Source organism: Sphingomonas kyeonggiensis, assembly GCF_030812785.1.
GTDB lineage: Bacteria > Pseudomonadota > Alphaproteobacteria > Sphingomonadales > Sphingomonadaceae > Sphingomonas > Sphingomonas kyeonggiensis_B.
Genome location: NZ_JAUSTJ010000001.1, coordinates 1719226 through 1775295 on the forward strand (window position 1 = coordinate 1719226; position 56070 = coordinate 1775295).

Annotated in this window: 50 protein-coding genes and 1 pseudogene (1 of these 51 only partly in view); 26 read left to right on the forward strand and 25 right to left on the reverse strand. The window is 67.8% G+C overall.

Annotated elements, in window-relative coordinates:
• Together J2W22_RS08440 and J2W22_RS08445 are read right to left on the reverse strand one after the other, a co-directional pair.
• Positions 1-746: the 5' portion of a phytoene desaturase family protein gene (locus J2W22_RS08440; protein ID WP_307117778.1), read on the reverse strand. Its footprint begins 862 nt before the window's first position; 746 of the gene's 1608 nt are visible here — the first part of the coding sequence; its start codon is at positions 744-746; its stop codon lies off the left edge, out of view.
• A gap of 15 nt (positions 747-761) precedes the next feature.
• On the reverse strand, positions 762-1943 hold the full coding sequence (locus J2W22_RS08445) for an aromatic ring-hydroxylating oxygenase subunit alpha (RefSeq protein ID WP_307117779.1): 1182 nt from the start codon (positions 1941-1943) through the stop codon (positions 762-764).
• 50 nt (positions 1944-1993) lie between these two features.
• On the opposite strand from J2W22_RS08445, the gene J2W22_RS08450 reads away from it, so the two are divergent.
• The 4 genes from J2W22_RS08450 (at position 1994) to J2W22_RS08465 (ending at position 3391) form a co-directional block, all read left to right on the forward strand.
• Positions 1994-2590, forward strand: coding sequence for a TetR family transcriptional regulator C-terminal domain-containing protein (locus J2W22_RS08450; protein ID WP_307117780.1), 597 nt, complete (start codon positions 1994-1996; stop codon positions 2588-2590).
• 120 nt (positions 2591-2710) lie between these two features.
• On the forward strand, positions 2711-2899 hold the full coding sequence (locus tag J2W22_RS08455) for a hypothetical protein (protein ID WP_307117781.1): 189 nt from the start codon (positions 2711-2713) through the stop codon (positions 2897-2899).
• 17 nt (positions 2900-2916) lie between these two features.
• The gene (locus tag J2W22_RS08460) at positions 2917-3216 is read left to right on the forward strand and encodes a hypothetical protein (RefSeq protein WP_307117782.1); all 300 of its coding nucleotides are present in this window, start codon (positions 2917-2919) and stop codon (positions 3214-3216) included.
• Positions 3200-3391 carry a hypothetical protein gene (locus J2W22_RS08465; protein ID WP_307117783.1) on the forward strand — a complete coding sequence of 64 codons (192 nt, stop codon included), beginning with the start codon at positions 3200-3202 and terminating at the stop codon, positions 3389-3391. The genes J2W22_RS08460 and J2W22_RS08465 overlap by 17 nt, the downstream gene beginning before the upstream one ends.
• 35 nt (positions 3392-3426) lie before the next feature.
• Here the strand turns inward: J2W22_RS08465 and J2W22_RS08470 are convergent, their stop codons facing one another.
• Entirely contained in the window at positions 3427-4014 is a 588-nt protein-coding gene (locus J2W22_RS08470) for a DUF4142 domain-containing protein (RefSeq protein ID WP_307117784.1), read from the reverse strand.
• A gap of 137 nt (positions 4015-4151) precedes the next feature.
• Between J2W22_RS08470 and J2W22_RS08475 the strand changes: the two genes are divergently transcribed.
• Positions 4152-4556, forward strand: coding sequence for a DUF3597 domain-containing protein (locus J2W22_RS08475; protein WP_307117785.1), 405 nt, complete (start codon positions 4152-4154; stop codon positions 4554-4556).
• A 30-nt stretch (positions 4557-4586) separates the two neighbouring features.
• On the opposite strand, the gene J2W22_RS08480 is transcribed toward J2W22_RS08475, so the two are convergent.
• From J2W22_RS08480 to J2W22_RS08510, 7 genes are all read right to left on the reverse strand, one after another.
• Positions 4587-6068 (reverse strand): tryptophan halogenase family protein, encoded by a 1482-nt coding sequence (locus J2W22_RS08480; RefSeq protein ID WP_307117786.1) that lies wholly within the window; start codon positions 6066-6068, stop codon positions 4587-4589.
• A gap of 11 nt (positions 6069-6079) precedes the next feature.
• The gene (locus J2W22_RS08485) at positions 6080-7117 is read right to left on the reverse strand and encodes a cupin-like domain-containing protein (RefSeq protein WP_373422950.1); all 1038 of its coding nucleotides are present in this window, start codon (positions 7115-7117) and stop codon (positions 6080-6082) included.
• Positions 7114-7818, reverse strand: a complete 705-nt coding sequence (locus tag J2W22_RS08490) for a SapC family protein (protein WP_307117787.1) — start codon at positions 7816-7818, stop codon at positions 7114-7116. Before J2W22_RS08490 ends, J2W22_RS08485 begins: the two co-directional genes overlap by 4 nt.
• 223 nt (positions 7819-8041) lie before the next feature.
• A complete protein-coding gene (locus tag J2W22_RS08495) occupies positions 8042-11203 on the reverse strand; it encodes a TonB-dependent receptor (RefSeq protein WP_307117788.1) in 3162 nt (1053 codons plus the stop codon).
• Positions 11204-11476: 273 nt separating this feature from the next.
• The gene (locus J2W22_RS08500; RefSeq protein WP_307117789.1) at positions 11477-12145 is read right to left on the reverse strand and encodes a nitroreductase; all 669 of its coding nucleotides are present in this window, start codon (positions 12143-12145) and stop codon (positions 11477-11479) included.
• Complete coding sequence (locus J2W22_RS08505; RefSeq protein ID WP_307117790.1) at positions 12142-13284, reverse strand: acyl-CoA dehydrogenase family protein; 1143 nt, start codon at positions 13282-13284, stop codon at positions 12142-12144. Before J2W22_RS08505 ends, J2W22_RS08500 begins: the two co-directional genes overlap by 4 nt.
• Positions 13285-13305: 21 nt before the next feature.
• Positions 13306-15393, reverse strand: coding sequence for a 3-hydroxyacyl-CoA dehydrogenase NAD-binding domain-containing protein (locus J2W22_RS08510; protein ID WP_307117791.1), 2088 nt, complete (start codon positions 15391-15393; stop codon positions 13306-13308).
• A gap of 76 nt (positions 15394-15469) precedes the next feature.
• Here J2W22_RS08510 and J2W22_RS08515 point away from each other — a divergent pair, with 76 nt between their 5' ends.
• From J2W22_RS08515 to J2W22_RS08525, 3 genes are read left to right on the forward strand one after another with little or no spacing between them, the layout of a single operon-like run.
• Positions 15470-16237, forward strand: coding sequence for an SDR family NAD(P)-dependent oxidoreductase (locus J2W22_RS08515; protein ID WP_373422951.1), 768 nt, complete (start codon positions 15470-15472; stop codon positions 16235-16237).
• 13 nt (positions 16238-16250) lie between these two features.
• The gene (locus tag J2W22_RS08520; RefSeq protein ID WP_307117793.1) at positions 16251-17240 is read left to right on the forward strand and encodes an NAD(P)H-dependent flavin oxidoreductase; all 990 of its coding nucleotides are present in this window, start codon (positions 16251-16253) and stop codon (positions 17238-17240) included.
• 11 nt (positions 17241-17251) lie between these two features.
• On the forward strand, positions 17252-18454 hold the full coding sequence (locus tag J2W22_RS08525) for an acyl-CoA dehydrogenase family protein (RefSeq protein ID WP_307117794.1): 1203 nt from the start codon (positions 17252-17254) through the stop codon (positions 18452-18454).
• A 109-nt stretch (positions 18455-18563) separates the two neighbouring features.
• Here J2W22_RS08525 and J2W22_RS08530 read toward each other — a convergent pair whose 3' ends face one another.
• Entirely contained in the window at positions 18564-19643 is a 1080-nt protein-coding gene (locus tag J2W22_RS08530; protein WP_307117795.1) for an acyl-CoA dehydrogenase family protein, read from the reverse strand.
• Between the two features lie 223 nt (positions 19644-19866).
• On the opposite strand from J2W22_RS08530, the gene J2W22_RS08535 reads away from it, so the two are divergent.
• The gene (locus J2W22_RS08535; protein WP_307117796.1) at positions 19867-20184 is read left to right on the forward strand and encodes a hypothetical protein; all 318 of its coding nucleotides are present in this window, start codon (positions 19867-19869) and stop codon (positions 20182-20184) included.
• An 8-nt stretch (positions 20185-20192) separates the two neighbouring features.
• On the opposite strand, the gene J2W22_RS08540 is transcribed toward J2W22_RS08535, so the two are convergent.
• On the reverse strand, positions 20193-20936 hold the full coding sequence (locus J2W22_RS08540; RefSeq protein ID WP_307117797.1) for a helix-turn-helix transcriptional regulator: 744 nt from the start codon (positions 20934-20936) through the stop codon (positions 20193-20195).
• 119 nt (positions 20937-21055) lie between these two features.
• Between J2W22_RS08540 and J2W22_RS08545 the strand changes: the two genes are divergently transcribed.
• Both J2W22_RS08545 and roxA read left to right on the forward strand, forming a co-directional pair.
• Positions 21056-21634 (forward strand): DUF3617 domain-containing protein, encoded by a 579-nt coding sequence (locus J2W22_RS08545; RefSeq protein WP_307117798.1) that lies wholly within the window; start codon positions 21056-21058, stop codon positions 21632-21634.
• 288 nt (positions 21635-21922) lie between these two features.
• A complete protein-coding gene (gene roxA, locus J2W22_RS08550) occupies positions 21923-23938 on the forward strand; it encodes a rubber dioxygenase RoxA (RefSeq protein WP_307117799.1) in 2016 nt (671 codons plus the stop codon).
• 61 nt (positions 23939-23999) lie between these two features.
• Here the strand turns inward: roxA and J2W22_RS08555 are convergent, their stop codons facing one another.
• Positions 24000-25544, reverse strand: coding sequence for an acyl-CoA synthetase (locus J2W22_RS08555; RefSeq protein WP_307117800.1), 1545 nt, complete (start codon positions 25542-25544; stop codon positions 24000-24002).
• 144 nt (positions 25545-25688) lie between these two features.
• Here J2W22_RS08555 and J2W22_RS08560 point away from each other — a divergent pair, with 144 nt between their 5' ends.
• Genes J2W22_RS08560 through J2W22_RS08570 form a run of 3 tightly spaced genes read left to right on the forward strand, consistent with a single transcriptional unit; the run spans position 25689 to position 28965 of the window.
• Entirely contained in the window at positions 25689-27158 is a 1470-nt protein-coding gene (locus tag J2W22_RS08560; protein WP_307117801.1) for an acetyl-CoA acetyltransferase, read from the forward strand.
• On the forward strand, positions 27155-27772 hold the full coding sequence (locus J2W22_RS08565; protein WP_307117802.1) for a glutathione S-transferase family protein: 618 nt from the start codon (positions 27155-27157) through the stop codon (positions 27770-27772). Before J2W22_RS08560 ends, J2W22_RS08565 begins: the two co-directional genes overlap by 4 nt.
• Entirely contained in the window at positions 27769-28965 is a 1197-nt protein-coding gene (locus J2W22_RS08570; RefSeq protein ID WP_307117803.1) for a CaiB/BaiF CoA transferase family protein, read from the forward strand. Before J2W22_RS08565 ends, J2W22_RS08570 begins: the two co-directional genes overlap by 4 nt.
• A gap of 70 nt (positions 28966-29035) precedes the next feature.
• Here the strand turns inward: J2W22_RS08570 and J2W22_RS08580 are convergent.
• From J2W22_RS08580 to J2W22_RS08590, 3 genes and pseudogenes are all read right to left on the reverse strand, one after another.
• A pseudogene (locus J2W22_RS08580) lies at positions 29036-30701 on the reverse strand (GMC family oxidoreductase).
• Positions 30701-31615 (reverse strand): oxygenase MpaB family protein, encoded by a 915-nt coding sequence (locus tag J2W22_RS08585; RefSeq protein WP_307117804.1) that lies wholly within the window; start codon positions 31613-31615, stop codon positions 30701-30703. Before J2W22_RS08585 ends, J2W22_RS08580 begins: the two are co-directional and overlap by 1 nt.
• 5 nt (positions 31616-31620) lie before the next feature.
• A complete protein-coding gene (locus tag J2W22_RS08590; RefSeq protein WP_307117805.1) occupies positions 31621-34104 on the reverse strand; it encodes a TonB-dependent receptor in 2484 nt (827 codons plus the stop codon).
• A 125-nt stretch (positions 34105-34229) separates the two neighbouring features.
• On the opposite strand from J2W22_RS08590, the gene J2W22_RS08595 reads away from it, so the two are divergent.
• The 4 genes from J2W22_RS08595 to J2W22_RS08610 all read left to right on the forward strand — a co-directional run bounded on the left by J2W22_RS08595 (position 34230) and on the right by J2W22_RS08610 (position 38503).
• Positions 34230-34961: a helix-turn-helix transcriptional regulator gene (locus J2W22_RS08595; protein WP_307117806.1), complete on the forward strand. Its 732-nt coding sequence runs from the start codon at positions 34230-34232 to the stop codon at positions 34959-34961.
• 49 nt (positions 34962-35010) lie between these two features.
• The gene (locus tag J2W22_RS08600; RefSeq protein WP_307117807.1) at positions 35011-35661 is read left to right on the forward strand and encodes a TetR family transcriptional regulator; all 651 of its coding nucleotides are present in this window, start codon (positions 35011-35013) and stop codon (positions 35659-35661) included.
• Between the two features lie 86 nt (positions 35662-35747).
• On the forward strand, positions 35748-37361 hold the full coding sequence (locus J2W22_RS08605; protein ID WP_307117808.1) for a fatty acid--CoA ligase: 1614 nt from the start codon (positions 35748-35750) through the stop codon (positions 37359-37361).
• Positions 37361-38503, forward strand: coding sequence for an acyl-CoA dehydrogenase family protein (locus tag J2W22_RS08610; protein ID WP_307117809.1), 1143 nt, complete (start codon positions 37361-37363; stop codon positions 38501-38503). Before J2W22_RS08605 ends, J2W22_RS08610 begins: the two co-directional genes overlap by 1 nt.
• Before the next feature lie 66 nt (positions 38504-38569).
• Here J2W22_RS08610 and msrB read toward each other — a convergent pair whose 3' ends face one another.
• Positions 38570-39013: a peptide-methionine (R)-S-oxide reductase MsrB gene (gene msrB, locus J2W22_RS08615; protein ID WP_307117810.1), complete on the reverse strand. Its 444-nt coding sequence runs from the start codon at positions 39011-39013 to the stop codon at positions 38570-38572.
• A 37-nt stretch (positions 39014-39050) separates the two neighbouring features.
• Here msrB and J2W22_RS08620 point away from each other — a divergent pair, with 37 nt between their 5' ends.
• A complete protein-coding gene (locus J2W22_RS08620; RefSeq protein ID WP_307117811.1) occupies positions 39051-39305 on the forward strand; it encodes a hypothetical protein in 255 nt (84 codons plus the stop codon).
• A gap of 119 nt (positions 39306-39424) precedes the next feature.
• On the opposite strand, the gene J2W22_RS08625 is transcribed toward J2W22_RS08620, so the two are convergent.
• The 3 genes from J2W22_RS08625 to J2W22_RS08635 form a co-directional block, all read right to left on the reverse strand.
• Positions 39425-40438: a CaiB/BaiF CoA transferase family protein gene (locus J2W22_RS08625; protein ID WP_307117812.1), complete on the reverse strand. Its 1014-nt coding sequence runs from the start codon at positions 40436-40438 to the stop codon at positions 39425-39427.
• Positions 40439-40549: 111 nt separating this feature from the next.
• Positions 40550-41332: an SDR family NAD(P)-dependent oxidoreductase gene (locus J2W22_RS08630; RefSeq protein WP_307117813.1), complete on the reverse strand. Its 783-nt coding sequence runs from the start codon at positions 41330-41332 to the stop codon at positions 40550-40552.
• An 18-nt stretch (positions 41333-41350) separates the two neighbouring features.
• On the reverse strand, positions 41351-42526 hold the full coding sequence (locus J2W22_RS08635; RefSeq protein WP_307117814.1) for an acetyl-CoA C-acetyltransferase: 1176 nt from the start codon (positions 42524-42526) through the stop codon (positions 41351-41353).
• 144 nt (positions 42527-42670) lie between these two features.
• Between J2W22_RS08635 and J2W22_RS08640 the strand changes: the two genes are divergently transcribed.
• The 3 genes from J2W22_RS08640 (at position 42671) to J2W22_RS08650 (ending at position 46297) form a co-directional block, all read left to right on the forward strand.
• The gene (locus tag J2W22_RS08640) at positions 42671-44089 is read left to right on the forward strand and encodes an aldehyde dehydrogenase family protein (RefSeq protein WP_307117815.1); all 1419 of its coding nucleotides are present in this window, start codon (positions 42671-42673) and stop codon (positions 44087-44089) included.
• A complete protein-coding gene (locus J2W22_RS08645) occupies positions 44089-44976 on the forward strand; it encodes a crotonase/enoyl-CoA hydratase family protein (RefSeq protein ID WP_307117816.1) in 888 nt (295 codons plus the stop codon). The genes J2W22_RS08640 and J2W22_RS08645 overlap by 1 nt, the downstream gene beginning before the upstream one ends.
• 175 nt (positions 44977-45151) lie before the next feature.
• On the forward strand, positions 45152-46297 hold the full coding sequence (locus tag J2W22_RS08650) for an acyl-CoA dehydrogenase family protein (protein WP_307117817.1): 1146 nt from the start codon (positions 45152-45154) through the stop codon (positions 46295-46297).
• A 138-nt stretch (positions 46298-46435) separates the two neighbouring features.
• On the opposite strand, the gene J2W22_RS08655 is transcribed toward J2W22_RS08650, so the two are convergent.
• Positions 46436-48985 carry an ATP-binding protein gene (locus J2W22_RS08655; protein WP_307117818.1) on the reverse strand — a complete coding sequence of 850 codons (2550 nt, stop codon included), beginning with the start codon at positions 48983-48985 and terminating at the stop codon, positions 46436-46438.
• Between the two features lie 169 nt (positions 48986-49154).
• Between J2W22_RS08655 and J2W22_RS08660 the strand changes: the two genes are divergently transcribed.
• Both J2W22_RS08660 and J2W22_RS08665 read left to right on the forward strand, forming a co-directional pair.
• The gene (locus J2W22_RS08660; protein ID WP_307117819.1) at positions 49155-49526 is read left to right on the forward strand and encodes a response regulator; all 372 of its coding nucleotides are present in this window, start codon (positions 49155-49157) and stop codon (positions 49524-49526) included.
• Positions 49527-49529: 3 nt separating this feature from the next.
• A complete protein-coding gene (locus J2W22_RS08665) occupies positions 49530-49919 on the forward strand; it encodes a response regulator transcription factor (RefSeq protein ID WP_307117820.1) in 390 nt (129 codons plus the stop codon).
• 149 nt (positions 49920-50068) lie between these two features.
• Here J2W22_RS08665 and J2W22_RS08670 read toward each other — a convergent pair whose 3' ends face one another.
• The 3 genes from J2W22_RS08670 to J2W22_RS08680 all read right to left on the reverse strand — a co-directional run bounded on the left by J2W22_RS08670 (position 50069) and on the right by J2W22_RS08680 (position 51402).
• The gene (locus J2W22_RS08670; protein WP_307117821.1) at positions 50069-50602 is read right to left on the reverse strand and encodes a GAF domain-containing protein; all 534 of its coding nucleotides are present in this window, start codon (positions 50600-50602) and stop codon (positions 50069-50071) included.
• Positions 50603-50680: 78 nt separating this feature from the next.
• On the reverse strand, positions 50681-51178 hold the full coding sequence (locus tag J2W22_RS08675) for a type II toxin-antitoxin system VapC family toxin (protein WP_307117822.1): 498 nt from the start codon (positions 51176-51178) through the stop codon (positions 50681-50683).
• Positions 51178-51402, reverse strand: coding sequence for a type II toxin-antitoxin system Phd/YefM family antitoxin (locus J2W22_RS08680; RefSeq protein WP_307117823.1), 225 nt, complete (start codon positions 51400-51402; stop codon positions 51178-51180). Before J2W22_RS08680 ends, J2W22_RS08675 begins: the two co-directional genes overlap by 1 nt.
• 205 nt (positions 51403-51607) lie before the next feature.
• Between J2W22_RS08680 and J2W22_RS08685 the strand changes: the two genes are divergently transcribed.
• A complete protein-coding gene (locus tag J2W22_RS08685) occupies positions 51608-52987 on the forward strand; it encodes a cation:proton antiporter (RefSeq protein ID WP_307117824.1) in 1380 nt (459 codons plus the stop codon).
• A gap of 65 nt (positions 52988-53052) precedes the next feature.
• Positions 53053-54261 (forward strand): hypothetical protein, encoded by a 1209-nt coding sequence (locus tag J2W22_RS08690; RefSeq protein ID WP_307117825.1) that lies wholly within the window; start codon positions 53053-53055, stop codon positions 54259-54261.
• Between the two features lie 140 nt (positions 54262-54401).
• Here the strand turns inward: J2W22_RS08690 and J2W22_RS08695 are convergent, their stop codons facing one another.
• Positions 54402-55925, reverse strand: coding sequence for a tryptophan halogenase family protein (locus J2W22_RS08695; RefSeq protein WP_307117826.1), 1524 nt, complete (start codon positions 55923-55925; stop codon positions 54402-54404).
• Between the last annotated feature and the right edge of the window lie 145 nt (positions 55926-56070).

Here is a 56070-nt window from a genome sequence, read left to right on the forward strand (position 1 = left end):
GCCATCGCCTGGGTGATCGCGCCCATGCCGCCCACCGAATGGCCCCAGGCGCCGAGCTTGCCGTTCACTTCGCCGAAGACGTGGTGGAGCAGGACATAGGCCGAGCCGGGGGTCGACACCCCGGCATAGTTGCCGACGACCGCGTCGAAGGCGAAGGCGGTCTTGACGTGGTCGTCCTCGTACCAGCCGTCGAGGAAGTCGCGCGCCGACTTGGTGAACACATCGAGCAGGTCGCGCTGCGCCTCGATCCCCATCTTCGACAGCGGCCAGCCCTGCGCCGCGCCGCTCAGCAACGCGCGCAGCCCTCCGCCGACATTGGGGGGCGTCTTGAGCGCGAGGTCGCGCAGCACCTGGGCGACCTTCTCGAGCGCCGCGTCATAGGCCGGATAGGCGTCCGCGTCCTTCTGCGAGAAGCGCGCGAACTCGGCCTGGGTCCGCGCGGTGCCGCCGCCGAGCTTGAGATAGGTGTCCTCGAACGGAAAGAAGTTGCTGATCGTCCGCTCGATGATCCGGAAGCCGCGCTCGTGCAGCTTCATGTCGGCGATCACCTTGGGCCGCAGCAGGCTGACCGTGTAGCTGGCGGTCGAGTTGCGGAAGCCGGGATGGAATTCCTCGGTCACCGCCGCCCCGCCGACGACGTGCCGGCGCTCGAGCACGCGGACCTTGAGCCCCGCCCGGGCGAGATAGAAGGCGCAGACCAGTCCGTTGTGCCCACCACCGATGACGATCGCGTCGTATCGCTTCATGCTTCCTCCCGAGAATCAGATATTGCGCGGTCGGCGCGACCAGCCCGGTGCCGGCGCTCGGTGCAGCCGGGCCTCGGGGATGATCGCGCGGACCTTGGCGGCGAAGCTGCGCAGGCACACTTCGCTCGCCCCGATCGGCCCGGCGGTATAGCTGCGCGACGCCATGCCCTGCTGGACGCGTTCGATCAGCCAGGTGTCCTCGGCGTTGACGACGCGGTTGATCCGCCAGTTGGCGTAGCGGACCAGCTTCATCTCGCGGCGGTCGTCCGGCAGCGCGAACGCCATCTCGCGCAGCACGCAGCTTGTCGGCGAGACCGGCAGCCACTGCATGAAGTCGATCTGGTCGGCATAGATGTCGAACGCCATGTTGGGCCACAGCTTGTAGTAGAGCCACAGCCGCTGGTTGGCCTCCGGCAGGTGATCGACGCGCGGCAAATGGCGCTGGTAGAACGCCTCCCACGGATTGGCCGAGACGCGGTCGACGAGCTGGCCGGACATCTTGTCGACCCAGCCCGACGCCTCGATCGCATAGGATTTGCCGAACAGCCGGGTCAGCCCGTCATGCGCGACGGGGATGTGGAGATTGTCCGAATAATTGTCGCCGACGTTCTTCCAGTTGACCGCGCGTTCGCGCGTCCTGACATCGCCGATCCGCCGCATCTCCTCGAAGCGATAGGGCGCAATCTCTGTCTCGTAGGGCGCCATCATCTCGGCCACCGACGGCCCGCCATCATCCTCGAGCCGGACGAAGACGAAGCCCCGCCAGATCGACAGGTCGACCGGCACGAGCCCGCTCGCGTCCATGTCGAGTGCCGGATAGTCGTGGCGCATCGGTACGCCCGACAGGCGTCCGTCGAGCTCATAGGCCCAGGCATGATAGGGGCAGACCAGCTTCCGGGTGCAGCCGCTGTCGCCCTCGACGATCCGCATCGCGCGGTGGCGACAGACATTGTGGAAGGCCCGCAGCACGCCGTCGCGTCCGCGCACCGCCACGACATTCTCGCCCAGATAGGAAAGGGTGCGCCAGTCACCCGGCCCGGCCAGGTCGCTCTCGTGGCAGAGGATCTGCCAGGACGGGCGCAGGATATGCGCGGTCTCGAGCTCGAGGAACTCGGGATCGGTATAGATCCAGCCCGGCAGCGACCAGTCGGCATCGGGGTCGCGGCCCGGTTCGGGCAAGGGGACGGTGGTTGCCATGGCCGGCTCCAGGCGTTGCTTGTTGTACGATCGTATAATAAGCTCGCGCGATGAGCAAGCCCGGCTTCACCCGCGCCGAACCCGATGCGCGGCGCCTGTCGCTGATCGAGGCGACCGCGCGCGTACTGGCGCGCGACGGGGCGAGCGGCGCATCGGTACGCGCCATCGCGCTGGAGGCGAGCGTCTCGCCGGGGCTGGTCGCGCATCATTTCGGCGGCGTCGATGCGCTGATCGCCGCGACCTACGCCCATGTCGGCGAGCAGGTCTCGGCAGCGCTCGAAAGCGCGATGGAGGCGGCCGGCGACGATCCGCATGCGCAGCTGCTGGCCTATGTCGCGGCGAGCTTCGCCCCGCCGATTGCCGACCGCGCGCTGCTTGCCACCTGGACGGCATTCTGGGGGCTGGTGATCGCGCGCGGCGAGATCGCGGCGCTCCATGACGTGCAATATGCCCGCTATCGCGAGGGGCTGGAGGCCTTGCTGGCCGCATGCGGGCTCCGGCCGGCGGCGCGTCGCCGCGCAGCGATCGCGATTGCTGCGCTGGTCGACGGCCTGTGGCTCGAGCTCTGCCTTTCTCCCTCGGTGCTCGACGCGGACGAAGCGCGCGCGATCGCGGAAGCGCAGATCGCCGCATTGCTCGAAGCGTGACGGATTCCGGATCGCCCGGCGCGGAACGTGCTGATCCATGTGAGTCCCGGCGGTTTTGCAGGAACCCCGGTGCCGGGCACCGAGTTTTCCCCGGGGCATATGCGATGCAGGGAGGATGTCATGTCGAAGTCGATCATCGAACGCGGGCTGGAGCTGGCCAATACCGGCGCCTATCGCCGCATCGAGGAGATCGAGCGCGAAGTGTCGTTCGAAGGCTATTCGAATGCCGCGCAGCATTTCTCGGCGCCCACCTTCCGCAAGCAACTGCGCAACCTGATGCAGTCCTCGCGCGCTTCCCGGCTCTTGTAAGGCGTCCCGGTTCTATCTTGACCTATGTTGAAGCCAGCGCCGGCAATCGCGTCCAGAACGGGCGCATGCATGGAAAGACCCTGATCGAGCGCGCCATCGAACTGGCCAAGTCGGGAAGCTATGAACGGATCGATCAGATCGAACGGCAGTTGAATGCGGAAGGCTATTCGAACGTCGCGTCGCATCTGGACGGGCCGTCGCTGCGCCGGCAGCTCAACCAGCTGAGCCGCGCCGCGCGAGGTCAACCGGTGCGGGCGCGGGGACGGCCGGCGATGTCGCGGGTGTCCGACGGAGGAAGCGATGGAGCAGAACCCTAAGTCCAACGACCGGCAGGGGCCGCCGCCGCGCGACGGCGCGGTCGATGCGCTCGCCGGTGCCGAGCCCGATGATATCCCGATGACCGGCGAGGAGGATCCGTTGGCCGAAGTAAGCGACGGCGATTTTTCCGACGTCGTGGCGGAATTCGCCCGCTCGGAGCACAAGCGCAAATAGGGCGGCCGGCCTAGGCGCGGCCGCCCTTTCCCGGCCTAGAGCTTCAGGCCCTTGGCCATGTTGAGATGCGCGGCCACGGTCGGGCTCAGCTTGGTCGCGAAGTCGCGCAACGATGCCGGCACATTGGTGTCGGCCGAATTGACCTTGAGCGCGGCCAGCGTCTTCTCATGCGCATCGATCTGGGCGGCGACATAGGCCTTGTCGAAGTCGGCGCCCTTGAGCGGCTTCAGCGAGTCGAGCGCCTGCTGCTGCTCGGCGGTCAGCGTCGGGTCGGGGGTGATCGCGCCGGCGGCGGTCTTGAGCTTGGCGGTCGATTCGGTGTGCGCCTTGATCATCGACGCGGCGAATTTCTTCACTGCAGCCGATTCTGCCTGCCCTTCGGCAAGCTGCGAGCTGGCGATCTCGAAGGCGTCGCTGGAAGCTGCCGCATTCGCAAAGGCCTGGCCCGCCGAGACTGCCGGCGCTGGCGCCATGTCCGTCCCGTTGGCCATCATCATCCCGCCATCGGTGTTGGTCGTCGTGGTCGTCGTGGTGGTTTCGGTGCTGCTGGTCTCGGTCTTCGATCCGCAACCTGCGAGCGCGAGCGCGGCGACGCCCAGTGTCATCCAACGAACTATTGGCATCCGTACCTCCCTGGCATGGCCCCGCAAGGAGGGGCTGTCAGGGGAACGCCCACCTTTATCGCCCGTTCCGCCCGAACCCTTTGATGGCGCGTGCGTTCTGCAGGGGCGCCGCGTCGGCGCATGGACGGGAGGAAGAGATGAGCATCTTCGGCAACATCATGGGGAAGATCTTCGGGCACAAATCGGCCGCGCCCGCACCGGCCCCCGCACCCGAGCCTGCCCCCGCCGAGGCAGCGGCTGCGCCGGCCCCCGCGCCCGCGCCGGTGCCCGAACCCGCCGCGCAGGTCGATGTCGGCGCGGTGCTTTCCGAGATGGCGGAGATGAAGGGCGGCGGCGGCAATTACCAGACGTCGATCGTCGACCTGCTCAAGCTGCTCGACCTCGATTCCGGCCTCGATGCGCGCAAGGAGCTCGCCGAGGAGCTGAACGTGCATGCCGGCGAGCATGGCAGCGCCGAGCAGAACATCGCGCTGCACAAGGCGGTGATGGCCAAGCTCGCCGAGAATGGCGGCGTGGTGCCGGACAGCCTGCGCAACGCCTGACCTGCCTGCCGGGACCGCTGTCCCGCCCGATCACGCGGCGAGATAGCGGTCCAGGAACTGCTGGTGTCCCGGCATCTGCGCCACGGTGCGCGCGATGCCGGACTTCAGCTCGCCGAGCGCGGACTGCAGCTCGCCCTCGACGATCATCCGGCCCATATGGTGATGGCTCTTCGGCTCCAGCCGCTGGCCGAGCATCACCTGCACCCAGCTGTCGACCCGGAACAGGTCGTCCGATGCCTGCCAGGCGATCGCGCCGTCGCGGAATGCCTCGATCCGCTCGGCGAGCGAGTCGGGGATCTCCATCGTGCGGCAATGATCCCAGAAGCCGCCATCGTTCCGCTGGTTCAGGTGATAATGGAGGATGATGAAGTCGCGGATCCGCTCGATCTCGACCTGGCTGAGCGCGTTGAACCGAGCCGCGACGCCTTCGCCGATTCCGCCGAACGGGAAGAGCTGCACGAGGCGGGTGATCGCGATCATGATCAGATGGATGCTGGTCGATTCCAGCGGCTCGACGAAACCGCTGGCAAGGCCGAGGGCTATGACGTTCTTGTCCCACACTTTCTTGCGGCGGCCGGCCTTGAAGCGGATCAGGCGCGGCTCGATCAGCGTCTTGCCCTCGATCCGGCTGTCGAGCAGCGCGCGAGCCTTGTCGTCGTCGAGGAAATCCTTGGCATAGACCAGCCCGTTGCCGACCCGGTGCTGGAGCGGGATGCGCCATTGCCAGCCCGCCTCGTGCGCCGTCGCGCGGGTGTAAGGTACTGCGGGGCCTACGGATTCGGTCTGCACCGCGAGGGCGCTGTCGGTGGGGAGCCAATGGCTCCAATCCTCGTATCCGGCGTGCAAGGTCTGCTCGATCAGCAGGCCGCGAAAGCCGGTGCAGTCGATGAACAGATCGCCCTCCAGCCGCTCGCCCGAGGCGAGCTTGAGGGCAGTGACGAAGCCGGTTTCGGGGTGCTGTTCGACGCTTTCGATTTTACCCTCGATACGGTTTACGCCCTGCGGTTCCGCGAAAGCGCGCAGGAAGCGGGCATAACGGCCGGCATCGAGGTGATAGGCGTAGTTGATGTGCCCCTGTTCGGGGATGGCGAAGCGTTCGGCCTTGGCGGCCTGCAGCTCGAAGCAATAGTCGCCGAGATCGCCGCCCCAGCCTTCCGCGCGTGCCTGCATCCAGAAATGGTGGAAGTCGCCCATCCAGGTCGATTTGCCGATCTGGCCGAAGCTATGGATGTAGCGGTCGCCCTCAAGCGCCCAGTCCTCGAACAGGATGCCGAGCTTGAAGGTGGACAGCGTCTCGCGGAGGAACGCCTTCTCGTCGATGCCGAGCAGCTGGTGGAAGGTGCGCGCGGTGGGGATGGTGCTCTCGCCGACGCCGATGGTGCCGATCTCGTCACTCTCGACCAGGGTGATCTCGAGCAGCGGACCCAGCGTCTTGGCGAGCGCCGCTGCGGCGATCCAGCCGGCGGTGCCGCCACCCGCGATCACGACGCGCCTGACCGGTGCCTGGTCCATCCCCGTTCCCCCTAGCGATTGAGCTTGTTGATGATCTGCGCGCGCAGCCGCCGCGCCGATGTCGCGTCGATCCGTGCGAGCGGCCCCTGGGCGTGCGCCGGCAGATGCGCCGCGGCCCGGTCCGCGGGACCGAAGACATAATAGTCGAACATCGCCTTCCACGCCGCCTTCTCCGCCGGCGAGCGATCGCGCAGGCTCAGCATCGCGTGGAGCAGGGTGGTCTGCGGCGTGTCGAGGAACGCCGGCGCCTCGTTCCACCAGTAATTGACCAGCACGTTGAAGCGCGCCAGCGCCTCGACATGGTGCCACCAGAGCGCGGGGTAGAAGAGCAGATCGCCGGGTTCCAGCTCGGCGACCTGCGCCGCCGCCATTGCCTCGCGGAAGCGCGGCTGCGCGACGAAGTCGGGCGCGGCGAAGTCGACCATCGAGATCACCTGGCCGCCAGGCGTCGGCTCGAGCGGGCCGGGATAGAGATTGGCGACCTGGTCGGGCGGGAACAGGGTGAAGCGCCGGCGCCCGGCCGCGCAGATCGCCATGTTGTGCGACATGTCGTGATGCGCGTGCGCAGTGGTGCGGTTGCCGATCCAGATGCTGGCGAGCACGCCGTGGTCGAACATCGGATCGCCGAGCGGCAGGTCGTTCTCGGCGCGGAAGCCCGGTAGATAGCGGTCGAGGTCGGTCGAGCCGATATAGAGGCTCTCGGGATCGGGCGCGTCGAGCCCGGCGCGCAGCCGTTCGAGGAAATCGGTCATGCCGACCCGGGCGCCCTCGAAATTGAAGCCGGTCAGATCGGGATTATAGTGGAAGCGGCCCTGGATCGCGGGGGCGCCGGTGAAGCCGACCACAGGTTGGCCGGCATCGAAGCGCTCCAGATAGGCGATGGCGGCGGCGTCGCCTTCGCGCGCAGCGGCGACCAGCGGCCAGTCTCGCGCGACGCCGCGCAGGATGACCGGCGCCTGGGCTTCGAGCAGCTCGGCATAGGGAATGGCGCCAAGCGGAACGCCGTGCAGTTCGCGGACCCGCGGGGCGCTGTCCGCGACCAGGTTCACGCGCTTGCCACGGTCTTGCGCTCGATCAGCCGCGACATGTTGCCGAGCGAGGCGGCGATCAGGAAGGCGGGGCCGAGATAGCCGGCGCGGTGCAGTTCCCCCAGCTGCGCGGCATCGAGTGCGTCGAGCCGTTCGGCGGCGAGCACTTCGTGATCGGCGATCATGTAGCGGCGCTCCTCGTCGAGCATCAGTTCGAGCGCGACCGGCTGGATCAGCCCGAGCGCATCGAACGCGGCGTACATCGCCGCAGCCTCGCCCATGCCGACATGGATCGCGGCGAGGATGCGGCCGACATGGTCGAGATAGCGGCTCTGTCCGCCATGCGGCAGGAACAGCGGCTCGCCGTCCGCGGCGCCGACCCGGGGATCGTCGAGATCGAGCTGGATGACGGCGCCCGCGCCCTCCTCGGTCAGGCCGATCAGGAAGGGGCCACGCTGGAGGATCAGCGGGATGTGGCGGCTCGCCCAGCGATCGCCTTCGAGGAACAGATTCTCGTCACGGTCGAGCCCGAGCAGGGCGACCGCCTGGAGACCCTCGGCGGGATCGCGGTTGAACAGGATCGGGAAGTCGCGCTGGGCGTCGGCGAATTCGGTGGGGAAGAGCAGCGCCTGGTTGACTGAATCGCCATAGGCGGCGCCGTGGCGTAGCGCGACGCGCAGATCGGCATGGGCGACATTGTCGAGCGCGACCGGTCGGGTCATCGTGTTGGAAATCCAGCTGTGGAAGGCCAGCATGGCGCAAAGCGCGCCGGGCCTCAATCATCAGGAGAAAGGGGCCGCCGCACATGGCGGCAGCCCCAGTTCCCCCTTTTTATCTCCCTCTCCCCATCGAGGGAGAGGGTGGCGAGGCGTTGCCTGCCCCTCTCCCCGACCCTCTCCCCTGAGGGGGAGAGGGAGATGGGGCTTCACCTCGCTACCGCTACGATCAGAACTTGAAGCGGGCACCGAGCAGGAAGCGCCGGTCGAGCTCCTGCGCGAACCAGAGCTGCTTCTCGTTGCGGGCATAGGTCCGCACCGCGGTCTCGGTGAGGTTGATGCCCTCGAGCGTCACGGCGATGTTCGGCGTGAACTCGTAGCTGATCGTCGCATCGAGCTGGCCGAACGGCGCGGTGAACTCGGGGTTGCGCGAGCCCTGGCGGTTGATCCCCGAGAGGAACTTGTCGCGCCAGTTATAGGCCACGCGGGCCGAGAGGCCGTGCTTCTCGTAGATCAGCGTGCCGCTGAACGTGTCCGACAGGCCGAGCAGCGCGAACTGGTCTTCCGCCGGGTTGGCGCCCAGGTTGAAGCCCACATCGCCCCGCACCAGCGTATAGGCCGCCGCGATGCCGAAGCCCGTCGAGCCAAGGAAATACTGGCCGGCGAGCTCGACGCCGTAGATCTCGGCGTCCTTGTTGTTGATCGGCCGCGTCACCTGGAACTGGTAGAGCGGATCACTGGCGTTGCCCGACAGGTCATAGGTGTTGTTGATCGTCTGGACGAAGGAGTCGTTCAGCGACCGGGTTGCCGGGTTGTAGTTCGCCGAGAACTGCGCGGTCGCCGCTGCCACCGATCCGGTTGCCTGGATCAGCGCCGACATGACGAACAGGTTCACGTCGCTGACATCCGCGCCGAGGCCGCCCAGCGCGGTCTTGGCCTGGCCCGAACGGCTGCCCGCCGCGCCCGAGCTCGGATCGCGAAGGCCGAACAGGTCGGAAGTGAACTGGCCGTTGCCGATGAAGTTGCGCACGCGCTTGTCGAAGAACGCGACCGACACATAGCTGTCCGGCTTGAAATACCATTCCAGCGAAGCGTCGAAGTTATCCGATTCGAGCGGGCGCAGGCGGGCGTTGCCGGTCGATGCGCCGGGGATGCCGCCATTGTTGGTCGGACGCGGCGGACCGCCGACCGTCGTCGCGGTGTAGAGGTTGTTGTAGTTCGGCCGGGCGATCGTCTTGCTGTACGACAGGCGGCCGATCAGGTTCCGGGCGAACTCCACCTGGAAATCGACCTGCGGCAGGATGTTGCTGTAGCTGCCGCCATCGACGACGAACTGGGTGTTGTTCGAGATCGACACGGTGAAGTCGTTGTCCGACACCCAGGCGATACCCGCCGGGATGGCTTCGAGCGAGGTGGTAGTCGACTTGGTGTGCTCGTAGCGGACGCCCGCGACGAGGCGTGCCGGCGCACCGCCCAGATCACCCTTCCAGGTCAGCTGGCCATAGGCCGCCCAGATCTCTTCCTTGACCCGGTTGTCCTGGCTGCTGGTGATGCCAACCGCCTTGCCCTGGCTGGCATAATAGGGCGAGAGGATCGAGTAGAGGTCCGAGGCGACGCCACGGAAGGCGATCTGCGATTCGGGATCGCCGCCCGGATTGAACTTGTGGAACTTGCATTCAAGGCAGAAGGCCTGGAGCGCACCCGGTGCCCGTGCCTGGACGTCGCCCGGGCTGGTGATGCCCCAGTCGCCCAGCGTCTGCTGGGTGGCCACGAAGGTCTGGTGCATGTCGGTGGTGCGATAGTTGCCGCCGAAGTCGAAGCGGCTGTCACCGCCCAGATCCCAGCCGAAGTCCGCACGCAGTTCCTTCACCTTCTGGCGCTGCGTCGAGCGGAAAGTGCGGCCGACCTGCGAGCCGACGTCATTGACGTCAAGCGGGCCGCTCGCGCCCAGGGTGATGTCCTGCTGCGGGATGCCGTTCGAATAATCGACCGAGTGCGCGGACACGACGTTGGCGCCCATGCCGACCAGCGTCGACGAGTTGCCATTGGCATTGTCCGGCGTGCTCGACGAGGTCGAGATATGGCCGTCCAGCTTCAGCGAGAAGTTGCTGGCGAACTGCCATTCGAGGTTGAGGCCGTAGTCCTCGAGCTTGCCCTTCTGCGCGCGCGACTGGGCCTCGAAGCCTTCGTCCTTCTGGCCGTTGATCGTCTCGTGCAGATATTGCGCGGTGGCGACGGTGGTGTTGCCGTCGAAGGTCACCACGTCGAACGGGCGGCTGAACCAGTTGGACAGGTCCGAACGGGTCTCGCGCTGCTTGTTCTGCGCGAACAGGGCGTCGGCGGTGATGGTCAGCGCGTCGGTCGGCCTGAACTGGACCACCGCCTGGCCGTTGATGCGCTCGCGCGAGCCCTCGGCATAGTGGTAGCGGCTGTCGTTCGGGATCGCGACCAGCTGGTTCGGGTTGGTCGGTGCGTTGTTGACCACGGTGCAGGTCGGCCCCGGGGTCGAGGTCGGGCAGGCGCCGCCGGACCGGGCGAAGCCGCCGGTCAGGAAGGTGCTGTAGGGGATGATGTTCCAGTCGTTCGACGTGGCGGCGATCGAGGTGTAGTTGCGCTTCTGATAGCTGCCGAACAGCATCACGCCGAAGCGCTGCTCCGGATCGCTCCAGCTGGCAACGCCCGAGACTTCCGGGGTGACCTTCGAGCCGCAATCGATGCAGTCGTTGACGCTGGTGTCATAGACCGCCTTGGCGCCGATGCTGCCGTGCAGGCCGGTCTTGTTGTCGTCGAGCGGCTTGCGCGAGACGACGTTGATCGTCGCGCCGATGCCGCCCGAGGGAACGGCCGCGCGGCCGGTCTTGTAGACTTCGAGGGTGCGGACGCCTTCGGTCGCGAGGTTCGAGAAGTCGAACGAGCGGCTGGTGCCCTGGGCGCCGTCCGAATTCTGGTCGCCGCCGACGACGGACACGGCAGCGGTGGCGAGCTGGCGGCCGTTCAGCGTGACCATGTTGTAGGTCGGGCCGAAGCCGCGGACGGTGACCTGCGAGCCTTCGCCATTGGTGCGGTTGATCGACACGCCCGGGATACGCTGCAGCGATTCGGCCAGGTTGGTGTCGGGGAACTTGCCGATGTCCTCGGCCGAGATCGCATCGACGATGCCGGGCGCCTCGCGCTTGATCTGGATCGAGCGCTCGAGGCTGGCGCGGATGCCGGTGACTACGATCGCGCCGTCGTCCTGCGGCGTCTCGGCGACCTGGCCGCCATCGCTGGCCTGCGCACTGACAGCGTTGTCGGTCTGCGCATGGGCGAAGCTGGGCAGGGCAAGCCCGACGGCAACGGCGAAGATGGATGCGGAACGCGCAAGTATAGGCGTGCGCTTGAAGCTAGTCATAACCCCTCCTCAGCGCGCCCCCTGTTAGGGCGCGACATTTTATTATTTACGGGCGAGCGAAATGCCTCCCGGATGTTATCGCTATCATCGACAATCCGTCTGTCAATTGGGTGGAATAAATTGGAACCGCTTCCACGTGCGGATTGATGCAAACTGTTGCATCGCTGCGACAGATTGTGACGAGGCATTGCCCGGTTTCGCCGCGCAGGTTGCTGGAGAGTCGGGCTTTTTCGGTCCGGATCGGTGCCGTTTGCAGGTGCCGAGTCGGCGCGGTCAGGCGTGGAAGCGCGTCCATTCGGCGAGCGGCGCGCGTTCGATCGGGAAAAGGTTGATCGGCGCCTCGGGATCGCGAAAGCCGATCGCCATGCCGGTGAACAGCAGCTGCTCCTCGGGGATGTCGAGGAAGCTGCGGACCGTGGCGTGGTGGACCGACCAGGCTTCCTGCGCGCAGCTGTCGAGCCCGGCCTCGCGCAGGAGCAGCATCAGCGTCTGGAGGAACATGCCGCAGTCGGACCATTGCGGCGGCCCGTGATCGCGGCGCAGCGTGCAGAACAGTCCCACGGGCGCGCCGAAGAACTGCCAGTTGGCGGCAAACCAGCGCAGGCGCGCCGCCTTGTCCTCGCGCGGGATGCCGAGGCTGGCGTACATCGCCTCGCCGACCGCGAAGCGGCGGTCGCGATAGGGGCTGCCCAGCGGCTGCGGGTAGACGGGATATTCCGGCGGGTCGCCGAACGGGGCTTCGGCCAGCCGGGCGCGCATGATTGCTTTCAGCCGTTCGATGGCGTCGCCGGACACGACATGGACATGCCAGGGCTGAAGGTTGCCGCCCGAAGGCGCCCGGCCGGCCCGCTCGATCAGCTCGGCGAGCAGGGCGATGTCGACCGGCCTGTCGAGGAACGCGCGGACCGAGCGGCGGCCGGCGACGGCTTCGCTGACGTTCAAAGCGACCGCCCGATCACTTCCTTCATGATCTCGTTGGTGCCGCCATAGATGCGCGACACCCGAGCATCGCGCCACAGCCGGGCGATCGGATATTCGTTCATATATCCGGCGCCGCCATGGAGCTGGAGCGCGGCGTCGCAGACCTCGCCTTGCAGGTCGGTGTGCCACAGCTTGGCGGCGGAGGCCTCGACTGCGGTCAGCTCGCCGGCCACATGCCGCCGGATCGCCCAGTCGAGATGCGCCCAGCCGACCTGGAGCTTGCTCGCCAGGTCGGCCAGCACGAAGCGGGTATTCTGGAAGTCGAACACCGTCCTGCCGAACGCCTTGCGCTCCTTGACGAAGGCCAGCGCCTCGTCGAACGCGCGCTGCGCCGCCGCCTGGGCGCCGACCGCAATGGAGAGCCGCTCCTGGGGCAGCTGGTTCATCAGATAGGCGAAGCCGCGGCCTTCCTCGCCCAGGCAATTGGTGATCGGCACGCGGACATCGTTGAAGAACAGCTCCGACGTGTCGGCCGAATGCTGGCCGATCTTGTCGAGGTTGCGCCCGCGGGCAAAGCCTTCGCGGTTCGCCTCTACCAGGATCAGCGAGATGCCCTTCGCCCCCGCCTCGGGATCGGTCCTGGCGACGACGATGATCAGGTCGGCATTCTGGCCGTTGGTGATATAGGTCTTGGAGCCGTTGACGACATAATGGTTGCCGTCCTTGCGCGCGCTGGTCTTCACGCCCTGCAGGTCCGATCCCGCGCCCGGCTCGGTCATCGCGATCGCGGTGACGACTTCGCCCGAGATCATCCCCGGCAGCCATTGCCGCTTCTGCTCCTCGGAACCGTAGTGAAGGATATAGTCGGCGACGATGTCCGACTGCAGCGTGATGCCCGCCGACGAGCCCGACCAGGCCAGCTCCTCGCCGACCACGGCGTTGTAGCCGAAGTCGAGGCCGAGCCCGCCATATGCCTCGGGCATGGTCGGGCAGAGCAGCCCGGCCTCGCCGCAATCGCGCCAGAACTGGCGGTCGACGATGCCTTCCTCCTCCCAGCGCTCGAGGTTCGGCGTGAGCCTGGCGTCGAAGAACTTGCGTACCTGGTCGCGAAACAGCGCATGGTTCTCGTCATAGGCGGTGCGGCCATTGGTGTTCAGCACATCCCGTCTCCCTTTGTGGTCTCAGGCCACTTCGACGACGCGCATTGCCGGCGCGGCGCTGCGATATTGGTGGAGCGGCTTGCCCTGTTCGGCAAGGGAACGCAGCAGTGGGGAGGGGGTGTGCCCCATTTCCTCCAGCGCATCGGCGATCTTCGCCAGCCCCACGCCGTCCGCCCAGAACAGCGGGCCGCCGGTGAATACCGGCCAGCCATAGCCATAGACCAGCGCGACATCGACATCGGAGGCGCGGATCGCCACGCCTTCCTCGAGGATCCTCGCGCCTTCGTTGACCACCGGGTAGAGCAGGTGCGCGACGATCTCCTCGTCGCTGAACGGGCGCTGCGCCACGCCGGTCCGGGCTGCGAAGTCGCGGATCACCTGCTCCGCGACCGGCGAGGGCGCGGCCCGACGCTTCTCGTCATAATCATAATAGCCGCCGCCCTTCTTCTGCCCCCAGCGGCCCATCTCGCACAGTATCTCGACCACGCTCGACGAGCTGCTCGTCGTCGCATCCCAGCCGATCACGTCGAGCCCGACCAGGTCGAGCATCGCGAACGGCCCCATCGGAAAGCCATAGTCGAGCATCACCCGGTCCACCTCCCAGGGCAGCGGCCCTTCGAGGACGAGCGCCTGGGCGGCGGCCATGCGCGGTGCCATCATCCGGTTGGCGATGAAGCCGTCGCACACCCGGCTCAGCACCGCGACCTTGCCGATCCTGCGGCCGATCGCCATCGCCGCGGCGACCACTTGCGGGTCGGTCTCGGCCCCGCGCACTACCTCCAGCAGCTTCATCACATTGGCCGGCGAGAAGAAGTGCATGCCGACCACGCTTTCGGGGCGCTCGGTCGCGCCGGCGATCGCATCGACGTCGAGGAAGGACGTGTTGGTGGCGAGGATCGCGTCCGCCTTGGCCACCTTGTCGAGCCGCGCGAATATCTCCTGCTTGAGCGACAGCTTCTCGAACACCGCTTCGATCACCAGATCGACGTCACCGAGCGCCTCGAACTCCAGGCTCGGGGTGAGCAGGGCCATGCGCTGCTCCAGCTGCTCCGCCGTCATCCGCCCCTTGTCGACCGTGACCTGATAGTTGCGTCGGATCGTCGCCACCCCGCGGTCGAGCGCTTCCTGTGCCTGCTCGACGATCGTCACCGGCAGTCCGACATTGAGGAAGTTCATCGCGATGCCGCCGCCCATCGTGCCCGCGCCGATCACGCCGACTCGCTTTACCGGGATCTCGGGCAGGTCGGCGGCCAGGTCGGGCACCTTGGCGGTCTGACGCTCGGCGAAGAAGAAATAGCGCTGCGCGGCGGCTTCGCGGCTGCGGAACAGCTCCCAGAACAATTCGGCCTCGCGCTTCATGCCTGCGTCGAAAGGCAGTGTGACTGCCGCCTCGACGGCCTTGATGATGTTCTCCGGCGCCTTGAACCCCTTGAAGGCGCGGGCGTGCCTGGCGCGGAAGGCATCGAACAGCGCCGGGTCCTGGTTCGCGATCCTGTCGGCCCGGTCGCGGATGCGGGTGCGCGGGGCATCGAGTTTGCCCTTGAGGAAGGCGGCAGCATCGGCATGCAGCGCGTCTTCGCGGGTGATCGCATCGACCAGCCCCATCGCCAGCGCGTCCCTTGCGCGCACCGGCTTGCCGATCGCCATCATTTCCAGTGCCGCCTCGGCGCCGACCACGCGCGGCAGGCGCTGGGTACCGCCGGCACCAGGCAGCAGGCCGAGCGCGACTTCGGGCAGGCCAAGCTTCGCGGAGGGCGTGGTAACGCGGTAGTCGCACACCAGGGCCGTCTCCAGCCCGCCGCCCAGCGCGGTGCCATGGATCGCCGCGACTACCGGCTTGGGCGAGGCTTCGATCAGCGCGAGCACGTCGTGCAGCGGTGCCCCCGTCGGTGCCTTGTCGAACTCGCTGATGTCGGCGCCCGCGATGAAGGTGCGGCCTGTGCAGATCAACACGATGCCCTTCACCGCGTCATCCTCGATCGCCGTGCGGAAGCCCTGGTCGAGCCCGTCGCGCACTGCTGCAGACAGAGCGTTCACCGGTGGAGAGTCGAGCGTGAGCGTCGCGATCCCGTCCACGATACCGAGCCGGGCGACCGAATTTATCTGCATGACTAAATTTCCTCTCGCGCTTTGTTTCTTTCGCATTTATTCGGATAATTAAATCGAGAAACAACTAGCGGAGTGGATGGGCGTGGGCAACGGGGAACGCGATCTCGAAGGGCGCGTGACGCTGGTGACGGGTGCGTCCTCGGGGCTGGGTGCCCGTTTCGCCCGCGTCCTGGCCGCGCGCGGCGCCCGGCTGGTGCTGGCCGCCCGCCGCGAATCGCTGCTCGCCGACGTGCGCGACTCGATCGAGGCGGCAGGGGGCCAGGCGCTCGGCGTGGCGATGGACGTGACCGACGAAGCCTCGGTCCGGGCGGCATATGACAAGGCGGAAAACGCCTTCGGCCCGGTCGACACCCTGATCGCCAATGCCGGGATGAACATGGAAGGCCCGGCGCTCGACCTCGATATCGCAGCATTCGACCAAGTGATGGCGGTCAATGTCCGCGGCGTGTTCCTCACCGTGCGCGAGGGCGCGCGGCGGATGATCGCGGCGGAGGCGGACGGGCGGATTGTCATCGTCTCCTCGATCACCGCGCAGTCCGTGTCGCCAGGCCTCGCTGCGTACAGCGCTTCCAAGGCGGCAGTGCTTCAGCTCGGCCGGGTGCTGGCGCGCGACTGGGCGAACAAGGGCGTCAACCTCAACATCCTCTGCCCCGGCTATATCGAGACCGATCTCAACGCCGAATGGTTCGGCACCGAGGGCGGGCACAGGCAGATCGCCAAATGGCCCCGCCGCCGGCTGATGGACGGCGACGCGCTCGACGGGGCCGTCGCGTATCTGTGCGGCCCGGCGAGCCGCTTCGTCACCGGATCGGTGGTCACCGTCGATGACGGCCAGTCGCTCTGAAGGAGAATAGCGCATGATCCGCACCCGTTTCACCGAGGCCTTCGGCGTCGAGCATCCGATCGTGCAGGGCGGGATGATGTGGGTCGGCACGGCCGAGCTCGTCGCCCCCGTCGCCGACGCTGGCGCGCTCGGCTTCCTAACCGCACTCACCCAGCCCACGCCTGAGGCGCTGGTCAGGGAGATCGCCCGTGTCCGCGAACGCACCGACAAGGTGTTCGGCGTGAACCTGACGATCCTCCCCTCGATCAACCCGCCGCCCTATGCCGAATATCGCCGCGCGATAATCGAGAGCGGTATCCCCATCGTCGAGACCGCCGGCTACAAGCCGCAGGAGCATGTCGACGACTTCAAGGCCGCCGGCATCAAGGTCATCCACAAATGCACCGCCGTCCGCCACGCGCTCTCCGCGGAACGGATGGGGGTGGACGCGATCTCGATCGACGGCTTCGAATGCGCCGGCCATCCCGGCGAGGACGACATACCCGGCCTGATCCTGATCCCCGCTGCCGCCGACAAGGTGAAGGTGCCGATCCTCGCCAGCGGCGGCTTCGGCGACGGCCGCGGGCTCGCTGCGGCGCTGGCGCTCGGCGCCGACGGCATCAACATGGGCACCCGCTTCTGCGCCACGCGCGAGGCGCCGATCCACGACAATTTCAAGGCCGCGATGGTCGCCAATGACGAGCGCGCGACCGAGCTGATCTTCCGCTCCTACCGCAACACTGCCCGTGTCGCCCGCAACCGGATCGCCGAACAGGTCGTTGCGATCGAGCGCGAGGGCCGCCCGTTCGAGGATGTCGCCGCGCTGGTTAAGGGTGCCCGCGGCCGCGAGGGGCTAACGAGCGGCGACACCGATCACGGCATCTGGACCGCCGGCATGGTCCAGGGCCTGATCCACGACGTGCCCAGTGTCCGCGAACTGGTCGAGCGCATCGTCGAGGATGCCGAGGCGATCATCGCCCGCCGGCTTGCGGCAATGCTGCAGCCCGAGCCTGTGGCAGCCTGAAGGAACCGCGCATGGACATGAACTGGACCCAGGCCGAGCTCGCCTTCCGCGACGAGGTGCGCGCCTTCCTCGCCGACAAGCTCACCCCCGAGATCCGCCGGGCCGGCACGCTGGCGACGAGCGTCTACCCGGATCACGAGGCCAGCATGGCCTGGCAGCATATCCTCCACGAACGTGGCTGGGCCGCGCCCCATTGGCCGGTCGAGCATGGCGGCTGCGACTGGAGCGTCGCTCAGCACTATATCTTCAACCGCGAGCGCATCGCGGCGGGAGCGCCTTCGCTCTCGCCGATGGGCATCCACATGGTCGCGCACGTCATCATCCGCTTCGGCACCCCCGAGCAGAAGGCATATTTCCTCCCCCGCATCCTCACTGGCGAAGTCTTCTTCTGCCAGGGCTATTCCGAGCCCGGCGCCGGCTCCGACCTCGCCTCGCTCCAGATGCGCGCCGAGCCCGACGGCGACGACTTTGTCCTCAACGGCTCGAAGATCTGGACCACCCATGCGACCGAGGCGAACTGGATCTTCTGCCTGGTCCGCACCGCGAAGCTGGGCCGACCGCAACAGGGCATCACCTTCCTGCTCGTGCCGATGGACCTGCCCGGCATCGAGGTCCGCCCGATCCTGATGACCTCGGGCGAGCATGTGCAGAACCAGATCTTCTTCGACAATGTCCGCGCCCCGCGCGCGAACGTGCTGGGCGAGGTCGATGCCGGCTGGTCGGTGGCGAAGTATCTGCTCGAGTTCGAGCGCGGCGGCTCCTATGCGCCGGCATTGCAGGTGCGGGTGGGCGAGATCGACGCGTCGGTCCGGGACCGGCTCGACGACCCGCTCTTCGCCACCCGCCTCGCCGAGCTGCGCATCCGCATCGACGTGCTCGAGATGATGGAGCTGCGCCTGCTCTCGGCGAGCGAAGGCGCCAGTGTCGGCGTGCTCGCCTCGATGATGAAGATCCTCGGCACCGAGCTGGCCCAGGATCTGGCGGCGCTGCATCTCGAAGCGGCGGGGGCGGAGGGGCTGGCCTATCAGCCGCACGCGGTGATGCCGGGCGGCGCGGTGCCGGCCCATGCCGCACCGGCGGACGGCTATGCGGCGGGCGCGCCGTGGCAGGCACTGGCGCCTTTGCGCTACCTCAACGAGCGGGCGGGCTCGATCTACGCCGGATCGAACGAAATCCAGCGCAACATCCTGGCGAAAGCCGTGCTGGGACTATAGCCGCCCCAAGCCGTCATCCCGGCGAAAGCCGGGATCTCGTGCGGCTCTTGTTCTGCCGCCCGCGCCTTCGCCTGAGATCCCGGCTTTCGCCGGGATGACGGTTGAAGAACTACGCCGCCCGCATCAGCGCCGCGTAGCGCGTCACCTGCGCATCGGTGCTGCCGAAGCTCTGCGCGATCACCGTCGCCCGCTTGAAATAATGGCCGACCGCCAGCTCGTCGGTCATCCCCATCGCGCCGTGGAGCTGCACCGCATTCTCGCCGATGAAGCGTGCCGCCTTGCCGATCGTCGCCTTGGCCGCCGCGCCCGCGCGGGCGCGCGTCTCGGGCTGGGCGGAGAGGTTGAGCGTGGCGAGATGGCTCGCCGAAACCGCCTGCTCCAGCGCCAGGAACATGTCGACCATCCGGTGCTGCAGCGCCTGGAAGCTCGCCAGCGGCTGCCCGAACTGGCGGCGCTGCTTGGCGAACGCCACCGTGTCGTCGAGCATCCGGCGCAGCACGCCCACCGCCTCGGCGCAGAGCGCGGCGCGGGCGGTGTCGAGCACCGTCTCGATCAACGGGCCGGCGGTACCCGGCGTGCCGAGCAGGGTTTCGGCGGGAAGATGCACGTCGATGTCGAGATCGGCGGCCGGGCGGTCGTCGATCAGCTGGTAGCCGTGCAGGGTGATGCCGGGTGTGCCGGCTTCGACCAGGAACAGCGACGGACCATCGCCCCAAGTACGCGCTGCGAGGATCAGGTGGCTGGCCCCCGGCGCGGCGATGACAACCGGCGCCCGACCGGCAAGGCGCCAGCCGCCCGGCGCCGGTTCGGCGGCGAGTGCGGCGGGCTCCAGCGACGCCGCGATACGGACGGCGCCGCTGGCGATTCCGGAGAGCAACTTGGAATCATGCGCCTGGAGCAGCGCGCCGCCGATCACGACCGTCTCGAGAAAGGGCTCGGCGACCAGTGCTTCGCCCAGCGCCTCCATCACCACCATCGTCTCGACCGGCCCGCCCCCGAGCCCGCCCGCCACCTCGGGCAGCAGCACGGCGAGGATACCGAGATCGGCCAGACCCTGCCACAGCATCCTGTCCTGCCCGCGCCCAGCATTCACCCGGGCGCGCCGTGTCTCGAAGTCATATTGTTCGCGCAGATAGCGTTGCAGCATATCGCGCAGCATCGTCTGGTCTTCGGAAAGGTCGAAATTCACCGGCGGTCCTCCACCGGTAAAGCCTTGGCGAAGCAGGCGGATGCGACAACTGCGAGAAGTGCTAGGGCGTATCGACTTCAGCTGTTTCAGTTCCCCGGCGAAAGCCGCGGCCCAGGGTTTCTCTGCTACCCTGTGCCCCGGTTTTCGCCTGGGAGCAGAGAACGTGGAACGTCGATAAGTTGCAGGGATGGTGACGGACAGGAGGCTGGGTTACCCTCCGGCGATGACACCCGAAGCACTGAATGCGCTGGAAGCGCTCGAGCAGGCCGCGTCTGCCGGCCCCTGGCATGTCCGGCGGCTGGATGACGAAGACTGCATGGGCGGTCTTGCCATTTCCACGCATCCCGACACCGGGCGCGGCGAGAGCATGCGATCGGGAGAATGGCGTGGGGAGGAGATGGTGGCCGCCTGCCTGATTCAGGCCCCGCCCTATGTCGTTCCTGCGGACGACAGGTTCGAGGAGAATGCGGCGCTGATCGCAACCATGCGCAATGTACTTCCCGAACTCATCCGGTTGGCGCGGCTGGGTTTGCAGGCCTGAGCCAATCGTCACCGCGCGCTGACGAAGCCCAGCCCTGCCGCGATCTGGATCGCCTGCGCCCGCCCCGTGCTGCCCAGCTTCGACCCCGCATTGCGCAGGTGGAAGCGCACCGTGGAGGTGGAGAGCGACAGGATGATGCCGATCTCGCCGTCGGTCTTGCCCGCCGCCGCCCAGCGCAGGCACTGGACCTCACGCCTTGTCAGCACCATCGGCGCCGCGGGCGCGCGCAGGCGGGACGAGGCCTCGGCATGGCTGGCGACCAGCTTGAGCGCCAGCCCCTGCAGCCGCACCGCATGCTTCGCGAACACCGTCTCGACCGCGACTGGCTCACGCGCTGCCCATACCACCGCGCCGACGATCGCGCGGGGCAGGTGGACCGGCGCGATGATCGCCGCGGCAATGCCGGTGGTCGCGGTCACCTGCCGGCAGTCGATCGCGTCGAGCAGCGCGCTGGTCCGCCAGGTGGCGAGCGTTCCGCCCGCATAGAAGCACGGCTCCGCCATCACCCGCGCTGCCTGGAGGAAAGGGGCGTGCAGCGCGAGGCGGCGATTGTGCCAATAATGGTCGGTCGGATCGAGCCACTGGAAATGCGTCTCGGCATAGGGGCGGCCATCGGCATCGCGCATCGGCTCGGGATCGGCGATGTCGCCCTGCGCCGCGACGAAGGGCAGACCGATCTCGATCCCCGCCTCGCGCACTGCCTCGATCAGCGAATTGGTCTCCGCCCACGCCCGGTCGCGCTCGATCGCCATGCCTCTCTCCCGAAACCCTGTGACGGGCACCAGCTTGATCTGTTCTGCCGGCAGGCGATGGTCTGCAGCAAATGAACGGGCTCCGAAAGCCGGAAAACGGAGCGAAATGGGAGAGTTGGATGACGCGGTTTCGTTTGGGATCGGCGATCCCCTTCCTGTTGCTTGTGGCCGGCTGCGACTGGGGTTCGAGCGTCGATCTGCGCAATGAATCCGGGGCGGTCGTGGCGGAGCAGATCCGTAGGGTCGCGGCCGGCGGCGACTTCGCCCAGCCCGGGCGCTGGGAAACGAAGATCACCCTCAATCAGGTCGATGCGCCCGGCATGCCCGCGGCGTTCACCGAGAAGCTCAAGGCGCAGATGCGCCAGCCCCAGACCGCCGCCAGCTGCCTCACTGCCGAGGATGTGAAGAAGGGCGCCTTCTATGTCGGCGAGGAGAACCAGGCGTGTCGTTACGAGCGTTTCGCGATGGGGAAGGGCCGGATCGACGGAGTGCTGCGCTGCACGGACCAGATGGGCACCCGCTCGATGGCGATGTCGGGCAGCTATGGCCGCGACACCTACAAGCTCGTCGTCACCACGGACAGCCAGAGCGCGCAGCAGGCGGGCGCGGCGGGCAAGGTCTCGGTGACGATGACGATGGACGCGCGGCGTTCGGGGCAGTGCCTGGGGACGGAAGGAAGGCCGCTGACGCGGTTGTAGGGCGTCGCGACGCAGGCGCCGCTGGGCCTAGCTGCTCCTCGGCGAATATCTCGTCACCCCGGCCTTGTGCCGGGGTCCACCAAGCCGCAAGCAACGCTGCAAGAGCCTCTTGTCCAGCCAATGCCTCCCAGTGGACCCCGGCACAAGGCCGGGGTGACGGTAAGGGGAGTCCCCCAACAACCTGCCACGTTCGCCAGCTTGCCGCCCGCGCACCCCCGCAGCATTTTCCGATCAAATGCCGGCACAGCGGCCCGTCCGCACGATGCCCGGCGACATGGGAGAGGTGCGATGGCCAACTGGACTGCCCTGCTCGCGAGCGCTGCGATACCGCTCGCGCTCGCCCCCGCCGCGCTGGCACAGACCCAGCCGCTGCTCGACGAAGCCGCGATCCGCTCGCCGCTGGCCGCAGGCTGCAACGGCAAGTCGGACGCGACGCCGCTGCCGGTCGATCCGCGCACGCTGATCACCCCCAGCGTGAACAGCAATCCCAACGGCGCGGTCCGCTTCAATTCCTTCTTCACCGATCTGCACAATCCGCCGGCGCCTTATGTGAAGCGCCTGCCGTCGCGCCCCACCACCTGCGGCGCCTGGCGCGCCAGCGTCGCGCGGGGCCGGCAGAACCTCGAGACGCGCCAATATTTCCTGCCCTTCTCGCTCGCCCAGGACTATGACCGGCTCTGGGCGGTCTGGGGCCTCAGCGCCAAGCCCGCCGACTTCAACGAGCAGGTCGAGAAGCGCTACGGCTTCTATCCCGCGCCGTTCCGCAATCCCTATCCGCTGCCCGGCGAGAACCCGAACACCACCAATGGCGGCTCGGGCCAGCTCCCGCTCGGCCTGGTCCAGGGCAAGGGCGACGACGGCAAATGGACGAGCACGATCACTGCCTCCTGCTCGGCCTGCCACGATTCGCGGCTGGGCACGACGAACGAGGCGGGCTTCAGCTGGGGGCTGGCCAACAGCGCCAATGACGCGGGCCTGCTCGCCTCGGACCTGTTCCGCACCAGCCCGGTCACCTGGCTCGGCCTCGCGCTGCCGATCCCGTGGAGCGACGGGCGCGGTTCTAGCGACGCGATCGGCCTGATCACGCTGCTGCCGGCCCTGTTCGACATGGACACGCTGCAGCTGGCGCCGAGCCTGCTCGAATATACGCCCGACACCCCGGCGGGCGGCATGACCAAGGCACCCAACTGGTTCAACCGCGCCTTCAAGACGCGGCAATTCTGGGACGGCTCGCTCACCTCGGACAATGTCCATTCGGAGATGGCGTTCGGCGTCGCCTCGATCACCCGCGACGCGTCGGGCCGCCGCGCGCTCGATACCGAGTTCGAGGACATCAACAATTTCCTGCTCTCGCTGTCGGCGCCCAAATATCCGGGCACGATCGACCGGCCGCTCGCCGAGCAGGGCGCGGTGGTGTTCCATGAGCGCGACCTCTGGGCGAACGGGGCCAATGTCGAGATCCCGCGCCAGCCGGGTAACGGCTCCTGCGCGAGCTGCCACGGCGTCTATTCGCCGCGCTATGCCAGCGACACCGCTTATCTGCCCGATCCGCGGCTCAAGGGCCTGCCGGGCAACGTCACGCCGATCGCGACGATCCAGACCGATCCGCGCCGCTTCAACCTGTTCGCCGATCCGCGCCAGCGCCGGGCGTGGAACAGCAGCTGGTGGGCGTACAACTCGCTCAGCCCGAGCTGGTATGGCTATCCGGTCGAATCGCTGCTCGCGAGCTCGATCCGCCGGGTCTATCGCGCGGTCTATGACAATGGCGGGCCGATCTATTCGCCGCTCGGGCCGAACGAATGGGTCGAGCCCAAGGGCTATGTCTCGCCGCCGCTCTATGGCGCCTGGGCGTCGGGCCCGTTCCTCCACAATGGCAGCGTCCCGGACATCTGGGGCGTGCTCAAGCCGTCGGACCGCCCGGCGATCTGGAAGCGGCCCTATTCGGCGGCCGGCATCGGCGGCAAGAACCAGGGCTATGACTATAGCTACGCGTCGTACGATTTCGCCAAGCTCGGCTGGAAGTACGAGACGCTGAACTGCAACGCCCAGTCGGCGCCGACCTATCTGCCCTGCGCCAACGGCATGGCGACGCCGGACCGCTTCTATTCGGCCTTCTCCAACGCGGTCGGACCCTATTTGAACCTGGCCTACCAGACGCCGCCGCCGATCACCGACGCGCAGATCCGCTCGCGCATGACGTTCAACAGCAACCTCTATGGCGACGGCAATGGCGGCCACACCTTCACCCAGTCGCTTACCGACGCCGAACGGCTGGCGCTGATCGAGTATCTGAAGACGCTGTGAGATGGTGGGGCTGCGAGGGCAGCCTCTAATCGTCATCCCCGCGAAGGCGGGGATGACGGTATTAGCCGAGAGCAGGTTCCTGGGTCGCTTCCCAATACCGATCCCGCAACAGCCGCTTGTACAGCTTCCCCGTCGGATGCCGCGGCAGTTCCTCGATAAAGTCGATCCGCCGCGGCTGCTTCACCCGCGAGAGCTGCGGTGCCAGCCACTCGGCCAGTTCCTCGGCCAGCGCAGGCGAAGGCGTGACGCCTTCCGCCGGCTGCACCACCGCCACCACCTGCTCGCCCATATCGGCATGCGGCGCCCCGATCACTGCGACGTCCGCCACCTTGGGGTGCAGCACGAGCAGATTCTCGATCTCCTGCGGATAGATGTTCACGCCGCCCGAGATGATCATGAAGCTCTTGCGGTCGGTGAGATAGAGATAGCCCTCGGCATCGACATGGCCGACATCGCCGAGCGTGGTCCAGCCATGCTTGTTGGCCGCCGCCTCGGTCTTCCCGGGGTCGTTGTGATAGTGGAAGCCCGGCCCGCCTTCGAAATGGACGAGACCCGTCTCGCCTGGCGCCAGCGGCTCGCCTTCCTCGTCGCAGATCCGGATCGTGCCCAGCACCGCCCGGCCCACCGAGCCCGGATGCGTCAGCCAGTCCCTGGCGCCGATCATCGTCAGGCCATTGCCCTCGGTCCCGGCATAATATTCGAGCAGCACCGGCCCCCACCAGTCGATCATCGCCTGCTTTACCGGCACCGGGCAGGGTGCCGCGGCATGGATCGCCATGCGCAGCGAGGTCAGGTCGTGGCGGCTGCGCGCTTCCTCGGGCAGCTTGAGCATGCGGATGAAATGGGTGGGCACCCACTGCGCATGCGTCACCTTGTGCCGCTCGATCAGCGCCAGCGCGCGCTCGGGATCGAACTTGTCCATCACCACCACGGTACCGCCCAGCCGGTGCACCGCCATGCACCAGCGCAGGGGTGCCGCATGATAGAGCGGGGCGGGGGAGAGGTAGATCGTGTCGGCATCCACCGCGGCGTGCCGGGCGATGCCGACCATCGCATTGGGCATGGTGATGTCGGTCTCGGGCAGCTGCGGACGGATGCCCTTGGGCCGGCCGGTGGTGCCCGAGGAATAGAGCATGTCGGTGCCGGCGCGCTCGTCGGCGATGCGCGTCGTCGGCATCGCGCCGGCTTCGGCTTCCCAGCTCCGGAAGGGCGGCACGGCGCCGTCGAGCATGAACAGCGCGACATCGTCCAGCGCCACCTCCGTCGCCACCGCGCTCGCCACCGATGCCAGAGCCGACGAGGAGATTAGCGCCCGCGCGCCGCTGTCCTTGAGGATGAACGCGGCTTCGCTCGCCGTCAGCCGCGAGGAGACCGCGACGAAATACAGCCCCGCGCGCTGCGCGCCCCAGGCGATCTCGAGGAAGCGGAGATGATTCTCGAGCAGCACTGCCACCGCATCGCCCGGCTGGAACCCCAAGGCGCGGAACAGCTGGGCGGTCTGGTTCGAGCGCGCTTCGAGCTCGCCATAGCTCATGCTCTCGCCCGTCTCGGCCAGGATCAGCGCGGGTTTCCCCGGCGCGGTTTCGGCGTGGACGCAGGGATGCATTCGGCCCTTACTCCTCTCCTCGGGAGCGGCTCCGCTCTCCGATGCGCAGCATAGCCGAACCGGGGAAATGCGCTGCTATCGCTAGTGATAGTTCCGCGCGGAGGTGCGCACGGCGATACCGGGCAGGCGACCAGGGAGAGGAAGATGGCGCCAGACACGCCGGTGATATTGGGCATCGGGGAATCGATCGACCGCCCCTTTGCGATCAGTTCGGCGAAGGAGCCGCTGGCGCTGATGGCCGACGCCGCACGCGCCGCCGGGGATGATGCGGGCGGCGGGCTGCTCGCGCAGGTCGATGCGCTCGACGTGGTGAGCATCGTCAGCTGGCGCTATTCCGATGCTGCGGCGTCCTTGTGCGCGGAACTGGGGATCGCGCCGGCCTTGCGGACCAATCACGAAGTCGGCGGCGAATCGCCGGTCCGCCTGATCCACGAAGCGGCGCTGCGCATCGCGCGGGGCGAGAGCCGGGTCGCGTTGGTCTGCGGCGCCGAGGCGCAGCACAGCGCAGCAAGGGCCAAGCGCGAAGGCGAGATGCCGCCCTGGACGCCCTTCGCGAAGGACGCGCCCTCGCCCTTGCGCGGAGCGGATATCGTCCACCCGCTGGCGTTGCGCCACGGCCTGTCGACGCCCACCCAGGTCTATCCGCTCTTCGAGATGGCCAGCGCCGCCGCCTGGGGCCAGTCGCCGGCAGAAGCGCGGGCGGAGTCCGGGGCACTCTGGGCCCGCTACGCCACCGTCGCCGCCGCGAACCCCCGCGCGTGGATGCGCAAGGCCCCGCGTGCGGACGAGATCGTCACGCCCAGCGAGGCCAACCGGTTGATCGCCTGGCCCTATACCAAGCTGATGGTCGCCAATCCGGCGGTGAACCAGGGTGCCGCGGTGATCGTCACCAGCCTGGAAGTGGCGCGGGCAGCCGGCATTCCCGAGGACCGCATCGTCCATATCCTTGGCGGTGCAGCGGCGAGCGAGCCGCGCGATTTCCTTGCCCGCGACGGCTTTGCCGGCAGCCCGGCACAGGACGCGGTGCTCGCCGCAGCATCCGCGCTGGCGCCCCAGGGCTTCGACGCGCTCGAACTCTATTCCTGCTTTCCCTGCGTGCCGAAGATGGCACGACGCAGCCTCGGCCTCGGGCCGGACGTGCAACCGACCGTCACCGGCGGGCTCACCTTCTTCGGCGGGCCGCTCAGCAACTATATGCTGCACGCCGCCTGCGCGATGACGCGCGAATTACGCGGCGGCGGCACCGGGCTGCTCTACGGCCAGGGCGAGTTCGTCACCAAGCATCACGCGCTGGTGCTCTCCCGCGGACCCGGCGCACCGATCGCCCCGGACTATTCGGTCCAGGTTGCAGCCGACTTCCGGCGCGGACCGGTGCCCGATCTGGTGGAGCCCGAGCCCGGCCCGGCAACGCTCGAAAGCGCGACGATTCTCTATCAGCGCGACGGTTCGGTCGATCGCGGCGCGGTGGTGCTGCGCACCCTCGATGGCGCCCGAACCCTCGCCACCATTCCGGCCGAGGATGGCGAGACGCTCGCCCTGATCGCCGGCGATGCCCGCTTCCCGGTCGGCCTGATCGGCACGATCACCGAGCAAGGCGCGTGGAGCCCGAAATGACCGCCACTCTCTATCACTGCCGCGACGCGCGCTCGTTCCGGGTGCTCTGGATGCTCGAGGAACTGGAGGTCGAATACAGGCTCGAGCTGCTGCCCTTTCCCCCGCGCGACCGCGCGCCCGAGTATCTGGCGCTCAACCCGCTTGGCACGATCCCGCTCTTCCTCGAAGGCGATGCCCGGATGACCGAGTCCGCCGCGATCTGCCATTATCTGGCCACCACGCGCGGGGACGGGCGGTTTGCGGTGGGTCCGGGCGAGCCGGGCTATGCCGCCTATCTCGACGCGCTCTCCTTCGGCGAGGCGACGCTGACCTTCCCGCAGACCCTGGTGCTGCGCTACGCGATGTTCGAGCCGGAGGACCGGCGCCTGCCCCAGGTCGCCGACGATTACCGCCAATGGTACCTCGCCCGCCTGCGCGGCCTCGACGCGATGCTCGCCTCGGCCGATTATGTCGCGGGCGACCGGTTCACCGCGGCGGACATCTCGGTCGGCTATGCGCTGATGCTCGCCGAGTTCGTCCGGATCGGCGACGGCGGTTCGCCGCGCATCGCCGCCTATTGGGAGCGATTGCGCACCCGGCCTGCCTTTGCCCGCGCCAAGGCGGCCCAGTCATGAAAATGCTGGAGGGAATCCGTATCGTCGACATGACCACCATCGTCTTCGGCCCCTATGCGACGCAGATGCTCGCCGACATGGGCGCCGAGGTGATCAAGGTCGAAGCGCCGGGCGGCGACCAGACCCGCCAGTTCGGGCGATCCCGGGCTGCGGCGCGGCAGATGGGGCCGGTGCACTGCACGCTCAACCGCGGCAAGCGCGCCATCGCCCTCGACCTCAAGGTCGCCGAGGATGCCGAGACGATGCGCCGCCTGCTCGCCACGGCCGACGTGTTCATCCACAATGTCCGCGGCGAGGCGATGGAGCGGCTCGGCTTCGGCTATGCGGCGGTGCGCGGGCTGCGCGGCGACATCGTCTATGTCCATTGCCAGGGCTTCGGCTCGGGCGGGCCGTATGAGGGCCTCCAGGCCTATGACGATGTCATCCAGGCTGCGACCGGCACCGCCACGCTGCTACCCCGCGCCGACGGCAATCCCGCCCCGCGCTACCTGCCCTCGCTGATCGCTGACAAGGTTGCGGGGCTCTACGGCGCCCAGGCGGTGCTCGGTGCGCTGGTCCACCGGCTGCGCAGCGGGGAGGGGCAGTTCGTCGAGGTGCCGCTGTTCGAGAGCTTCGCGCATTTCATGCTGCAGGAGCATCTGTTCGGCGCCACCTTCGATCCGCCGCTCGAACCCGCCGGCTATCCGCGCCAGATCGATCCCAACCGCCAGCCTTTCCCGACTGCCGACGGCCATGTCAGCATCGTGCCCTACACCCCGGCGACGATCGCGAAGCTGTTCGAGTTGCTCGGCGCGACGGAGGTTTTCGAGGACCCGCGCTTCGCCACGCCGATGGACCGGCTGCGCAACATCAGCGCGCTCTATTGCGAGATCGCGCGCTACACCCCGGCGAAGACCAGCGCGGAGTGGGTGCGGATCCTCAACGCCGGCGGCGTGCCCTGCATGCCGGTCCGCGATCTCGATACGATCCGCGAAGATCCGCATCTTGCCGCGACGGGCTTCTTCCGGGCGCGGAGCCATCCGGAAGAGGGGGCGTATGTCGAGATGCCGCTCCCGATCCGCTTCGGCGCGCGGGCGGTGCCGGAAGGCGCGGTACCGCCGGGGATAGATGCGGACGGGGACGCGATAAGGCGCGAGTTGAAGCGATCCGCTCCCAATAGCCGTCATCCCCGCGAAGGCGGGGATCCAGGGTAACAGAGCGACGCCCTTCGTGACTCTGGATCCCCGCCTTCGCGGGGATGACGGTGATAGGAAAGGGCCAGCGCTAAGCCGCCACCCGCGCCTTCGCCGCCGCCAGGATCATGTCGCTGGCTTTCTCCGCGATCGCGATCGTCGGCGCGTTGGTGTTGCCCGAGACGATCCGCGGCATGATGCTCGCATCGACCACGCGCAGCCCCGCCACGCCGTGCACGCGCAGCTCGGGATCGACCACCGCGCGCGGGCCGTGCCCCATCATGCAGGTGCCGACCGGATGGGTAGAGCGTCGTCCCCGCGCGCCGGGCATGGGCGAGCAGTTCTGCGTCGGTCTGCAGTTCGGCGCCCGGTTGCAACTCATGCTCGATGAAGTCCGCCAGGGGCTGCTGTGCAGCAATCCGGCGCCCCCAGCGCAGCCCGGCGACGATGACCTCCTGGTCGAGCGGATCGCTGAGGTAGTTGGGCGTGATCCGCGGCGGTGCCAGCGGGTCGGCCGAGCGGATGCGCACGCTTCCGCGCGATTCCGGGCGGAGCTGGCAGGCCGCGATGCTGATCCCCGGCAGCTTCTCCAACTGCATCTTCTGCAGCCGCGCCAGCGCATCGCCGTCCACCGTCGCGGGCAGGATGTGGAACTGGATGTCGGGCGAGGCGAGGTCTGGGCGCGAGCGGCAGAAGGCGGCGATGTGGGCGGCCGAAAGCGTCAGCAGCCCCTTGCGCGCCACTGCATAGCGCGCGACTTCGCCGAGCAGCCTTAGGCCCCGGCTCAACTCGTTGACCGAGACGGTGCCCGGCTTGAGCCGGTAATTGGCCGAGATCGGCAGATGGTCCTGGAGGTTCTCGCCCACGCCGGGCAGGTCGCGCACCACCGCGATGCCCTGTTCGCGCAGCAAGTCGCCCGACCCGATGCCCGAGAGCTGGAGCAGCTGCGGCGAGTTGATCACGCCGCCCGCCAGGATCACTTCGCGTGCGGCTTGCGCCACCAGTCGCTCGCCGCCTCGCACGAACTCCACGCCGGTCGCCCGCCCGTCCGCGATCACCACGCGCGTCGCCTGGGCATGGGTGACCACGCGCAGGTTCGGCCGCTGCATCGCCGGGTGGAGATAGGCGACCGCCGCGGAGCAGCGCCGCCCGTTCCGGACGGTGAGCTGATACCAGGCGACGCCTTCCTGTTCCGGCCCGTTGATGTCGCGCTGGGGCAGGCCGAGCGCCTCGCAGGCCTGCACCACCGCCTCGGACACCGGGTGCGATCCCGCCGGATCGGTCACGCTCAGCGGTCCGCCGGCGCCGTGCGTTTCGCAGGCGCCGTGCTGCTGGTCCTCGGAGCGGCGGAAATAGGGGGCGATATCGTCCCAGCTCCAGCCGGTGCAGCCCATCTGCCGCCAGCCGTCATAATCGGCGCGCTGGCCGCGGACATAGAGCAGCCCGTTGATCGAAGAGGAGCCGCCCAGCACCTTGCCGCGCGGCCAGATATGGCGGCGGCCCTCGGTGCCCGCGTCCGGCTCGGTGCGGTAGAGCCAGTTGACCTTGGGGTCCTTCAGCGTCTGCGCATAGCCGACGGGGACGTGGATCATCAGGTTGGACAGGAACTGGCCGCGCTCGCGCAAGGGACGGTCGTCGCCGCCCGCCTCGAGCAGCAGCACGCGGTTGCGGCCATCGGCGCTCAGCCGGTCGGCGAGCACGCAGCCCGCCGAGCCGGCGCCCACGATCACGTAATCGGCTTCGAACACTTCGGACATCAGGCTTTCCGGCGGCGATAGAGGTAATTGGCGGGCAGGCCGAGCCGCTTGCTGGCCTCGACCGGCGGCGTGCCGGGGATCGGCAAGCGCTCGAACAGGGCGCCGAGCATCCGGACGGTGCGGCGTTCCCAGCCGCGCAGCCGCCATTTCTCGCCGTCCAGCTCGAGTGTCTTCCGTGCCCAGTCCGGCAGCAGCGCGATCGCTGCGCGCACCATCATTCCCTGGAAAGGGCGCAGCGGCAGCGGCATGCCCTTTGTGCGCAGCATGATGTCGAGGAACTGGCCGATGATCGCATGCGGCTCCAGCTTCGGCCGCATCGCTTCGAACTGCGCCTGCTGCTCGGCCACCGAGAGCGGCGCGCCATGCGCAAGGAAAAGGTCGGCCGAAGGCTTGGCCTCCAGATAGGAGCGGTCCTTCTCCGCCAGCGTCAGCCTCCGGCAATAGGCCGAATAGGCTTCCATGAAGCCGAACCCGACCGTGCACTGCACCCAGTTCAGCAGCTCGGGGTCATTGGCGTGATAGGCCTCGCCCGCGGGCGTCGTCCCGCGCACCCGCTCGTGCATCCGCGTCACCCCGGTGATCACCCTGGCGGCGACATTGGCGGGGGCATAGACGCTGACATGGGTGACATAGCCGGTGCGCTGCAGCCGGGTGAGCGGATCGGTGGGGAAGATCGAATGCTCCCAAACCCCCGATCGCACCCGGGGCTCGCTCAGCTCGAGCAGCACCGCCGCGATCCCCCCGACGAACAAGGCGACGGGGTTCTTGAACACCGCCCAGGCCACCGAGTCTGGCGGGTAGAGCGCCGGTGCGCCCGGCGGAATGGCGTAGTCGATGCGGGGCAGGATACGCTTTCCGCCCGGCGCCGCGGCGGGCACGGGGCCGGGGGGAAGCGGAATGGCCTGCTCGCGCATCGCGATCAGAAGCCGGCGGTCAGCGAGGCGCCGAAGGTACGCGGACGCCCGGCATAGCGGACGTTGAGGTTCTGGTTGTCGACCACCGAGGTCCAGTAATATTCATTGGTCAGGTTGCGCGCCCAGATCGTCAGGCCCCATTTCCCGTCGGCGCTGGCCACGCCGATGCTGCCGTTTACCAGCGCATAGCCCTTGATCCGGAACAGCGGATCCTCGCCGAAGTCGCTGTGCGTCTCGCTTTGATAGGTGGCGTTGGCCGTCGCCTGGAAGTTCAGGCTCGACGAGATCGGCAGGTTGAGCGTCGCGGTGCCGCTGGTCGAGAATTCCGGCGCGAAGGAGAATTCCGAACCGTCGTAATTGGTCGGGATGCCCGCCGCATTGGCGCCGGTATAGTCGGTGATCTTGGTCTTCAGATAGGTCGCGTTCCAGGCGAGGGTGAAGGCCGGCGAGGGCCGCAGCGTGATCTCGCCGTCGATGCCCCAGGCATGCGAGCTGGGGATGTTCACCAGCCGCTGCAGCGCGCCGAAGGTCGGATCGGCAACGTAGGAGCTGAACTGCTTGTCGGTATAGTCGTAGTAGAAGCCGCTGACATTCACCTGGGCGAAGCGGCCGCCGACCGCGGTCTTGATGCCGGCTTCATAGGCGGTCAGCTTCTCCTGCCGGGCGGGCGTGAACTGCACCGCGCGGTTGGCCGGCACGATCGGCACCACGCCCGACTTCACGCCGCGCGCGATCGAAGCGTAGAGCAGGGTGCCCGGCGCCGCCTGGTAATTGAGCGAGAAGCGGCCCGAGAAGTTGCTCTCGTCGAGCACCGAATGGACGAGCGTGTCCGAGTTGGTGGCCGGATCATAGGTGGTGCAGCCGTCCTTCTGCACCATCGGCGCGAGCACGCCATAGCTCTGGAAGATCACCGCGCGGCCGGCGGTGTTCACGATCGGCAGGTAGTTGCCGTTGTAATCGACCGAGCAGCCGTCCAGCTCGCCATGGTCGATGCCAAGGCGTGCGCCGGCATTGATCTTGAAGCCGCTGCCCAGGTCGAACTCGGTGGTGGCGAAGCCGCTGTACGTCTCGTTATAGCCCTGCGCCCGGCCCGCGCCCTCGCGGAAGCCGATGGCGACCTGGGCGGGCGTATAGCCGGCGCTGTTGAACACCGCATTGGTCACCGGATTGGCGAGGATGCCCAGCGCGGCGAGGCGCAGATAGACGACCGAGCTGTTCTCGCCGATCAGGAAGCGGCTGTTCTCGCGCAGATCGTCATGGGCGAAATAGCCGCCCACCGTCCAGCGGAAGCCCGGGCCGCTCCCCTCGAAGCGCAGCTCCTGCGAGAAGGACTTGATCCGCGCATCATATTGCGTTGACACGATTTCCCACGGCGCACCGCTGAAGTCGACCACGTCCTTGCGGGTGAAGTCGTTGTACCCGGTCAGCGAGATGATCGAGAGCTGGTCGTTGGGCGACCAGGTCAGCCGCATCTGGGCCGAGATGAAGTCGGACTTGGCGCGCGGCGGCCCCATGCCGGTGGCGAGGCCGACCGTGGCGGCGCGGGCCGAGGCGGGCTGCCAGCCGGCATCGCTCGCTTTGGTCGGCTGGTTGTTCTGCAGATAGGCGAGCAGGGCCGCCGAGTTGAAGTCGCCCGGGCCGACGGCGGGGGAGGCGGCGGAGAGCCGGTTGGTCAGGTTGAGGCTGATCGCCTGGCCCGCCTGGGTGTCCGAACGGTCGCGCCAGCCCGAGACGGTGATCAGCCCCTCGAACTTGCTCGACGGCTGGAAGCTCAGCGAGGCGCGGGCGCCCCAGCGCTTGACCTTGCCCAGCTTCTCGCCGCGGCTCTGGTCGATCTGCCAGCCCTCGTCGCTATTCTCGTCGCGGCCCGAGATGCGCAGCGCGGCATGATCGCCCAGCGGCACGTTCAGATAGGCTTCGACATTATAGGTCTTGTAGTTGCCGCCCTCGATCGTCCCGCCCGCGGCGAAGTCCTTGCCCGGCTTGGCGGTGATGAAGTCGATCAGGCCGGCGGTGGTGTTGCGGCCATAGAGCGTGCCCTGCGGTCCCTTGAGCACTTCGACGCGCTCCAGGTCGTAGATCGGCCCGCCCGCCATCGACGGATAGGGATAGGCCAGCTCGTCCTGATAGATGCCCACGGTCGAAGTGGCGGTGATGTTGGTGGTGTTGAAGCCGATGCCGCGCAGCGTGAAGATCGGCACGCCCGAATAGGCGGGGGCGACCTGCAGGCCCGGGACCGAGCTGGCCAGCGACTCGACATCGGTGATCTGCAGGTCCTTCAGCGTGTCGGCGGACAGCGCCTGCACCGCCAGCGGCACCTTGTTGATCGATTCGGAGCGGCGCTGGGCAGTCACGACGATCTCGTCGCTCTTGCTCTGCGGACCCTCCGCCTTGGGCGCGGGCGCCTCCTGCACTTCCTGCGCCAGCGCCGGCGCCGCGAGCAGCAGCCCGAGCGCGGATCCCATCAGCAGGCCTGCCTTGATCGCCATATCCCTCTTCCCCTCCATGTTGCCGCGCCGCCCAGGTTTTCGGGGTCGATTTCCGGCTGTTGTTTGTTTGAATAATTAGCTTTAGGGAAGGCGCTGTGCAGCTATCGCATGTGACAGGGGCGGATATGGCCGGTGACACAGAGAACATGCCCTATGAACTGGCCGGGCGGATCGTCGAGCATGGCCGCCGCATGGGCCTGCCGCTGATCGCCGCCTGTGCCGATATCAGCAGCGCCCGTCCGGTGCAGCTGGCCGACGGCACGCCGGTCAGCGCGCTGTTCGAGTTCACCCATGATGCCGGGGCCTATTGGGCGCAGGGCGATTTCGCGCTGCGCAACGCGATCGTCTCGGTCGCGCGGCATCTGGCCGAGCCCTTCTATTACGACCAGGGCCGCATCCGCAGCTGGCGCCCGCTGCGCATCGAGCCGCAGATCGAGCGCGAGGCGATGCAACGCAGCTACCGGGTGGAAAGCGCGATCGTCGCACCGGTGCATTTGCCCGCCGGGGTGATCGGCGCGGTGGTCTGGGCATCGACCACGCCGGGGCTCGATGTCGATGCGATCTTCGAGCGCGAGGCTTCGGTGCTGCACCCGCTGGCGCTGCGCTTCATCGCCACCTGCAATGCCGGGCCCGACGCCTCGACCGAGATCGTCCAGCACCGGCTGACGCGGCGCGAGGTCCAGTGCCTCAAGCTCGCCGCGGCGGGGAAGACGGATGGCGAGATCGGCACGATCCTCGGCCTGTCGGTGCCGACGATCCGTTTCCACATGCGCCGTGCGAGCAGTCGGCTGGGCGAGAATGGCCGGCTGCGCACCGTGCAGCGCGCGGTGGCGCTGGGCTTTGCGCGGCCGAACTGACAAGGATGGGAGGTTGGCGCGGCGGTGTCGCGCCGGTTAAGGTACGGAAATGGCAAGCAACGCAAAAGTCCCGGTCGGGCGGATCGAGGCAAGCTCGGCGGATCAGCTGCTCAACGCGACCAGCGCGCTGATGATCGAGCGCAACACCGTCGACATCACCTTCGCGGACATCGCCGAGAAATCGGGGCTCAACGCCGCGCTGATCCGCTATCATTTCGGCAGCAAGCTCGGCATGTTCATGGCGCTGCTGGAGCGCGATGCCGGCGGCACGTTCGACGATCTCGAGCGGCTGGTGAAGGCCGACATGGATGCCGGGCAGAAGCTGCGGCACCATATCCACGGCATCATTAAGGTCTATTATCGCTACCCGTACATGAACCGGCTGGTCGCCGCGCTGGCGGTGGAGACCGACAGCGAGACGGCGCGCTTCATCTCGGAGCGGTTCAGCCGCCCGCTGGCGGCGGCGCAGAAGGCGATCCTGGAGCAGGGCGAGGCCGAGGGGCTGTTCCGCAGGATCGATCCGATGCTGTTCTATTTCTCGCTGATCGGCATGTGCGACCATCTCTTCATCGGCCGCCACTCGCTCAAATATGCGTTCGGGGTGGACGATATCGATGACGACCTGCGCAAGGCCTATGCGGTGCACGTCACCGATCTGCTGATGCGCAGCGTGCTGGTGAAGCCCGAAACCGACGCCTGACTTGCGAATCGCTTAATCAAGCGATTAAACAATGCTGGAGGGCGATAACGCCCCGCGGTTCGAACCGGCTCGGAGAGGAGCGGCATATGGGTGAGTCACTGGTTGCGGAAGCCTCGTCGGGCTGGATCGAGTACGAGGCGATGCCCCGGCTGGGCGACATCCCCGCCTATCATGCCCGGCACCGCCCCCAGGCGATCGCGACGCGCTTCGAGGGGCGCGATACCGACTGGGCCACGCTCGACCGGCGCAGCGACCAGGTCGCCCGCGCATTGCGTGCCGCCGGCTGCCGGGTGGGAGACCGCATCGCCTATCTCGGCAAGGGCAGCGACGAGTTCTTCGAGCTGCTGTTCGGTGCCGCCCGCGCGGGCGTGGTGATGGTGCCGGTCCAGTGGCGGCTCGCCACCGCCGAGATCTGCAAGATCCTGGGCAATGCCGAGGTCAGCCTGCTCTTCGCCGGCCCCGATCAGATCGGCCGCGCTGCCGAATGCGCCAACGAGCTGATCCGCGAAACGATCGCGATGGAGGACGGCGCCGAGGGCTTTTCCCGCTTCGCCGCCTGGCGCGATGCGGCCCCGGTCGAAGCCATCCCCGATGATGTCGAGCCGAGCGACGTCGCGCTCCAGCTCTACACTTCGGGCACCACCGGCGAGCCCAAGGGCGTGATGCTCAGCCACGCCAATCTGCTGCGCGGCCGCACCGATTCGATGGCGCAGCCCATGCCCTGGAACGAGTGGCTGGAAGGCGACGTCAATCTCGTCGCGCTGCCGCTCGGCCATATCGGCGGGGTCGGCTGGGCGATCGTCGGCTATTTCAACGGCGCCACCTCGATCGTTCACCGCGAGTTCGTGCCCGCCGCGGTGCTGGACGCGATCGCCCAGGGTGGCGTCACCAAGATGTTCCTCGTGCCCACCGCGCTCCAGATGCTGCTGATGCTGCCCGGCGTGCGCGAGGCCGATTTCAGCCGGCTGCGCTACATCCTCTACGGCGCCTCGCCGATCGCGCTCGAGCTGCTGCGCGAGGCGACCGAAGTGTTCGGCTGCGGCTTCGCCCAGCAGTACGGCATGACCGAAACCTGCGGCACGATCGTCTACCTCCCGCCCGAGGATCACGATCCCGCCGGCAACGAGCGGATGCGCGGCGCCGGCCTGCCCATGCCCGGCGTCGAGATCCGCGTCGTCCACCCGACCGAGCGCACCCCGCTCGCCGTCCGCGAGGTCGGCGAGGTCGAGACCCGCTCGGTCGCTAACATGCTCGGATACTGGAACCTGCCCGAGACGACGGCGGAGACGGTGGACGGCGGCGGCTGGCTGCGCACCGGCGACGCGGGCTATCTCGACGAAGACGGCTATCTCTATATCTGCGACCGCTTCAAGGACATGATCTGCTCGGGCGCGGAGAACATCTATCCCGCCGAAGTGGAGAGCGCGATCTACGGCCATCCCGCCGTGCAGGAAGTCGCGGTGATCGGTGTGCCCCACGAGAAATGGGGCGAGGAGGTCAAGGCGGTGGTGGTGTCCCGGCCCGGCGCCGCGCCCGACGAGGCCTCGATCCTCGCTTATGCCCGCGAGCGGATCGGCGGGTTCAAGGTCCCCAAGTCGGTCGATTTCGTCGAGGCACTGCCGCGCACGCCCTCGGGCAAGGTGATGCGTCGCGCGCTGCGCGATCCCTATTGGGCCGGTCGCGATCGGGGGGTGAACTGATGCTCGATACCGCCCGCCGCACCGGCCAGGACGAGAGCCAGGCCCTGTTCCGCGAAAGCGTCCGCCGCTTCCTCGCTGCCGAGGGCGTGCCGCATCTCGATCGCTGGGAGGAAGCCGGCATCGTCGATCGCGACTTCTGGACCAAGGCGGGCAGTGCCGGGCTGCTCTGCCCGACCGTGCCCGAGGCATATGGCGGCCCGGGCCTCGACTTCGGCTACAATGCGATCGTCACCGAGGAGCATGCCTATGCCCGCGTCCCCTCGGGCATCACGCTGCAGTCGGACGTGCTGGCCGACTATCTCCTGGCCTATGGCTCGGAGGAGCAGAAGCGCGAATGGCTGCCCGGCATGGTCTCGGGCGAGAAGGTCGCGGCGATCGCGATGACCGAGCCCGGCGCGGGCTCCGACCTCCAGGCGATCCGCACCACCGCGCGGCTCGACGGCAACCATTATGTGATCAACGGCGCGAAGACCTATATCTCGAACGGCCAGACCGCCGATGTCGTGATCGTGGTGGCCAAGACGAACGTGGAGCTGGGCGCCAAGGGCACCAGCCTGTTCCTGGTCGAAGCCGATCGCGCAGGCTTCGCGCGCGGGCGCAACCTCGACAAGATCGGCCTGCACGGCGCCGACACCAGCGAGCTGTTCTTCGAGGATGTCCGCGTTCCGGCGACCAACATGCTCGGAGAGGAGGGGCGCGGCTTCGCCTATCTGATGCGCAACCTGCCCCAGGAGCGGCTGACCATCGCGATTGGCGCCCAGGCCAGCGCCCAGCGCGCCTTCGACGAGGCGCTCGGCTTCGTGAAGGAGCGCAAGGCGTTCGGGAAGACGGTGTTCGATTTCCAGAACACCCGCTTCACCTTGGCCGACCTCGCGGCGAAGCTGCAGATCGGCTGGGCGCATATCGACTGGGCGCTCGCCCGGCATCTCCGCCACGAACTGACGCCGGAGGAAGCCTCGGCCGCCAAGCTCTGGCACACCGACACCCAGTGGCAGATCATCGACGCCGCGCTCCAGCTCCATGGCGGTGCCGGCTATATGAACGAATATCCGATCGCCCGGATCTGGCGCGACGCGCGCGTCTCGCGGATCTTCGGCGGGACGAACGAGATCATGAAGGAAGTGATCGGGCGGGGGTTGTAGCACTTCTCCCTCTCCCCGCGCGCGGGGAGAGGGCTGGGGAGAGGGCTGGGGAGAGGGGCAATGCGCTCAGGCCACGTCCTCGACCTGGTCGAGATAGGCGCCGTAACCCTGGGCCTCCATCTCGGCTTTGGGCACGAAGCGCAGCGACGCCGAGTTGATGCAGTAGCGCAGCCCGCCGCGATCGAGCGGGCCGTCCTCGAACACATGGCCGAGATGGCTGTCGCCATGCGCCGAGCGGACCTCGGTGCGGATCATGCCGTGCGTCGTGTCGCGCAGCTCGGTGACGTTGGCGATCGGCTTGGTGAAGCTCGGCCAGCCGCAGCCGGACTCGAACTTGTCCGAGGAGGCGAACAGCGGCTCGCCCGAGACGATGTCGACATAGATGCCCGGTTCCTTGTTGTAGAGCAGGGGGCCGGTGCCGGGCCGCTCGGTGCCGTTCTGCTGGGTCACGCGGAACTGCTCGGGGGTCAGCGCGGCGATGGCTTCGTCGGTCTTGCGATAGTCGGTCATGCAAATCTCCGTTTCGCTGCGCTATGTGGGGTGCCGCATGGCAAAGAAGAAGCGCCTCCTCACCGCGACCATGGCTGATGGCTATGTGAAGACGATCGGCCCGACCAACGCGCCCTTCACCCATTACTGGCGCATCGTCGCGCATCTCGGCGGCGGCAAGACCGAGGTGTTCTGGGGCCACGCCAAGTCGCTCAAGGAAGCGACCGGCAAGAAGGCGGCGCTGGCCGATGCGGCGAAGCAACGCGGCTGGGAGGGGTATGATTTCGAAGTGGTCGAGCTGGTGGAGAGCTGAGGGGGCGGTGTGCTGTGTTCCCTGCTGTTCCCCGGCGAAAGCCGGGCCCCAGGGTTTCTCTGCCGTCCCACCTTTGACCCTGGACCCCGGCTTTCGCCGGGGAGCAGCCAGGTTGGGTACTAGGCCGGCGCCGAAAACCGCGGCGCAGGCGCAGGCTGCACCACGCCCTCCCGCTCGATAAAAGCACCCCTCGCGCGGTTGTGCGGATGCGCCGGCGCCTCGGCCATCGACAGCACCGGCGCGAAGCAGATGTCGGTCCCTTCCATCAGCGCGCACCACTCCTCGCGCGTCTTCGTCCGGAACACCGCCGCCAGCTTGTCCTTGAGCGCCGGCCAGGCTGCCGGATTCATCTGCGCATCGAAATCGGGGTCGGCATCCAGCCCGGTCACCGCGCGAAGCTGGGCATAGAATTGCGGCTCGATCGCGCCGATCGCGACATGCTTGCCGTCGGCTGTCTCGTAGCTGTCGTAGAAATGCGCCCCGGTATCGAGGATGTTCACGCCCCGCTCATCCCGCCAGCCCAGGGTGGAGCGGAACCCCCAGACCATCGACATCAGCAGCGCCGCGCCCTCGGTCATCGCGCAGTCGATCACGCTGCCCTGACCGCTGGTCTTCGCCTGGAGCAGCCCCGCGCTCATCGCAAAGGCGAGCAGCATGCCGCCGCCGCCGAAATCGCCCACCGCGTTGACCGGCGGCGTCGGCTTCTCGCCCGCCCGCCCGAACGCGTGGAGCGCGCCGGCCAGCGCGATGTAATTGATGTCGTGCCCCGCCGCCTGCGCCAGCGGCCCGGTCTGCCCCCAGCCGGTCATCCGGCCATAGACGAGCCGCGGATTGGCGGCGTGCAGCTCGGCCGGGCCCAGGCTCAGCCGCTCCATCACGCCCGGCCGGAACCCTTCGATCAGCCCATCCGCCCCCGCAGCAAGCTCGCGGACTTGGGCGATCCCCTCGGGCGACTTGAGATCGACCTCCACCGCCGTCCGCCCGCGCAGCAGCGGGTCGCGCGGGTTGGGCGCTTGGCCCGGGCGGTGGACGTACAGCACCTCCGCCCCGTGATCGGCGAGCATCATCCCGCAGAACGGCGCCGGGCCGATCCCGCCCATCTCGATGATCCGGATGCCGGTAAGGGGCTGCATGGCGAGGCTCCTCGTTCCCCTTCCGCTTGCGGGAGGGGCTAGGGGAGGGGGTGTCCTTTAACTCGCGGCAGTCAGGCCCTCCCCCAACCCCTCCCGCAAGCGGAAGGGGAGTTACCGCGGCGCCATCCGGATACCGCCGTCCAGCCGCACGTCCTCGCCGTTGAAATAGCCCGTCTCGATCATGCACAGCGCAAGGTTCGCATATTCCTCCGGCCGTCCGAGCCGCTTGGGGAAGGGCACCGAGGCTGCCAGCGCATCCTTCACCGGCTGCGGCGCGGCGGCGAGCAGCGGCGTGTCGAAAATCCCCGGCAGGATCGTGTTCACCCGGATGCCTTCGCCCATCAGGTCGCGTGCGATCGGCAGGGTCATGCCGACCACGCCGCCCTTCGACGCCGAATAGGCCGCCTGGCCGATCTGCCCGTCCTCGGCCGCGACGCTGGCGGTGTTGACGATCGCGCCGCGCTCGCCATCCTCCTGTGGCTCAAGCGTCAGCATTCCCGCCGCCGACTTGGCGATGCAGCGGAAGGTGCCGACCAGGTTGATCTGGATCACCCAGTTGAACGCCTCGAGCGGGAAGTGGCGGATCGATCCGTCTTCCTTGGCGCGGCTCGCGGTCTTCACCGCATTGCCGGTGCCTGCGCAATTGACCAGCACGCGCTCCTGTCCGTGCGCCGCCCGCGCCTTGGCGAAGCCGGCATCGACGCTTTCGTCCGAGGTCACGTTCACTTCGCAGAACACCCCGCCGATCTCGGCGGCGACGGCTTCGCCCTTTTCCTTCTGCAGGTCGAAGATCGCGACCTTCACGCCCTTCGCCGCCAGCGCCCGCGCGGTCGCCGCGCCGAGCCCCGAAGCGCCGCCGGTCACCACCGCGGCCACATTGTTATCGAGCTTCATCCATCCCCTCCTATGATCTCAAAGCCGCTCGACGATCGTGACATTGGCCAGGCCGCCGCCCTCGCACATCGTCTGCAGCCCGTAGCGCAGCCCACGCTTGTGGAGCGCGTGGACCAAAGTCGCCATCAGCTTGGTGCCCGAGGCGCCGAGCGGATGCCCCAGCGCGATCGCGCCGCCATTGACGTTGAGCTTCGCCGGATCGCCGCCGACATGCTTGAGCCAGGCAAGCGGCACCGGCGCGAACGCCTCGTTGACTTCGTACAGGTCGATCTCGTCGATCGACATGCCCGCCCGCTTCAACGCCCGGTCGGTCGCGAACAGCGGTTCCTCGAGCATGATGACGGGATCGCCGCCAGTCACGGTGAGGTTGTGGATGCGCGCCAGCGGCGTCAGGCCATGCGCCTTGAGCGCCGCTTCGGAGACGATCAGCACCGCGCTGGCGCCGTCGCAGATCTGGCTGGCATTGGCCGCGCTGATCATCCCGCCCTCGGCAAGCAGCTTGACCGAACCGATGCTCTCCAGCGTCGCATCGGCGCGGATGCCTTCGTCCCGGGTGTGGAGTGCCGGCCCCTCGGGCGTCTCGACTTCCAGCGGCACGATCTCGGCATCGAAGTCGCCGCGCTCGGTTGCGGCGGCGGCGCGGCGATGGCTCTCCAGCGCATAGGCGTCGAGCAGTTCGCGGGTGAAGCCGTGCTTGCGCGCCATCATCTCGGCGCCCATGAACTGGCTGAACTGCACGCCCGGATAGCGCGCTTCCTGCCTGGGCGACTTGGGCCCGCCCAGCCCCGCCTGGGCGAACAGCGCTCCGGTCGATCCCATCGGCACGCGGGTCATGCTCTCCACGCCCGCCGCGATCACCACGTCCTGCGTGCCCGAAAGCACCGCCTGCGCGGCGAACTGGATCGCCTGTTGCGAGCTGCCGCACTGGCGGTCGATCGTCACCGCCGGCACGCTCTCGGGCAGGCGCGAGGCGAGCACGGCGTTGCGGCCCACCTGGAAGCCCTGCTCGCCACCCTGGCTCACACAGCCCATGATCACGTCCTCGATCGCGGCCGGATCGATGCCGCTGCGGTCGGCGACGGCGTTGAGCACTTCGCCCGCCATGTCGGCGGGGTGCCAGCCGGCCAGCCGTCCGCCGCGCCGCCCTCCCGCCGTGCGCACGGCTTCGACAATATAGGCGGTAGGTGCTGCCATCATCCTGCTCCTGTGTGTTTTCGAATCAGCGGTACCAGCCCCGGCTAGCGCGATCAACGGCGTTAATCACCTGACTAAGTAAATAGTGGCCGTCTTCGCAGGGGCACTCTATGCTCGCGCCAAACAGAGTCTGGAGGAGAGGAAATGACTGCGTTCGACCGCGATTTCACCATGACGATCGACGGCCGGCCCGTGCCCGGCGACGCGACGATCCCGGTGCTCAATCCGGCAACCGAGGAGGCCGTAGCGGAAGCCCCGGATTGCAGCGCGACCGAGCTCGACGCCGCTATCGCCGCCGCCCGCGCCGCGTTCCCCGGCTGGCGTGCGACGCCGATCGACCAGCGCCGCGCCGCGGTGGCGAAGATCGCCGAGGTGATTTCCACCAATCTCGACGCATTCGCCCGGCTGTTCACCCAGGAACAGGGCCGCCCGCTCGCCAAGGCGACCGAGGAACTGATGGGCGCCGCCTTCTGGGCGGCCAGCGTCGCCAAGCAGGAAATCCCGGTGCTGGTGAACGAGGACACGCCCGATCGCCGCTCCGAGACGCGGCGCGTGCCGATCGGCGTGGTCGGCGGGATCGTACCGTGGAATTTCCCGATGCTGCTCGGCGTGTGGAAGATCGCCGGCGCGCTGCTCACCGGCAACACGCTGGTCATCAAGCCCTCGCCCTTCACCCCGCTGACCATGCTCAAGCTTGGCGAGCTGATGCGCCCGCATCTGCCGCCCGGCGTGTTCAACGTGGTCAGTGGCGGTGACCAGTTGGGCCCTTGGATGACCGCGCATCCCGGCATCGACAAGATCAGCTTCACCGGCTCCACCGCCACCGGCAAGCGGGTGATGGCCAGCGCCGCCGCCAATCTGAAGCGCGTCACGCTCGAGCTGGGCGGCAATGACGCCGCGATCGTGCTGGGGGATATCGATGTCGCCAAGGTCGCCGAACCGCTCTTCTGGTCGGCGTTCGGCAATAACGGCCAGGTCTGCATCGCGACCAAGCGCCTCTATATCCACGACACTGCCTATGACGCGCTCGCCGCCGAACTGACCGCGATCGCCAACCGCGTGAAGACGGGCAATGGGCTGGAGCAGGGCACCGATCTCGGCCCGGTCCAGAACCGCGCCCAATATGAGCGGGTCAAGGCGCTGATCGCCGATGCGCAGGCCGAGGGCCTTACCTTCCTCGCCGGCGGCGATGTGCCCGAAGGGAAGGGCTATTTCATCCCCGTCACCCTGGTCGACAACCCGCCCGAGGACAGCCGCGTTGTGGCGGAAGAGGCGTTCGGCCCGGTCCTCCCGCTGATCCGCTTCGACGATGTCGAGGATGTCATCGCCCGCGCCAACAACAGCGAGTACGGCCTGGCCGGCTCGGTCTGGTCGGCGGACACCGGCGCCGCGCTCGCCATCGCCGGGCGGCTCGACACCGGCACCGTCTGGATCAACGAGGCGCAGCACGTCACCCCCTGGGCGCCGTTCGGCGGCCACAAGCAATCGGGAATCGGCGTCGAGAACGGCACCGAGGGCCTGCTCGAATATACCAACGCCCAGACGATCTCGGTGCGCAAGTGATGCAGTACGAGCAGATAAGCTACGAAGTCGCCGACGGCATCGCCACGCTCACCCTCGACCGGCCCGACAAGCTCAACGCCTATTCGATCCGGATGATGGAGGAGATGATCCATGCGTTCGACCGCGCCGATGCGGACGACCAAGTCGGTGCGGTGATCGTCACCGGCGAGGGGAGGGCCTTTTGCGCCGGCGCCGACCTCGAGATGGGCGCCAAGGTGTTCGACGCCGCCGGCAGCCCGGACTCGCCGATCCGCGCGGATGGTTCGATCGACTATGCCAGCCCGCACGCCCGTGACTATGGCGGCCGCCTGACCCTGCGCATCTTCGAGAGCCTCAAGCCGGTGATCGCCGCGGTCAACGGCCCCGCGGTCGGCATCGGCGCGACGATGCTGCTGCCGATGGACATCCGCCTCGCCAGCGACGCCGCGCGCTTCGGCTTTGTTTTCGCAAGGCGCGGGATCGTCCCCGAAGGCGCGTCGATGTGGTTCCTGCCGCGCATCGTGGGCATCGACCGCGCGCTCGAATGGTGCATGAGCGGCCGGCTGCTCGGTGCCGAGGAAGCGCTGGCCGGGCGGCTGGTGCGTTCGGTGCATGCGCCGGAGGATCTACTGTCGTCCGCCCGCGCGCTGGCCCGCGAGATCGTCGACAATGCCGCGCCGGTCTCGGTCGCGCTCACGCGTCAGATGCTGTGGCGCGGGCTCGGTATGGCGCATCCGATGGAGGCGCACCGGGTCGACAGCCGCGGCGTGCTGGCCCGCGGCCGCAGCGGCGATGCGCGGGAGGGGGTGATGGCGTTCCTCGAGAAGCGCGCGGCGGTGTTCCCCGATCGCGTCTCAAGCGGCATGCCCGATTACTTCCCCTGGTGGGAAGAGCCGGGCTATTTCTGAGCCCCAAAGCCAAACCCCGACAATCCGTCATCCCCGCGAAGGCGGGGATCCAGGGTAGTGAAGGGCGGTCCGCGCGATAGAGCATCTGCTATCGGTACGGCCAAAGCCAACCACACGCGTCGCTTGTGACTCTGGATCCCCGCCTTCGCGGGGATGACGAAAGACAGGAAGCCCGATGAACCCCTCCGAAATCGCCACCCGGGTCGAGAGCTTCGTCCGCGAAACCATCGCTCCCTATGAGCGCGACCCCCGCTGCACCCCGCACGGCCCCTCCGAGGACCTGGTGGCCGAACTCCGCGACCACGCCCGCACCGCCGGCCTGCTAACCCCGCACATCGCGGACGGCACCCATCTCACCCACCGCGAGATCGCGCATGTCCTGCGTGCCGCCGGCCTCTCCCCGCTCGGCCCGGTAGCGCTCAACGTCGCCGCGCCGGACGAGGGCAACATGGTTCTGCTCGGCCGCGTCGCCACGCCGGAACAGAAGGCGCGCTTCCTCGATCCGCTCATCGCCGGCACCGCCCGCTCGGCCTTCTTCATGACCGAGCCGGCCAGCGACGGCGGCGCCGGCTCCGATCCTTCGATGATGCAGACCGTCGCCCGCCAGGATGGCAACCACTGGGTGATCGACGGCCGCAAGGCGTTCATCACCGGCGCGCAAGGGGCCAAAGTCGGCATCGTCATGGCGAAGACGGAAGAAGGCGCTACCCTGTTCCTGGTCGACCTGCCGGATCCCGCCATCCGCATCGAGCGCGTGCTCGACACGATCGACAGCTCGATGCCCGGCGGTCATTCGATCGTCGCCATAGACGGCTTGCGCGTCCCCGCCGACCAGATCCTCGGCTTGCCCCACAAGGGCTTCGACTATGCCCAGATCCGCCTCGCCCCCGCCCGGCTCACCCACTGCATGCGCTGGCTGGGCGCCGCCACTCGCGCGCACGAAATCGCCTGCGCCTATGCCGTCAGGCGCCACGCCTTCGGCAAGCCGCTGATCGATCACGAAGGTGTCGGCTTCATGCTCGCCGACAACCGCATCGCGCTGCAACAGGCCTGGCTGATGATCGACTGGTGCGCCGGGGTGCTCGACGGCGGCGCGCCCGGCATCGCGGAGAGCTCGATGGCCAAGGTCGCGGTGTCCGACCTGCTGTTCGGCGTGGCGGACCGCTGCGTCCAGGTGATGGGCGGCACCGGCGTCTCGGGCGACACGATCGTCGAGCAGGTCTTCCGCGAGATCCGCGCCTTCCGCATCTATGACGGGCCGACCGAGGTCCACAAATGGAGCCTCGCCAAGCGCATCAAGCGCGAGACGCTGGCGGGGTAAGCCGAGGGCGCCTTCTCATCGTCATCCCCGCGAAAGCGGGGACCCATCTCGGAGAGATGTCACGACCGCAACAGCTGTCGTATCGGGCGCGCGTGGAGGAGATGGGTCCCCGCTTTCGCGGGGATGACGTTCGCAACATCAGGCGCTCGGTTTGCGCAACTCGTCCAGAAACGCCCCGACCAGCCCGCCACGCGCCTCCGCCGGCGCCGCCTCCAGCGCATCTTCCAGCGCCGACGCCTTGCTGCCCAGTGCCGCCTGGCCGAACAGACCCGCCGATCCGGCGAACTTGTGGAGCAGCCCGCCAAGCGTCTCCGCCTCCGCATTGCCCTGTTCGCCCGCGAGGAACGCCTCGGTCGCCGCGAGCAGCTCGGCCTTGCGCGCCGCGAATTTCTCCCAAAGCGCCGGTGAGATCGTCATCGCCGGCTCGGCCTTGGCGATCGACGCGGCCGGAGCCTCCGCAGCCGCCGGCGCCCAGCGCGCGATCGCCGCGGCAAGGTCGGCCAGCTGGATCGGCTTGGCGAGATGCGCCTGCATCCCGGCCTCGAGACAGGCGGCGATATCGTCGGCATAGGCATTGGCGGTGAGCGCCAGGATCGGCAGCTGCGCCGCCGCGATCCCCGCGCCGCGGATCGCCCGCGCCGCGCCGATGCCGTCGAGCACCGGCATCTGCATGTCCATCAGCACCAGGTCGAAGGGCCGCTCGCCGCCATCCGCCGTCGTCACTGCCTCGAGCGCGGCGGCGCCGTCCGTGACGATCGTCACGTCATGCCCCAGCCGGCCCAGCATCTCCTGCATCAGCAGCTGGTTGACGTCGTGATCCTCGGCGACGAGCACGTTGAGCGCCTGCACGGCGCGCTCGGGGCCGCGCGCGATGGCCCCGTCGCTCTCCTCGCCCTCGGCGACGACCAGCGGCAGGCACAGGGTGAAAATGCTGCCCTGGCCTGGCTCGCTCTTCAGCCCCAGTTCGCCGCCCATCAGCCCGGCCAGCCGGCTGCTGATCGCCAGGCCCAGGCCGGTCCCGCCATAGCGGCGCGCGGTCGATTGCTCGGCCTGGACGAACTGCTCGAAGATCGCGGCGTGCCGGTCGGGCGGGATGCCGATGCCGGTATCCGCGATGGCGATGGCGATGCCTGCGCTGCCGTCGTCCCGCGTCACCCGGTCCGCGCACAGCGTCACCCGGCCCTGGCTGGTGAACTTCACCGCATTGCCCAGCAGGTTGAGCGCGATCTGGCGCAGCCGCAGCCCGTCGACCATCACGAAGCGGGGCAGGGCGGGATCGATATGGAATTCCAGCGCCAGCCCCTTCTGCGCGGCGGCGGGCTCGATCAGCTTCAGGCAACCTCTGAGCGCATGGCGCAGGTCGACGCGCTCGGCACTCACCTGCATCTGCCCGGCCTCGATCTTGGACAGGTCGAGGATGTCGTTGAGCAGCCGCATCATCGCCCGGCTCGAATCGACGATCAGCTGGGCGTGGCGGTGCTGCTCGGGCGGCAGGTCGCTGGCGAGCAGCAGGTCGGCAAAGCCCAGCACGCCGTTCATCGGAGTGCGGATCTCGTGGCTCATGTTCGCCAGGAAGCTCGACTTGGCCTGCACCGCCGCCTCGGCCCGCCCGCGCGCGGCATCGAGCTCATGCTCCAGTTCCTTGCGGCGCGTGACGTCGCGCAGCGAGGCGATGATCTCGGCCGGCGCCCCAGTGGCGGGATCGCGGACCAGCCCGCAATGCGCCTCGATCCACTGCGCCGGCGCGGTCGGGTCGAGCATATGGGTGCGATAGGTGATCACGCCGCGCTCCAGCTCGCCGGTGGTGAGCAAATGCTGGAATTCGTACATCTCCGCGCGATGCTCGGCCGACACGCCGAAGCCGATCTGCTTGCCAAGGATATGCGCCGGCTCGACCCCCAGCACCGGCTCGGTGGAAGGCGAGGCATAGATGCAGCAGCCGTCGAGGTCGAAGCGCAGAACCGCGTCCGTCGCGTTCATCGCGAGCAACGCCAGCTCGGCCTCGACCACCTGGCGCCGGGTGATGTCGTCGTGCAGCCGGCGATTGGCGTCGCGCAGGATCGTCACCCGCTCGCGCCGCTCGCGCGAGATCAGCCAGGCGAGCAGCAGGACGAGCAGCCCGCTGGTGAGGCCGGCGAGCTGGATCGGCGCTTCGAACCCGCGCGCGCGATCGAGGCGCTCCTGGAGCAGCCGCTGCTCCTCGTCGCGGATCTGGTTGATCTGCGCGAGCATCCTGGCGGTTTCCTGGCGGTTCGCCTCGCTTGCGAGGATCGACGTCGCCTCCGCTGCGCGATTGGCGCCGCGCAGCGCCAGCGTCTGCTCGGTCTCGACCAGCCGCTGCCGGATCAGCGCGGCGAAATAGGCGACGCGCTCGCGCTGGCGCGGATTGTCGTCGGTCATGTCCTCGAGACCGGCCAGCTCGTCCGGCAGCGCGCGCTTGAGCGCCTCGATATTCTTGCGCGCATCGGGATCGCCGGTGAGCAGATAGCCGCGGCGATAGACTTCGGCGCGCAGCGTCAGAATCCGCACGCGTGAGAGGCGGTCGGAGACCTGGAAGGTGTGACGCACCCAATTGTCCGCATTCTGCTTCTGGGCGAACAGCCACACGCCGGAACCGGCCGTGAAGGCGAGCAGCGCCAGCGCAGCGGCCAGAATCCATTGGGAGCGGCGCGTCAGTATCTCGGCCATCGATGCGATCCCTAGGAAAAAAGCCTTAACGCCGTGTTCTGCGGTTTCCTGCAAAACGCCGGAAAGACATAGTCGTCACAAATTTCGGCACAGGGGCGCAACCATATCCGTTCCGAGCGTTATAATTTAGATTGGGATGACGGCGAACCGTGCGGATATGTGAGGAATAATGGCGCGTATCATCATTGCGGATGACGACGAGATCGTCGGCGAGATCGCCCGCGACGCACTCATCGCGGCGGGGCATGGTGCCGGTCTGGTCAAGGACGGTGCCGAGGCGCTGCGCGTGATCAAGGCGCGCCGGCCCGATCTGGTGATCCTCGATTGCAACATGCCCGAGCTGTCGGGCGTTCTGCTGGTCCAGGAGCTGCGCAAGATGCCGGACTTCGCCGATCTGCCCGTGATGATGCTCACCGGCCGCCGCAGCGAGCGCGACGAGGAGCTGGCGCGCTTCGCCGGCGCCAACGAATATCTCAAAAAGCCCTTCGATCCGGACGAGCTCGTCTTCCGGGTCGAGGAGATGCTGGCAAAGGCGGCCTGAGCCATGGCGCGGATCATCTATGTCGAGGATGACGAGCTGGTCGGCGCCGTGGTGCAGCAGGTGCTGAGCGCGGCGGGCCACATCGTCGGGGTGATCAACCACGGCACGCTGGCGTTCGACACGATCGCGTTCAAGAAGCCCGACCTGGTGATCCTCGACCAGTCGCTGCCGGGCATGCAGGGCGTCGACATCCTCAAGGCGCTGCGCCGGCTGCCGGCGCTCTACCTCACCCCGATCCTGATGCTCTCGGCCAAGGGCAGCGAGCAGGCGATCGACGAGGCGATGGGGGCGGGGGCGAACGACTATCTGCCCAAGCCGTTCGAGCCCGAGGAGCTGGTGCGCCGCGTCGCCGACGTGCTGCGCAACAACAGTTTCGCGGCGCGCAGCGGCTGATTTCCCGCCAGACTTTACTACCGTCATCCCCGCGAAGGCGGGGACCCATCTCGGAGAGATGTCACGACCGCAACAGCTGTCGTATCGGTCGGCGCCTGCAGGAGATGGGTCCCCGCTTTCGCGGGGATGACGATAAGGGCAGGGACGACCTAGGTCTGCTGCCGGCTCTCCGCCGCCAGCACTTCGGCCGCCTGCAGCGCCAGCTCGCGCAGGCGCCTGCTCTGCTCGGGCAGCAGCTTCATCCGCGGATGCGAATCGATCGCGCACAGCGCGCCCAGCGCCTCGCCCTCGGGCGAGATCATCGGCATGCCGACATAGAAGCGGATGTTCGGCGTGCCGAGCACCAGCGGGTTGCCGGCGAAGCGCGGATCGTTCGCCGCATCGAACACGCACATGATTTCCTTGGGATTGGCGATGGTGTGGCCGCAAAAGGAAATGTCGCGCGGGCCCGAGGTCAGTTCGGGACCATGGCAGGCGAGGATGTGCTGGGTCTGGCGGTCGATCATCGTGACCACGCCCGACTGGGCGCCGAACAGCTCGGCCACTTCGTCGACGATCGGCTGGAGCGCGGGCGAGTGCTTGCCGATCGCACCCCGGTGCTTGTCCACCGCGGCCTGGCGCTGCTTCTCGCCACGCAGAAGCGGTGCGAGTGCATGGAAGATCGGTTTAAGCTTGGGCCCCATGGCAGCTCCTTTGCCACAGATTGTTCTAACTCTTGGTGAAGCAGGAAATACGCGCCTGCTTGCGTATTGGATGCAGGATCAGGCCCGGACGAACAGATTTTTGAGCCAAAGCGGCCCGGTTCGGCCGGCATCGCGCCAGTCGCCTTCGTCCTCGGCGGCATCGGGCGTGTAGCCGCGCGGGTCGAACAATTTCACCTTTGCGCCCTTGAACGCACCGGTATTGCGGGTGACCAGGGTGAGCCCATGCTCGAGCGCGGTGGCCGCAAGCAGCGCGTCGCGCGTCTCGGCAAGGGCAAGCTGGCCGCGTCGTCGCGCCACCGATGCGTCGAGCGGCAGCACATGGCCCTCGAAGGCCGGCAGCAGCTGCGCGTCGATCCAGCTCCGGAGCGCCGCGCCCGCCGCCTTGTCGCGCCGTGCCGTCTCCGCCGCGCTGGTCTCCAGCTCGACCAGGCTGATCGCCGAGACGAACAGCCGCTCGCGCGCCACCCCCGATGCCCAGGCGGTCAGCCCCGCCTCGGCGGTGCCGGCCCGCGCCTTGCGAAGCTCGAAGACGATGGGCGTGTCGAGCAGGAACATCACCAGCGCCCCGGCGGTGCCAGCTCGGCATCGGGCGTACCGGGCGCGATGGCGAGCAGGTCGATAATGCTCTCGCGCTGGCCGCTCAATGCACGGAACTGGTCGATGCTCATCAGCACGTGCGTCGGCCGGCCGCGGTCGGTGACGAACACCGGTTCGCCCCGCGCGAGTCGCTTGGCGGCGCTGACGTCCTGGTTGAATTCGCGGCTGGTGATGACCTTCATTTTGTACCTACGTACCTAGATTGTCTGCGTTGTCATGTAGGTACGTTACTACTGTGTGCGCTGGTTGCAACACAAAGCGCGCCGCAGCCGGAAAAATGCATCTGCGCAGACAAATTATAGTTGCGCGAAGCTGCGGCCCCGCGCTCCCTTGGGTGCAGCGACAGGCGCCCAAGCGCCGCGCAACGAGGATTTCGGGGGAGGTTTAATGCTCGATCTACTGAACAGTGCCTGGCATGCGTTGACCGATGTGCTCAGTCCGCACGGCCCCGCGGTGAACGCCGCGAAGAGCTATGCGCCCGGTGACTACAGCATCCATTTCTTCCTGCAGCTGGCGATCATCATCCTCGCCTGCCGCGTGGTCGGCTGGCTCGGCCAGAAGCTCCTGAAGCAGCCTCAGGTGGTCGGCGAGATGATCGCCGGCGTCGTCCTCGGCCCGTCGCTGTTCGGCCTGTTCTTCCCCGATCTCCAGCTCGCGATCTTCCCCAAGGAGACGCGCAACGTGCTCTATACCGGCGCGCAGCTCGGCGTCGGTCTCTACATGTTCATGGTCGGCCTCACCCTGCGGCTCGATCACTTCCAGTCCAAGGCGAAGAGCGCCGCGGGCGTCTCGGCCGCCGGCATCGCAGCACCCTTCCTGCTCGCCGCGCTGATCACGCCGTTCCTGCTGACCGTGCCCGGCCTGTTCACCCCCGGCATCAGCCAGTCGAACGCGACGCTGTTCATGGGCGCCTGCATCGCGCTCACCGCCTTCCCGATGCTCGCCCGCATCATCAACGAGAACGGCCTCGCCAACTCGTCGCTCGGCACGCTGTCGCTGACCGCCGGCGCATTCGACGACGCCGCTTCCTGGTGCGTGCTGGCGCTGGTGCTGGCGACCTTCGGCGCCGGCCCGGGCGTGGCCGTGCTCGCGATCGGTGGTGCGGTGCTCTACACCGCCTTCATGCTGCTCTGGGGCCGCAAGCTGCTCGCCCCGCTCGGCCGCATCGTCGAGGAAAAGGGCGAGATGACCACGGGCATGCTCGCGGTCACGATGATGCTGTTCTGTGCCTCGGCCTTCTTCATGGACGCGATCGGCATCCACGCCATCTTCGGCGGCTTCCTGATGGGCGTCTGCATGCCGCGCGGCCTTTTCGTCCGCGAGCTGCAGCGCAAGGTCGAGCCGATCGCAGTCGTCCTCCTCCTGCCGATGTTCTTCACCTATTCGGGCCTCAACACCCGGATGGACATGGTCAACTCGGTCGAGCTGCTGCTCATCGCGCTGGGCGTGCTGGCAGTGTCGATCCTCGCCAAGTTCGGCGCCTGCTGGGGCGCTGCCCGCCTTGCCGGCGAGGACAATCGTACCGCGCTCGGCATCGGCGCGCTGATGAACTCGCGCGGGCTGATGGAGCTGATCATCATCAATATCGGCCTGCAGAAGGGCATCATCGGCCCGACGCTCTTCTCGATGCTGGTGCTGATGGCGATCGTCACCACCGTGATGGCCACCCCGTTGTTCGAGCTGGTCTATGGCCGCAAGGCCCGCGAGACCGGCGAACTGGGCGCCCGCGGCGAAGCCGAGCCCGAACCGCAGCTCGCAGCCGCCTGAGAGGTCCTCCTCCCCCGTCCCGCGCCCACCCGCGCGGGACGGGTTTTCTTTGTCGGAGAAACAGGATGCGATACGCGCTTCTATGCGCCACGGGGCTGCTTGCCGCCGGTACGGCGCACGCGCAGGACGTGAAGCTCACCCCCACCGCCGAGGTGCGGCTGCGCTACGAGCATGTCGATCAGGACGGGCTGCCCCAGGATGCCGATGCGCTGACCCTGCGCGTCCGCCCCGGCCTGGCCGCGAGCTGGCAGGGCTGGTCGGCGCTGGTCGAGGCCGATGCCGTGGTCGCGCTCGCCACCGGTTACAATGACGGGTTCAACGGCAAGACCCGCTATCCGCTGGTCGGCGATGCCGAGAACATCGAGCTCAACCGCGCCCAGCTCCGCTATGCCGGCAAGGACGGGCTGGCGCTGACCGCCGGCCGCCAGCGGCTCAATTTCGCCGACGACCGCTTCGTCGGCAACGCGCCCTGGCGCCAGAGCGAGCAGACCTTCGATGCCGTGCGCGTGCAGTACGGCAAGCCGCTCGGGCTGAATGCCGACATCGCCTATAGCTGGAACGCGCTCACCGTGAACGGCCGCAAGGGCACGCCCGCCCGGCCCCAGGCGATCGGCGGCGACAATCTCTTCGCGGTCCTCGGCTATGGCACCAAGGCGGGTACGTTCAGCACCTTTGCCTATCTGGTCGACCAGGACGAGGCGGCGCTTCAGGGCTTCCGCCTGTCGAGCCAGACCTATGGCGTGCGCTTCGCCGGCAAGCAGGCGCTCGCAAAGGATCTGGCGCTGGGCTACGCCGCCAGCTGGGCCCGCCAAAGCGGCTGGCACCGCAACCCCAATCGCTACACCGCCGATTACTGGCTCGGGGAGCTGACCCTGACCGCGAAAGCGCTCAGCCTCACCGCCGGCTATGAAGTGCTCGGCGCCGACAAGGGCGTCGCGCTCACCAGCGTCCAGACGCCGCTTGCCTCGCTGTTCAAGTTCAACGGCTGGGCGAGCAAGTTCGCCACCACCCCGCCCAACGGCCTGCACGATCTCTACGGCACCGCGGGCTATGTCTGGAAGAAGGTCGGCCCGCTCGACGCGGTCAATATCGGCGCGACCTGGCATCGTTTCCGCAGCGACCGGCTCGACCAGCATTATGGCGACGAGCTCGACCTGATCGCCGGCATCAAGCGCGGCCACTACGCGCTGTCCGCCCGCTACGCCCACTACAAGGCGGACCGCTTCGCGACCGACACCGACAAGGTCTGGCTCCAGCTGGATTGGACACTTTAGCCAAACTCCCGCTCCCTTTGGGAGCGGGAAGGGGCCCGCGAGGCGAAGCCGAGTGGGAAGGGTGAGGGCAGTTCGGCCAATCGACCCTCACCCTTCCGCTGCCTTCGGCAGCTCCCTCCCTCTCCCAAAGGGAGAGGGATTCAAGCATTAATCGCCCGGATCAGTGCCCGGTGCGTCGGCAGGTCCTCCGTCGCGCGCTCGGAAAACCCCCGGATCCGCGCGAACAGCTTCTCCGCCGCCGCGACATTGGGGAAATCCCCGCGCCCGCCCGACAGGTCGGTGCGGAAGTCCATCCCATAGAGGATGTACTGGTAATTGAAGAAGGCGAAGCTCTCGAGGTCGAGCAGGAAGTCGAAGCGGCCCGGCGGCCGGTGGCGCCATTGCCGCAGCAGCTCCTGCAGCGTGTCGGGGATCGAGGCCGGATCGGCATTGTCGCGCCAGAAGGGCTCGTCGCGCCGGCTCAGGCAGTAATGCAGCTTGAGGAAGTCGATGATCCGCTCATAGCGCCCGACGATCAGCTGGTTGAAGCGCTTCGCCGGGGCATCGACCGGGCCGCCATGCGGGAACAGCTCGGCGATCATGCCGACGGCGGCTTCGATCAGCAGCACGCCGGTCGATTCCAGCGGCTCGACGAACCCGCCCGACAGCCCCACCGCCACGCAGTTCTTCACCCATTGCGTCTCGCGATAGCCGGGCTCGAAGGGCAGCAGCCGCGCGGAGAAATCGTCATGGCCGATATAGGTTCGCAGCACCTGCGCTGCCTCGTCGTCGGTCATGTGGGCGGAGGAATAGACCGTGCCGATGCCGCGCGCGCCCTCCAGTCCGATGTCCCAGGTCCAGCCCGCCTCGTGCGCTGCGGCGATGGTGAAGCTCTCGATCGGCGCGTCGGGATCGCCATAGGGGATCTTGGCGGCCAGCGCCCGGTCGGCGAACAGCACGTCGCGCACCGACTTGAACGGCGCGCCCAGTGCCTTGCCGATCAGCTCGGCGCGGAACCCCGAACAATCGATATAGAGGTCGGCCTCCAGCGCGCCCAGCTCGCGCGTCTCGACCCGGGCGATCGCGCCATCAGCGTCCAGCGCGACATGGGTGAGCAGCCCGGCGAGGTGCCGCACGCCCAGCGCCACCGCACGTTCCTTGAGGATGCGGGCGAGCTTGGCGGCGTCGAAATGATAGGCATAGTTGAGCGGCCCCGAGAACTCGCCCTCGCCCTGCTTCTTGGGCGCGCGCCGGCTCTCGGCGACGCGGTTCTGGATGGTAACGGCCTCGGCAAAGGGCGGGCGGACCGCTTCGTCCTGAAGCAGCCAATAGGGCACCAGGCTGGTCCCTTCGGTATAGAAGGGCGCCTCGAACGGGTGGAGATAATGGTGGCGCGTGCCGTCGGGCAGGGGCGCGTGCAGCCAGTCGTTGAAGCGGATGCCCTGCTTGAACGTGGCGGAGGTGGCGCGGATGAACTGCGTCTCGTCGATGCCGAGGAACTTGAGCGTCGATCGGATGGTGGGGAAGGTGCCTTCGCCCACGCCGATGATGCCGAGCTCGGGCGATTCGAGCAGGCTGATCTCGATCTGCGCCTGGTCGGCGATGTCGAGATACCGCGCGAGATAGGCCGCGGTAAGCCACCCCGCGGTGCCCCCGCCGACGATAAGGATACGCCTCTTGCCCATGCGGGGCGGAGCTTAGCGTGGGGGCGGGGGCAACTCCACCCGTGATCCTCTCTACTTCGTCACCCCGCCACCAATCCGTCATCCCGACCCACAACCGTCATCCCGGCGAAAGCCGGGATCTCGTGCGGCTCCTTCCCTGCGCCTT

Bases quoted from the DNA above. Each gene is read 5' to 3' on its own strand.
- J2W22_RS08445 (WP_307117779.1), bottom strand. From the start codon at position 1,943: ATGGCAACCACCGTCCCCTTGCCCGAACCGGGCCGCGACCCCGATGCC.
- J2W22_RS08450 (WP_307117780.1), top strand. From the start codon at position 1,994: ATGAGCAAGCCCGGCTTCACCCGCGCCGAACCCGATGCGCGGCGCCTG.
- J2W22_RS08455 (WP_307117781.1), top strand. From the start codon at position 2,711: ATGTCGAAGTCGATCATCGAACGCGGGCTGGAGCTGGCCAATACCGGC.
- J2W22_RS08465 (WP_307117783.1), top strand. From the start codon at position 3,200: ATGGAGCAGAACCCTAAGTCCAACGACCGGCAGGGGCCGCCGCCGCGC.
- J2W22_RS08470 (WP_307117784.1), bottom strand. From the start codon at position 4,014: ATGCCAATAGTTCGTTGGATGACACTGGGCGTCGCCGCGCTCGCGCTC.
- J2W22_RS08475 (WP_307117785.1), top strand. From the start codon at position 4,152: ATGAGCATCTTCGGCAACATCATGGGGAAGATCTTCGGGCACAAATCG.
- J2W22_RS08480 (WP_307117786.1), bottom strand. From the start codon at position 6,068: ATGGACCAGGCACCGGTCAGGCGCGTCGTGATCGCGGGTGGCGGCACC.
- J2W22_RS08490 (WP_307117787.1), bottom strand. From the start codon at position 7,818: ATGACCCGACCGGTCGCGCTCGACAATGTCGCCCATGCCGATCTGCGC.
- J2W22_RS08495 (WP_307117788.1), bottom strand. From the start codon at position 11,203: ATGACTAGCTTCAAGCGCACGCCTATACTTGCGCGTTCCGCATCCATC.
- J2W22_RS08510 (WP_307117791.1), bottom strand. From the start codon at position 15,393: ATGCAGATAAATTCGGTCGCCCGGCTCGGTATCGTGGACGGGATCGCG.
- J2W22_RS08515 (WP_373422951.1), top strand. From the start codon at position 15,470: ATGGGCGTGGGCAACGGGGAACGCGATCTCGAAGGGCGCGTGACGCTG.
- J2W22_RS08520 (WP_307117793.1), top strand. From the start codon at position 16,251: ATGATCCGCACCCGTTTCACCGAGGCCTTCGGCGTCGAGCATCCGATC.
- J2W22_RS08525 (WP_307117794.1), top strand. From the start codon at position 17,252: ATGGACATGAACTGGACCCAGGCCGAGCTCGCCTTCCGCGACGAGGTG.
- J2W22_RS08535 (WP_307117796.1), top strand. From the start codon at position 19,867: ATGACACCCGAAGCACTGAATGCGCTGGAAGCGCTCGAGCAGGCCGCG.
- J2W22_RS08540 (WP_307117797.1), bottom strand. From the start codon at position 20,936: ATGGCGATCGAGCGCGACCGGGCGTGGGCGGAGACCAATTCGCTGATC.
- J2W22_RS08545 (WP_307117798.1), top strand. From the start codon at position 21,056: ATGACGCGGTTTCGTTTGGGATCGGCGATCCCCTTCCTGTTGCTTGTG.
- roxA (WP_307117799.1), top strand. From the start codon at position 21,923: ATGGCCAACTGGACTGCCCTGCTCGCGAGCGCTGCGATACCGCTCGCG.
- J2W22_RS08555 (WP_307117800.1), bottom strand. From the start codon at position 25,544: ATGCATCCCTGCGTCCACGCCGAAACCGCGCCGGGGAAACCCGCGCTG.
- J2W22_RS08560 (WP_307117801.1), top strand. From the start codon at position 25,689: ATGGCGCCAGACACGCCGGTGATATTGGGCATCGGGGAATCGATCGAC.
- J2W22_RS08565 (WP_307117802.1), top strand. From the start codon at position 27,155: ATGACCGCCACTCTCTATCACTGCCGCGACGCGCGCTCGTTCCGGGTG.
- J2W22_RS08570 (WP_307117803.1), top strand. From the start codon at position 27,769: ATGAAAATGCTGGAGGGAATCCGTATCGTCGACATGACCACCATCGTC.
- J2W22_RS08585 (WP_307117804.1), bottom strand. From the start codon at position 31,615: ATGCGCGAGCAGGCCATTCCGCTTCCCCCCGGCCCCGTGCCCGCCGCG.
- J2W22_RS08590 (WP_307117805.1), bottom strand. From the start codon at position 34,104: ATGGCGATCAAGGCAGGCCTGCTGATGGGATCCGCGCTCGGGCTGCTG.
- J2W22_RS08595 (WP_307117806.1), top strand. From the start codon at position 34,230: ATGGCCGGTGACACAGAGAACATGCCCTATGAACTGGCCGGGCGGATC.
- J2W22_RS08600 (WP_307117807.1), top strand. From the start codon at position 35,011: ATGGCAAGCAACGCAAAAGTCCCGGTCGGGCGGATCGAGGCAAGCTCG.
- J2W22_RS08605 (WP_307117808.1), top strand. From the start codon at position 35,748: ATGGGTGAGTCACTGGTTGCGGAAGCCTCGTCGGGCTGGATCGAGTAC.
- J2W22_RS08610 (WP_307117809.1), top strand. From the start codon at position 37,361: ATGCTCGATACCGCCCGCCGCACCGGCCAGGACGAGAGCCAGGCCCTG.
- msrB (WP_307117810.1), bottom strand. From the start codon at position 39,013: ATGACCGACTATCGCAAGACCGACGAAGCCATCGCCGCGCTGACCCCC.
- J2W22_RS08620 (WP_307117811.1), top strand. From the start codon at position 39,051: ATGGCAAAGAAGAAGCGCCTCCTCACCGCGACCATGGCTGATGGCTAT.
- J2W22_RS08625 (WP_307117812.1), bottom strand. From the start codon at position 40,438: ATGCAGCCCCTTACCGGCATCCGGATCATCGAGATGGGCGGGATCGGC.
- J2W22_RS08630 (WP_307117813.1), bottom strand. From the start codon at position 41,332: ATGAAGCTCGATAACAATGTGGCCGCGGTGGTGACCGGCGGCGCTTCG.
- J2W22_RS08635 (WP_307117814.1), bottom strand. From the start codon at position 42,526: ATGGCAGCACCTACCGCCTATATTGTCGAAGCCGTGCGCACGGCGGGA.
- J2W22_RS08640 (WP_307117815.1), top strand. From the start codon at position 42,671: ATGACTGCGTTCGACCGCGATTTCACCATGACGATCGACGGCCGGCCC.
- J2W22_RS08645 (WP_307117816.1), top strand. From the start codon at position 44,089: ATGCAGTACGAGCAGATAAGCTACGAAGTCGCCGACGGCATCGCCACG.
- J2W22_RS08650 (WP_307117817.1), top strand. From the start codon at position 45,152: ATGAACCCCTCCGAAATCGCCACCCGGGTCGAGAGCTTCGTCCGCGAA.
- J2W22_RS08655 (WP_307117818.1), bottom strand. From the start codon at position 48,985: ATGGCCGAGATACTGACGCGCCGCTCCCAATGGATTCTGGCCGCTGCG.
- J2W22_RS08660 (WP_307117819.1), top strand. From the start codon at position 49,155: ATGGCGCGTATCATCATTGCGGATGACGACGAGATCGTCGGCGAGATC.
- J2W22_RS08665 (WP_307117820.1), top strand. From the start codon at position 49,530: ATGGCGCGGATCATCTATGTCGAGGATGACGAGCTGGTCGGCGCCGTG.
- J2W22_RS08670 (WP_307117821.1), bottom strand. From the start codon at position 50,602: ATGGGGCCCAAGCTTAAACCGATCTTCCATGCACTCGCACCGCTTCTG.
- J2W22_RS08675 (WP_307117822.1), bottom strand. From the start codon at position 51,178: ATGTTCCTGCTCGACACGCCCATCGTCTTCGAGCTTCGCAAGGCGCGG.
- J2W22_RS08680 (WP_307117823.1), bottom strand. From the start codon at position 51,402: ATGAAGGTCATCACCAGCCGCGAATTCAACCAGGACGTCAGCGCCGCC.
- J2W22_RS08685 (WP_307117824.1), top strand. From the start codon at position 51,608: ATGCTCGATCTACTGAACAGTGCCTGGCATGCGTTGACCGATGTGCTC.
- J2W22_RS08690 (WP_307117825.1), top strand. From the start codon at position 53,053: ATGCGATACGCGCTTCTATGCGCCACGGGGCTGCTTGCCGCCGGTACG.
- J2W22_RS08695 (WP_307117826.1), bottom strand. From the start codon at position 55,925: ATGGGCAAGAGGCGTATCCTTATCGTCGGCGGGGGCACCGCGGGGTGG.